This window comes from Mycolicibacterium sp. XJ2546 (assembly GCF_053483195.1).
Genome location: NZ_JBEFRW010000022.1, coordinates 1 through 56957, shown reverse-complemented (window position 1 = coordinate 56957; position 56957 = coordinate 1). Strand labels below are relative to the sequence as shown.

Sequence of the window (56957 nt, the reverse complement as noted above, 5' to 3'; positions counted from 1 at the left end):
CGTCTTGCGCGGCGTCCTCGTCCGTAAACGACGTATCCGCGTCGTCTTCGGCCTCTCCCTCAACGTCGCCGGTGGCGTCTTCCCCCGTGGCGTCTTCCCCCGTGGCGTCTTCCCCCGTGGCGTCTTCGTCCGCGGTGGCGTCCGATGGATCGGTGGTGTCGTCGTCTGCGGCCGGTGTCGAGTCCTCCGCCGCCGAAGATTCAGTTGAGGACGATGACGTCTCGCTCGACGGCGAGGACTCGCTCGATGATGAGGACTCGCCGGACGACGAACCGCCGGTGTCCGCAAACGCAACGGCGGGTGCGTTCGCGATGGCAACGCCAACGCCCAATGTCACCGCTAATGCTCCGACGCGACCGATGTAGTTGGCGTACCCCATGACGGTTTCCTTCCGTGCCCACGTCCCCGTAAGTGGTGGAGCAGAAATTTGACGTTTGCAGCAAATTACCGCTTCCGAGGCGCGGTGTACGCCGCTTCGACGAACATGGGACAGCGGCTCCTTACCTTGGTTCGCTGTAGCCCACCGGGGCGCTGTACACGAAGTCGGCCGCCAGACATTCCAGCGTGCCCCCGGCGCGAACCACGACCAGAACCTCGTCGAGCTGGTCGTCGTCCTGAATCCGTTCGAAGAACCTCGCCACGTGCGCCAACTCTGCGCCATCGAGAACGATTCGTTGGATCACGTGCCTGCGGAAGTGGTTACCGCAGACGTAGCCCCGCTCCGGAGCTGGCAGGTAAACCTGCAAGCCTGGGTTTTCGTCCTCGTCATCGGAATACCCGAGGCGTGGGTCCCGCCCATCCAGGGAAAATAAGCCACTTCCTGGCAGTTGCCGCAAACCGGCCAGGTGGTCATCGACGTAGCCAAAGCCCGCCCTTCCTCAACACGCGGTGTGACGATCCGTTTGCGCCATTTTACCTGGCTAGACCGACAAAACAGCGCTCAGCGACGGCGTCGTCGCGCTCCCGCGCGCCATCGAATGACGGGCATGTCAGCAAATGCTATTGGACCGGGCGGAGCACGACCACGCCTGCAACGGTCTGCAGGTAATCGGCCAGCTGCTGGTCGATGACCTTCTCGTGTGCGCGCAACGACGAGGCGTTGCGAAACACCGGCCCGTGGGGTGTCTCGACGAAGATGCCGACGTGCGTGACGTCGAGGCCGCCGTCTTCGGCGAACGCCCCGATGTAGTCACCCGTGCGCAGTTGGCTCAGCACACCGTCGTCGATCTGGGAACTCGGAATGTAGGACATCGTCCGCGGCACCACCGGCAACCCCGGCAGGTAGTGGCCACCCGAGTCCTTCGCGTTGAGGTTCTTGTTCACCGCAACCGCATTGGGGCTCAGCGACGCCGTGATGTCCGTCGCCACTGCCGGCGTGGCGGCGGCCCAGTCGGTGAAGAAGTGTTTCCTGTTCCGGAAGGCGACGACGCCGTCCTTGTAGCGCACCTCGATGAGCGCGTCGATGAACTCCTCGCGGTTGGTCGCCCGCTTCAGCGCTTCGACGTAGTCGGCATAGGTGAAGCAGTCCACCTTCTCCAACTCCACCACCAGCTTCTCCGGGGCGTTCGCGGATCCGACGAGAGTGTCTGCGCCATAAGGTGTTCCGAGGAACTGCTGTGAAATCGCGCCGGCATCTGCACCGGCCGCACCGTTCCTGGCGGTCAACATCCTCTCGAGGAGCTGTGCGCTCTGTTCGGAGACCTGGACTTCGAGCGTCGTGTTCGTCACCGCGCCACGGTAATTCGCGACTGGAATCGGAGCAGGCTCGGTGTATCCGACCGGCAGGAGCACGTCACCGGATGTCGTCAGGTAGTAGACCTCCCACCGGTGATAGCCGGTGAATGCGGCGGGGTCGGCGGACATGGCGGCGGCGTAGTCGTTGATGGCTCGCACGTAGTTGTTCGAGTTGTTGTACCGGTACAGCGCATAGTCGCGGTTTCCGGCGAACCCGTTGGCGGCCAGGTAGCGTCCTGCCGCCATGATGCTGTCGCGGGGCGAGTGGATGTCCCCGCCCGCGCCGAACGCGGCGAACGTGGAGGGCATGAACTGCATCGGACCCTGCGCGCCCGCGGTGCTCACCCCGGCGACGCGGCCGAACGCGGTTTCGACGAGGTTGATCGCCGCCAAATAGTTCCAGCCCACACCGAACTCCGCTTCGGCCTCACGGTAGTAACCCATGAGTTCGGCGGCCGGTGTCGGGGCGACGATCCGCCACGCCGGCAGGGTGTCTTTCGGCCGGCTCATCACGCCGAGCTCCCGGCGCGCGTCGACATTGAGGTCGTAGACCTTCAGCAACTCGGGCGGGATCCGCGGGCGCACGATCGGGTCCCACTCGGGGTGCCGTCCGATGGTCCGGTAGGCCGCTTGCTGCCGGTGCGCCGCCGACGTCAGCACCGCCTCCGAGGACGCCGGGTCGCGCAGTGCACGTTCATCGGCCACCAGGCCGTCGGCGATGTCGACGGGGTCGGACGCGAGTTCGCGGTGCGGGGGCTCGGCTGCGGGTGCGGGGTTCGTCGGCGCCGCTGTCGTCGTGGCGGATGTTTCCGGCCGGTCCGAGGTCGAGCATCCGACGAGGGCAAACAACATCATGGCGATGCCCGCGACAGCAACAATCCTGGCGATTTCAGATCGGGGCCCACCGGCATTCATTGCCGTCGAAGTTTAGCGGCTCAGGTTTGCAACGGCTCCGGGCAGAAGTACAGCCGAGCACCGGCCACGATGAAGTTCGACAGCGTTTCGTCTTTCGTCGTGATGTCCAACTTCTCGGCCACCGCCGACGCATCGGTGCCGCGCGCGAGCTGAGCGCACACGTCGCGGGCCAGGGTGCTCAGGGTCGCGCAGTCGCCGGTGAAACCGACCGAGGACATGCTGCGGCAGAAATCGTCGTCGGGTGATGCGGCGGCGTGCGGTGCGGCCAACAGCGAGCCGATTCCTAGCACTAACAGCGCGGTGAGTTGCGCAAGCGTTGTCATATCACGTCTTTCCTACCGCTTTACTACCCGCTTCGGATCGAGGGAGGTGGGATTGGATGCAGATCGAGATAGGAGCGTGACCGGGTGACAGACTGCACCCATGGCGTGGGATTTCAGCACCGAACCGGAATTTCAGGACAAGCTCGACTGGGTCAAACAGTTCTGCGAGGAAAAGGTCGAACCGCTCGATCACGTGTTTCCGTACGCGGTGCGTTCAACGGATCCCGCGGTCAAGGCCTATGTGCGTGAGCTGCAGCAGGAGGTCAAAGACCAGGGGCTGTGGGCGATCTTTCTCGACGAGGACCTCGGCGGTCCTGGCTTCGGTCAGCTCAAGCTCGGCCTGCTCAACGAGGTCATCGGACGCTACGCCGGCGCCCCGCACATGTTCGGCGCGTCGGCCCCCGACACCGGCAACATGGAGATGCTCGCCGCCTACGGCACCGAGGAGCAGAAGGAACGCTGGCTGGGGCCGCTGCTCAACCAGGACATGTTCTCGGCCTACTCGATGACCGAACCGCAGGGCGGCAGCGATCCGAGCCTCTTCAAGACCCATGCCGTCCGCGACGGCGACGAGTGGGTGATCAACGGCGAGAAGTGGTTCACCTCGGCGGGCCGCGTCGCCGACATCCTGTTCGTGATGTGCACCAACGGAATGTTCGTGGTACCGCGCGAGACCCCGGGTGTGGAGATCATGCCCGAGCCCCGCAACCACAACCACATCATCTACCGTGACGTGCGGGTGCCGCTCGATCATCTCCTCGGCCCGGAGGACGGGGCACGGGTGCTCGCGCAGCGCCGTCTTGGCGGCGGACGCATCCACCACGCCATGCGCACCATCGCGCAGTGCAACCTCGCGTTCGACATGATGTGCGAGCGCGCGCTCAGCCGCGAATCGCACGGCAAGGTCATCTCCGAGCACCAGATGGTGCAGGAGAAAATCGCCGAGTCCTACGCGATGATCAAGATGCTGCGGCTGTTCGTGCTCGAGACGGCGTGGAAAATCGACCAGACCTCCACCCAGGAGGCCCGCACCGACATCGCCGCGGTCAAGTTCACGATGGCGCGGGTGCTGCGGGAGGTGTCGTTCAACGCGCTGCACATTCTCGGGTCGCTCGGGACCACCGATCTCACCCCGATCCAGGCAATGTACGCCGGCGCGCCGACGATGGGCATCGCCGACGGCGTCGACGAGGTGCACAAGGCCACCGTCGCGCGCCGGGTGCTGCGTGACTACGAGCCCCACGAGGGCAACTTCCCGACAGAGTTCCTGCCGTACAAGCGAGAGGCCGCCCGCAGGAAACTGCAACCCGTGCTCGACGCGCGCCCGGAGTTGGCCGCTGCCGCCGAGGCTTACCAGAAGTACCTGTCGCGGCGCCGCTGAACCTTCTCGCCGAGCGCACGGTTGTTCGCGCGTGGTCTCGGCGTTTGCGTATAACAAGCGTGCGCTCGCGGATGCTGCGCCTAGGGTGAAGCCATGCGAATCGCCATCGCCATCGCCGGTGTGATCGTCGCGCTGTTCGGTCTGCTGTTCGCGCTGCAGGGTTTTGGCGTGGTGGGCGGCAGCCCGATGAGCAACACCACGACCTGGTCCGTCCTGGGCCCGCTCATCGCGCTAATCGGGGTCGCGTTGGTGGTCGGCGCGCTGCGCCGCAAGCCGTAGACCGGAAATTTTCTTCACATCGCTCGGTGCTGTAACTACTACGGCCGAACGAGCGATGAAACTGTCGAGCGCCGCGACTGCTGGAACAGGCACCAGTGTTGGGGGAGTCGACGCGCATGTTTTGAAGGAGCAGACGCACGATGGGTGCACCCCTTGAATTTTGCTCAAAGCGTGGCGTGGTCGCCGTTCTGGCGTCCGGAATTGTCATCTCACTGACGACCCTTACCGGAGGCGTGGCACCGGCATTGGCCCAGCCCGGTTCCGACGACTCGAGTGGGCCGACGACCACCATCGTGACGCCCACGCCGAAGCGCACCGCGCCCGAGGCCAAAGAGGAGGCTCCCAAGCGGGAGGCTCCGGAACAGAAGACGCAGGCCCCAGCGGTAGAGACGCCGACGCAGGCACCGAAGCCGCCGACGCAGGCCCCGCAGACGCAGGCCCCGAAGCCGCAGACGCAGGCCCCGCAGACGCAGCAGACGCAGGCGCCTACCGTCGTCGAGCCGAAGCCTGAGCCGGAAGAGCCGAAGACCCAGGCGCCGAAGACGACCGCCCGCACGACCGTGCAGCAGCAGACGACCGAACCGGCGCCCGCACCCGAGCCAGAGCCGTCGACCACCGCCGAGCAGACACCCGCCAGCAGCGAAAGCAAGGTCGCGCCGAGCAGCGAAAGCAAGGTCGCGCGCACGACGGAAGCCGACAGCGATGCGCCACAGACGTCGGGCACGTCGGTGCCGCCGTCGGAGGCCTTCGCGCCGGCGACCGAAACCAGCGAGGCGCCCACCAGCGAGACGCCAACCGGCGAATCGGCCACCTCGGAGACCGAGAGCCAGACCCGCGACGAGGAATCCGAGACGCCGACGGTGTCGGTCTCGCAGGCCGCCAAGCAGATCGAGATGCTGGAGCCCGAGAAACTGGAGGCCCCGGCCGAGGACGTGCAGTTGGCCAAGCGCGCCGAGCCGATCTTCGAAGAGCAGCCCGAACCGGCCGCCGAGGAGGACCTCGCCGCGTTCGCGAACTCGATCGAAACCAGCCTGAAGATCCCGGGCTTGGACATCGGGGCGAGCGCCAAGACCGAATTCGGCGTCGAGCGCCGCGTCGAGCGTCGCGAAATCGAGTACGTCAGCAACGTGCGCCAGTGGCGGCCGGAATGGATCGAGTACGACGAGTACTACCGGCCGATCGTCGCCAACCCGTTCCGGGCACCGGTGCGTATCGTCTACGTCTACGACATGCGGCCACGCATCATGTACATCCCGCCGCTGTCCCGGATCGTGCTGGAGGCCGCCCGGTTCGCCGCCTACAGCTTCACCGCGGCGATCCTCAACCCGGTCAACGCGGCCATCGACACCATGCAAGACATCACCAACATCGCGGTGGGCAGCTTCTTCGGCGGTGGCTACTACCCGGGCGCCGGGCTGCCGTTGCCGCCGCCCCCGCCGCCGGTGCTGCGCTACGACAACGTGCCCGTCCAGGTGCGCTACTCGGATGCGGTGTACGAACCCTTCCGGGTCCGCCGGATCGTTGACGTCGGCGAGGACGCCCGCTTCGGTGAGCGCAAGGTGCTGCTCGACGGAGCGACGCCGGCATGGGGTGTCTGGACCCAGACGCCAAGCGGCGAACGGCAATTCGAGGTGCACCGGACCCAGCAGTTCCCGGGTCTGGAGGAACCCCAGGAGGGTCCGCTGCCGGGTGACTACCAGCTGCGGCTGGCATCCGACGAGTCGTCGTCGGCCGGGCTGACCGGACGCGACATCTTCCTGATGGTCGCTGCCGGGGTGATCGGCACGCTGGGCTTCGGCGCCATCGGTATGGCGTTCTACCTGGGGCGCCGCCGACCCGAACACTGAGAGCGCGCCTCGGGCATCGGTCCTGTCGAAAGTCATGCATGATGGGGCGATGCCCGAGGTTCGCGTGGGGCCGCTGCTCCGCCATGTCGGTGAGACCGACGCGACCATCTGGGTCGAGACGGACACACCGTGCGCGGTCGAGGTCCTGGGCCACCGCGCGGACACCTTCGAGATCGAAGGTCACCACTTCGCGATCGTCTGCGTGACGGGTCTGGACCCGGACCGCGAACACCCCTACGAGGTCCACCTCGACGGCCGGAAAGCTTGGCCGCCAACGGATTACGAGTATCCGCGACCGCGGGTGCGGCTGATGCCGCGCGACGGCAGGCTGCGGCTGCTGTTCGGCTCGTGCCGCGCGTCGGCCCCACATCACCCGCCACACACCTACCAGCACTGGTGGCACCCAAAGGGCAAGGGCATCGACGTGCTGCGCACATACGGCATGCGGATGCTGCGCCAGCCGTCGGCGCTGTGGCCCGACGCGCTGCTGATGATGGGCGACCAGCTCTACGCCGACCAGGTCAACGACACGATCAAGGATCTGGTCGCCGACCGGGAGGTGCATGCCGACGGGCCCGTCGAGGTGCTCGAGGACTTCGAGGAGTTCTGCATCGGCTACTGGGACGCCTGGCGCGAGCCCGTGGTGCGCTGGATGCTCTCCACCGTCCCGACCTCGATGATGTTCGACGACCACGAGATCAACGACAAGTGGAACACCTCGCAGGCCTGGCTCGAGGAGAAACGCAAAACCGACTGGTATCAGACCCGCATCATCGGCGGGCTGATGGCGTACTGGGTCTATCAGCACCTCGGCAACATGTCGCCCACCGAGCTGGCCAAGGATCAAGTTTTTCAGCGGGTGCTCGAAACCCGGCAGGGCACCGAGGCGGTCCGGGAGCTCGCGCAGACGGCCGAAAAGGACGACGGCGTCTCACATTTCAGCATGTGCCGTGACCTGGGTTCGGCGCGCCTGATCGTCGTCGACGCCCGCTCCGGACGTCAACTACAGCCGGGGCACCGCCAGATCACCACCGACGAGGAATGGGACTGGATCACCTCCAACGTCGACGGCACCTATGAACATCTGCTGTTCGCAAGCTCGCTGCCGATCCTGCTGCCCTACGGCATGCACCACATCGAAGCATGGACGGAGGCGGTCAGCGACGGCGCATGGGGCAACCGGCTGTCCGGACTGGGGGAGAAGGTGCGCATCACCGCCAACCTCGACCACTGGGCCTGCTTCCAGGACAGCTATCGACGCTTCGAGGATCTGGTCATCGACGTGGTGAGCGGTAAGCGGGGTCGGGCACCCGACACGATGGTGCTGTTCGGCGGCGACGTGCACCACTGCTGGGTGACCGAGGTCGACACGCCCGACGCGGGCCCCGCGGTGAGCACCAAGGTGTGGCAGGTGGTGTGTTCCGGGTTGCGCAAGGAGCCGTCGGCGGTCGAACGCGTCGTGCTGCGGCTCGGCCACACCCGGTTCATCGAGTCCGTCGGCAAGGCGCTCGCGCGGACCGCGAGGGTGGGGATGCCGCGGCTCCGGTGGCGACCCGTCACGATGCCGCACTTCCGCAACCAGGTCGGGACTCTGGAGATCGCCGGCGGCGAGGTGGGTGTGCGGATCGAGAAGGTCACCGGGGGCTGGCGCAAACCACAGCTGACCACCGTGATCGAGCACAAACTGCTCTAGCGTTGGCGATTTCGGTGCGCTAACCATCGCTCACCGCACGTTACCGCACCGAAATCCCCTCAGCCCGCGCCCTTGCCGTTGTCGACTCGATACACCGCGCCGTGGATCGCGGCGGCGTCGTCGCTGGCCAGAAATGCGATCGCCTTGGCCACGTCGACGGTGTGCATGAAGCCGCGCGGTGACGCGATCCGCATGATCAGATCCCAGTCGGCGTTATCGGGGGCGGTGAACTCGGTGGTCTGCGCGGTGGGCATACCGCCGGGACAGACGGCGTTCACGCGGAGCTTCTCCTTGGTGTACTCGACGGCCAGCGCGCGGGTCAGGCCGACGAGTCCGTGTTTGGCTGCGCAGTAGCCGGCCGAGTACACCTCACCCTCCACGCCGGCGATCGAGGCGACGTTGACGATGTTGCCGCCGGCCTGCAGCAGGTGCGGCAGCGCCGCGCGGCATAGGTAGAACGGCCCGTTGAGGTTCACCGCGAGATCGCGGTCCCAGTCCTCGTCGCTCATCGTCGTGGTGTGGCGCATCTGGTGGAAGCCGGCGACGTTGACCAACACGTCGAGCCGGCCGAAGGCCGCCACGCACTGTGCCACCGCGGCACGGCACGCCTGCGACGAGGTGACGTCCACCGACGCGTAGCTGCCGCCCGGTATGGACTCGAAGACCTCCGCCATCCGTTCGGCGTCGCGCGCGATACCGAACACCGTCGCGCCGCGCTCGGCGAACAGTTGCGCGACGGCGGCGCCCAAACCCGCCGACGCGCCTGTGACCAATGTGACCTTGCCGCTCAGTGACGTCATGGTTGAAGACCTTCTCACGACCCGCTATTTCGGCGCGGAGGGGAGCGACGGTGGTATGGCGGCCAGCAACTCGCGGGTGTAGTCGTGCTCGGGCGCGGCGAACAGGTCGGCGGCCGGGCGGTACTCGATGCGGGCGCCGTTGCGCATGACCAGCACGTCATGGCTCATCTGCTGCACGACGGCGAGATCATGCGCGATGAACAGGTAGGTCAACCCCAGCTCACGCTGCAGCCGGGTCAACAGGTCGAGCACCCGAGATTGCACCGAAACGTCCAGTGACGCAGTGGCTTCGTCGAAGATCACCAGATCGGGTTCGACGGCCAGGGCCCGCGCGATCGACACGCGTTGCCGTTCACCGCCGGACAACTCGTGCGGATACCGGCCGGCGAACGACGTCGGCAGCCCTACCAGGTCGAGCAGTTCATCGACACGGGTCCGGCGGGCCTGCCTGCCCCGCGCGAGCCGGTGCACCATCAGCGGTTCACCGATAGAAGTGCCCACCCGCGCACGCGGATTCAGCGACGAGAACGGATCCTGCAACACCAGGCTGACCCGTCGGCGCACCGCCTTGACCGCGGAGCGCCGTACGCCGATCACGTCAGCACCACCGATGGTCGCGGTGCCCGCATCGGGTTCGACCAGACCGGTCAGCGCCGCGGCCACCGTCGACTTCCCCGAACCGGATTCCCCGACCAGTCCCAGCGTGGTGCCGCGCCGGATACGAAACGACAGGTCATCCACCGCATTTACGGTGCGTTTGCCGCCGGCACTCGTCACCCGGTACCGCACATCGAGGCCGGCGACGTCGAGCAGCACCTCGGCGCCGGAGACCGGCTCCGGCCCGGTATGGCCGATCACCGGCCGCGCGGCCAACAGCTCCCGGGTGTAGGCCTGTTGCGGACGGTCAAAGACGTCGGTGATCGTGGCCTGTTCGACGGCCTGGCCCTCCTGCAGCACCGTGACGTCGTCGGCCACTTGGCCGATCACGCCGAGATCGTGGCTGATCCACACCACCGCGGTGGCGAAGTCGCGCTGCAAATCCCTTACCAGCGTGACGATTTGCGCCTGCGTCGTGACGTCGAGCGCGGTGGTCGGTTCGTCGGCGATCAGCAGTTGCGGGTCGCAGGCCATCGCGACCGCGATCATCACCCGCTGCCGCTGCCCGCCCGAGAGCTGATGCGGATAGCTGTCCAGCCGGTCTTCGGGCTCGGGCAGACCCACCGCCTCCAACAGTTCCAGAGCCCGGGCGCGTGCCTGCCGTCGGGTGGAACGGCGATGGGTCTCAATCGATTCGGTGATCTGGCGTTCGATGGTCAGCAGGGGGTTCAGCGAGGTGGAGGGGTCCTGGAACACGAACCCGATGCGGTCGCCGTGCACGCTGCGTAGCAGCCGCGCCGACGCGCCGACGAGCTCAACGGCACCCTTGTCCGCGGTGGCGCCCAGCGCGCTTTTACCGGTGACGACGGCGCCAGGCGCGTCGAGCAGCCCGGTGGCCCCCAGCGCCGTCATCGTCTTGCCCGAACCGGATTCGCCGACGATGCCCAGCGTCTGTTCGGGGTGCACATCGAACGAGACACCGCGCACGATCTCGCGTCGCCCGATGGCCACCCGCAGGTCGCGCACGCTGAGTGTGGGGTCCGTCATTGCTTTCTTCGAGCCTCGATCATGGTGCGCTGCTTGGGATCCAGTACATCACGCAGACCGTCACCGAGCAGGTTGAACGCCAGCACCGTGACCACGATCGCGGCGCCGGGCACCACCGCCATCCACCACGCCAGCGTCACGAAGCCCTGCGAATCGAAGATCATCCGGCCCAGCGACGGCTGCGGCGGCTGGATGCCCAGCCCGAGAAACGACAACGCGGCCTCGGCGAGGATGGCGAACGCCAGCGACAGCGATGTCTGAACCACCAGCGGCCCAGCGATATTCGGCAGGATGTGGCGGCCGAGGATGTAGAGGTTGCCGGTGCCCATGCTCTGTGACGCCGCGACGAACGGCTCCGTGCGCACGCTCAACGTGCTGCCCCTGGCCACCCGCGCGAAGATCGGGGTGTACACGATGCCGATCGCCAACATGGTGGTCGTCACGCCCGGGCCCAGGATCGCCACCACGGCCAACGCCAGAATCAGCACCGGAAAGGCGAACATCACGTCGACGACGCGCATCAACACCGCGTCCAGCCAGCCGCCGCGGTAACCGGATACGACACCGACCGTCACACCGACGATCACCGCGAACGCCACGCTGACCACCGCCACCCGCAGGGACGCCTGCACCGCGACCAGCACCCGCGACAATACGTCGCGGCCCAACTCGTCGGTGCCGAACCAGTGCGCGGCACCGGGCGGCTGCAGCGCGTTGGGCACATCGACATCGTTGACGCCATAGGGGGCAAGCCAATCCGCGCCGATCGCGACGGACACGACGACGGCGAGCACCGTCGCGCTGACCGCCGTGACCGGGTTTCCCAGCAGCAGCCGCCAGAACGGCACGCGAGTTCCGGTGTCGGCGCTCATGACAGCCGGATCCTCGGGTCCACGACGGCGTACAACGCATCCACGATCAGGTTGACGAGCAGAAACAGGGCGGCGATCAGCAGCACCGCACCCTGGATCACCGGGTAATCCCGTGCCGCGACGGCGTTGTAAACCAACCGGCCCAGTCCCGGCCAGGCGAACACCACCTCGACCACGATGACCCCGCCCAGGATCGTCGCCAGCTGAATGCCGGTGATGGTCAAAATCGGGATGAGCGCGTTGCGCACCGTGTGCCGAAACGTCAACACCGCAGGCGGTAACCCCTTCGATCTGGCGGTGCGGACATAGCCGGTGGCGGCGACCTCGAGCACTGCCGAACGCACATACCGGGTCATGATCGCCGCGGCCACGAGCCCGACCGTCAACGCGGGCAACACGATGTGGCGCAGCCAGCCCGCCGGGTCCTCGAACAGCGGCCGGTAGCCCGAGGTCGGCAGCCAGCCCAGCGTCGTCGCGAACAGTGCGATCAACAGGATGCCCATCCAGAAGTCGGGGATCGACACGCCGAACTGGCTGCCCACCCGCACGATCGCGTCGCTGAGCCGGCCCTCGTGCAGTGCCGACCAGATCCCGGCGGGCAGCGCGATGAGCAACGCGAGCAGGACGCCGGCCACGGCCAGCGACACCGTCGCGGGCAGCCTTTCGAGCAGGATCAGCGTCACCGGATCACCGTTGCGAAAGCTCACCCCGAGATCGCCGGTCAGCGCCGAGCCGAGGTAGCCGAAGAACTGTTCGAGCATCGGCTTGTCCAGCTCGCTGGCCTGGCGCAGCGCGTCATAGGCCTCCGGGGTGTAGCGGGTGCCCAGCGCGATGCGGACCGGATCGCCGGGCACCAGGTGCACGAGGGTGAACACCACCACGACCACCCCGACCATCACCACCGCCGAATACAGCAGCCGGCGCGCCAAGAACCGCAGCACGGGATGTGTCATGATCCTTGCCCCAAATCCGCTGTGCGGAAACGGACTGCGGCGTCGCGGCGGGCTTCATAGCCGGTCAGCTCGGGGGTCCACGCCTGGATCACCGACGGGTTGTACAAGAAGATGTAGCTCACCTTGTCGGCGATCAGCGTGGCCGCCTCGTCGTACCGCGCGCCGCGTGCTTGGCGGTCGGTCTCGACGCGCCCGGCGTCGAGCAGCCGGTCCACCTCGGGGTCGGAGAACTGCTGCGCGTTGCTGGTGCCGTTCGAGTGGTGCTGGGCGTAGTAGAAGTCGTCGGGGTCGATGTTGCCCAGCCAACCCATCATCAGCATGTCGAAGTTGCCGGTGTTCTGTTCGTCGAGCCAGGTGGCGAAGTCGACGGTGCGGATGCTCACCGTGATACCAAGCGGCGCAAGGTTATCGGCGATGATCTGCGCGGCGGTCACGGTCTCCGGATACTCGCTGGTGACCAGCAGGTCGAGGTCGACGTCGCCGACACCCGCCTCGTCGAGCAGCCGCTGTGCGGTGTCGATGTCGTAGCTGTAACGGTCGTAGGGCGTGTACCACGGGTTGCCTTCGGGGATCGCAAGTTGGTTGGCGGTTGCGGTGCCGTAGCTGGTGGCCGCGACGATCGCGTCGCGGTCGATGCCGTAGGCGATCGCCTGGCGCGCTCGCACGTCGTTCCAGGGCGGGCGGGCTTCATTGAGCGCCAGGTACCAGTAGTCGTTACTGGGGGTGACGGCCAAGTTGATCGAGTCGTCCTCACGCAACTGCGCGACGCGTTGGGTGGGAACCGAATCGGTCCAGTCGACTTCACCGGCCTGCAGCGCCGACAGCGCCGTGGACGGCTCGGAGATGAACCTGAAGGTGACACCCGAGATCGGCGCTGGCCCATCCCAATACGACGGGTTGGCCTTCAGCGTGATCGAGTCGCCGCTGTTGTGGGCCAGGAACGAGAACGGTCCGGTGCCGATCGGGTGGGTGGCGATCTGACCGCTTTCGACGTTGCCGGGCGAGACGATCGCCATGCCTTTGAAGCCGCCCAGGTTGGTCAGCAGGTTGGGGGTCGGGCGGTCCAAATGGACGACCACGGTGTGTGGGTCGGGTGCTGTGACGTCGGCGACGGCGCTGAATTTGTCAACGTTGGCCAGCTTCTCGTCCATGATCCGGCGGTAGGAGTAGACGACGTCGTCGGCGCGCAGCGGGCTGCCGTCGTGGAAGGTGATCCCGCGGCGCAACTGGAAGGTCCAGGTGAGCTGGTCGGGGCTGACCTCCCAGGACTCGGCGAGCGCCGGGCGCATCTCGAGGTTTTCGTCGGGCTCGACCAGCGTGTCGAAGACGTTCTCCAGCACCTCGAACGAGAAGTAGGCGGTGGTCTTGTGCGGGTCGAGTTGGTCGGGTTCACCGGAGATGGCGGCGATGAGGTTGCCCGACACGTCGTCGCCGAGGTCGACTCGCTGCCCGGGTGAGCACGCCGTGACGGCGAGGAGCACGGCGGCGATGGCGGCGACTGCCGCCGCCACCGCCCGCCGTTTCATCTGCCGTCACCCCGGAGTCGTCTGCCCCCGTTTCTAGACGGGGTCGTGTCCACACTGACATACTCGACGCGGTTCGACGTCGAGACGCTCGAGGTGAAGGGGTGCACATCATGAGACTTCTCCGAGCGCTCGGAGTGGCCCTGGCCAGCGCCGCGCTGGCCCTCGGGGCGGCCGCGACCGCACACGCACAAGGTGACGTCAAGGCTCCAGGCGTTCCGGAGGGCGTCTACAACGTCAACATCGACGGGCAGGCCACCACCGAGTGGGAGATCTTCCCGTCATGCGTTCCCGTCGTGGGCGACCTGCGCGAACCGCTGCTGCTGCCGGTCGGTTGCAAGCTGAAGGTCACCCCGAAGGGCCAGCCGGGCGCCGAAGCCGTGATGATCGGTGGCCGGTGGACGTTCGATTACGACACGATCGACGGTAAGACCTGCCCGGACGGCAGTACGGCTGCGCAGCAGACGATCTATTCGTTCGACCCCTATACGTGGGTAGGCAGCATGAAGGTGATCCACGGCGCCGTGTGCGGTGAGCAGGCCGCGATGTTCGAAGTACCGCTGACCATGTCCTTCAACCGCCCGCTGGTCATCCCCGTCGACCAGTACCCGCTGATCTGTGAGCCGGGCGGCCTGCGCCGCTGCTTCTGACTTGCCCGACGACCCGTCGATCGGTCGAGCCGCCGGACATGGTCTGCGGCGCCGCGAGCGCCCGCGTGTGCCGCTGCTCAACGGCAAGGTCGTCGACTTGACGGGTCCCGGGCTGACCGATCGGTGGGGTGTCACCTGCACCGACCTCGGCGCCTCGGTGGTGGCCCCCAACGGCAAGCTGGTGTCGGTGTTCGGTGACACGTTTTCGGGCACCACGGTCGGCCAAGGCGATTGGCGGTCGCCGGTCGTGCTGATCGGCACGGGCGATGCCGACCATGAAATCGTCTACGAGCGCGCCGGCGGAGACGACGCCGATTACGCGCGTCAACTGTGGCACTACGAACACGACAACGTCGCCAGCGGGTGGCGCCGCGGCGGTATCAGCACGGTGATCCCGTCCGACCTGCTGCGGGTGGGTGACTCAATTTACTTGCACGCCATCGTCAATCGCGGCTTCGGCACCGTCGTCTGGACCGAGATCTGGCGCTCCGATGACAGCGGCGTCTGCTGGACGACATGGGCGAGGACGCCAAGTTCCCCGCGGACCTGCACGGTGGGCATGCCCAGTGTTGGTCATGGGATCAGGACCCCGACGACGGCTGGGTCTACGTGGTCGCCACCGGGTTTCAGCGCGACAAAGGCATCATCTTGATGCGGGTGCGGCCCGAGGACATCGGGCACCGATCGCGATACGTGAGTTGGGGTTTCGACGACGGCCGCTGGGGGTGGGGCGCCGTGGCGACGCCGATCACCCCGGCCGGTGAGAAATGGGGTGAGCTGACGTTTCGCCGCGTCGGACAAGGCAAATGGGTGCTGGGTGGCTTCCTGGCATCCAAGTACGCCCTCGGATACCGGGTCGTCGACTCACCGGTGGCCAACATGCACACGACGCCCGTGCAGACCCCGATCGTCGGCTCGGCATGGTCCGACGAAAACCACCTGAAGAACCAGGTCGCCCAACTCTACGGCGGGTACGTGCTGCCCGGTTCGCGGTTCGACATCGAAGGCGGTTTCGGGCTGGTGGTGTCGCAGTGGAACACCTCGACCGGATGGCCTTACCGCGCAATGCAGTTCAAGGCTGCTCTAAAAGACACCACCAAGACGACGCCGCCGGATCCGATCAACCTGTGAGCAACGCGCCAGAGCCGGGATTTGCCTCTGATCCCCGGCGCGGGGACGATCCGTTGAGAGACGTTAACCAACGGGTTGATACGAGACGGGAGACCATGTCGGACGGCGTAGGGCTGTCGGTTGGGGCCACCAACCTGGCGGCCGTGGTGGTGGGCCGGACCGCACTGGTGCGGACACCGGTGCTGACGCGCTACCCCCACCGGCCGCCCGAAGTAGGCGTACCCAGCGAAAACCCTCGGCTCAACGAGCGCGGCCTGATCCTGACCGACTTCGTCGACAGGGTCGGAGATCCCGTCGGCATCGTCGCCGGCGACGGCACCACCCATCGCGCCGACGTCGTCCTGGCCGACGCGTTGCGGGCCATGCTCTATGGGCTCGGCGGTGGCCGGGTGCCTGCGGGGCCGGTGACTGTGACGCACCCCGCGCACTGGGGTTCGGCCGCCGTCGACGCGCTGCGTACGGCGCTGTACGCGGTGCCGGAGTTTCAGCAGCCCAAGCCGGTGCCGGTGATCTCCGACGCCACGGCGGCGCTGACCGCGCTGCGCGACGATCCCGGGTTGCCCACCCGCGGGGTGATTGCGCTCTGCGACTTCGGCGGCAGCGGCACCAGCATCACCCTGGTCGACGCGGCGAACAACTACACGCCCGTCGGGCCGACGGTGCGGCACACCGACTTCTCCGGCGACCTCATCGACCAGGCGTTGCTCACCCACGTCATCGAGGACCTCGCCGCGGCAGGCACCATCGACCTGTCTTCGACGTCGGCGATCGGATCACTGGCCCGGCTGCGCGCGCAGTGCCGCGGCGCCAAGGAACGCCTGTCCACCGACAGCGTCACCACGCTGGTGGCTGAACTGCCCGGGGACCGCAGCGAGGTGCGGGTCACCCGCACCGAACTCGACGAAGCGATCCGCCAGCCGGTCGCCGACTTCACCTCGGTGTTACAGGACACGTTGGAGCGCAACGGAATTCACGGTGCCAACCTTGCCGCGGTGGCCTCGGTGGGCGGGGGAGCGCGCATCCCGGTCATCACCACCGCGCTGTCCGAACACTTCCGGGTCCCGGTCGTCACGACCGGCCGACCCGGGCTGACCGCCGCCATCGGCGGGGGTCTGGCGGCGGTGCGCGGGACCGTCGAGGAGGGCCCGACGGCGATGTCGGCCGCCCCGGGCGTCGCTGCTGCCGCCGCCGCGGCGACCGCGATGGCACCCGAGGCGGCGCCCGAACCCGACGACACAGCGCAGCCGGGCGCGGTCGGGGCGCTGGCGTGGTCGGACGCCGAGGACATCCCGGACGTGCCGGTATCCGACCCGTACGACTATCCGGTGGTCGCCGGCCGCGCGGCCGAACCCCGCCCGCAACTGCAGTTCGACCACGACTCGTGGGACGACCTTCCGCCGCCGCCGCTGCCCTGGTACCGCAAACCCGCGGTCGCGCTGGGCATCGGGGTGATCGCGGTGCTGGCCGCGCTGACCGCGGCGATGCTGTTCGTCGTCGGCGACGATTCCACTCAGTCGCCCGCGTCGACCACCGAACCGATCACCGCCACGCCGCGGCCCACCACACCGTCGCCGACCAGTGAACCGCCGCCTGTGACGCAACCCGCGCCGCCCCCGCCGCGCACCGTCACCCGGCAGGCACCGCCGCCGGTGACGCAGACGGTCACCGAGCCGCCGCCGCCACCCGAGCCGTCACCGGAACCACCGCCACCGTCCCCCGAACCGCCGCCGCCCACGTCGGAACCGCCGCCGCCGACGTCGGAGCCACCGCCGCCGACGTCGGAGCCACCGCCGTGGAGCCCGACGCCGCCGTATCCGACGATCCCAGGGCTGCCGTGGGTACCCGCGCCGCAGCTGCCGCAGCCGGGCCCGTAGCGGCTAGTGCAGCTTGGGCCGCTTGACCAGCACCAGGTGCGCCATCGGGATCTGCACCTGTTCGGGCGCCGCAGCCACCCGCTCGGCGACGCCGGTTTCCAGCCGGTCGAAAAAGTCCGCCGTCCGGTGATCGGCCAGGCCGCCGTCGAGTGCGCTGGCCAACGTCCGAAACACCGACGCGCGTAAGAAGGCGGCCCACTGTCTGCCGAAAAGCGCGGTGTCTTTGTTGGTTTGGTACTGGCTCCAGAAGCGGTCCTCGGCGTCGAACACCTCGAGATGCTCGATCTCGAGCTGTTCGAAACGGCCCTTGGGTGCGAACGGCGCCATGAAGTCCAACTTGCTGCGGCCCACTATCGGGATGCACATGCGGTGCACTTCGTCGGCCGAGAGCAGCTGCTGGCCCGCCAGCTCGTTGAGTGTTTCCATCAACGCCTTGAGCAGGGGGCGGTAGCCGAACTCGCCGGCGTCGTCAACACCCATCGTCATCACCACCAGGCGGCCGCCGCGGCGCAATTCCCTACCGCGGCACCCGATGAACGCGAGCCAGTCATCGGCGGCCTGCTTGGTGTAGGCGGCGCGCACGTCGGCGCTGGCGCTGCAGCCGATGTGCACGTGGTCGGGGATCGGCGCCGGAACGCGGCGCAGCCACTGCACTGCCCACGAACTCCAACCCAGATGCACGCTGCTGGTCGGCAGGATCTGCTCGTAGAACGAGCGGCCGACGGCGGTCGGAAAGGTGTTGGCGTCTTCGTGCAGGTAGCTATCGGGATCCTCGGTCAGCGTGCGAAACAGCGCCGAGAAGTCGTTGTCGGGGACATCGGTGTGGGTGACCAGAACCGAGTGATCGGGCCGGGTCCGCTTGCGGATGGCACGCACGGCCGAGCAGATGGGCAGCAGCGAGTTGTGGCCGGTGGCCGCGCCGTAGTCGGCCAGCACGATCGGTTGCGGCGCGGTCGGCACCGGTACTTCCGCGGCGGCCTTCTCGAACAGCGCGATCGCCGGACGCAAACCCGCGGCCTGCAGACGCGAACTCGCGGTGTAGGACTCGCTTTCCATCGGTTCGGGACGTACGACGATGCTGGACTCCGGCACCGCGACGTTCAAGACATGCGGACGCTTCACACCACGACCGTAGTCTTTGCCGCCGCAGCCGTGACAGACTTCGGCCATGAGTGGACGGTTCGGCCCGCGCCTCGCTGTCGTCATATCCACCCTGGCTCTGGTCGCGGGCGCCGTCGGCGTCATCGCGACCTTGGTGCTCAACGTGTACGTGCTCGACGACTACGACGCCTACGGCGAGGTGCCGATCCCGGGTTCGGACGAAATCCGGCTTCCCGCAGGTGACGTCACCGTCAGTTTCCACACGACGATCACCGGACCCCCGACGAGTGAATTTCCCATTCCGCGGATCAGCGTGAGCATCGAACCGCCGGACGGCAGCCCCGATCCGGTGGTCATCGAGAGCATCGGCAGCACGACCACGGTGAACAGCGACACCCACGTGCGGGTGTGGATGGCCGAAATCGCCGCGGGCGGCACCTATCGGGTCACCACCGACGGCGACGTCGACGGTTATCTCAGCCCGCGGCTGGCGTTCGGTCACGGCAGCAGCCACGGCTGGCTGCTGTGGGCGTTCGGCGGCCTCGCCGCCGCGGGCGTAGTGCTGCTGATCCCGTCGGTGATCTGGTCGGTCCGCGCGGCCCGACGGGCCCGGCCGTTGACGTCCGACGAGGAGCCACCCAACTCCGACGCACCCAGCGACCAGGGCTAGTGCCCGCGCGCGACCCAGTCGTCGTAGTTGACCAGTTCGTCGCCGATCGTGGTGGAGTCACCGTGGCCGGTGTAGACGACGGTCTCGCCGGGCAGCTTCCCGAGCCGACCCGAGATGGACTCCAGAATCGTCGGGAAGTCGGAGTACGACCGCCCGGTCGCGCCCGGCCCGCCCTGGAACAAGGTATCGCCACTGAACACCGCGTTGAGTTCGGGGGCGTGCCAGCACACCGAGCCCGGTGAGTGGCCGGGCGTGTGCAGGGCACGCAGGTCGATACCAGCGACGCTCAGCGTGTCACCGTCGTCGACTGTGCGAAAGTCGTAGTCCGGGTGAGTCATCCGCCACAGCACATCATCGGCCGGGTGCATCAACACCGGCGCATCCAGCGCCGCGGACAGCTCGGGAGCGACGGTGACGTGGTCGTTGTGCCCGTGCGTGCACACAATCGCCACCACATTGCGGTCGCCGACCGCGGCCTTGATCGGCTCGGCATCGTGTGCGGCGTCGAAGACGATCACGTCGTTCTCGTCGCCGACGAGCCAGATGTTGTTGTCGACTTCCCAACTGCCACCGTCGAGTTCGAACGTGCCCGAGGTAACCACCCGTTGAATCGGTCCGCCGTTCATTGCCTTCTCCTCATCGCGCAAGCGCTCATCGGCCCAACACCACCACGGACCGAAGTACCTCTCCACCATGCATTTTCGTGAACGCTCCTTCCACCTCGTCGAGTGCGATCCGCTCGGTGACGAACTTCTCCAGCGGCAACCGACCCTGCATATGCAGGTCGATCAGGTGCGGGAAGTCGCGTTCGGGCAGGCAGTCGCCGTACCAGGACGACTTCAACGATCCGCCGCGGGAGAAGAAGTCGACCAGCGGCATCTCCAACGTCATATCCGGCGTCGGCACCCCGACCAGCACCACGGTGCCCGCCAGGTCGCGCGCGTAGAAGGCCTGCTTCCAGGTCTCCGGGCGTCCGACCGCGTCGATCACCACGTCGGCGCCGAACCCGTCGGTGAGGTCTTGAATCGTCTCGACCGGGTCGAGTTCGCGCGCGTTGATCGTGTGGGTGGCGCCGAACTCGCGCGCCCAGTCCAACTTCTTGTCGTCGGTGTCCACGGCGATGATGCGCCGAGCGCCCACCAGTGCCGCGCCGGCGATCGCGGCGTCACCGACCCCGCCGCACCCGATGACGGCCACCGTATCGTCGCGGTTGACCGCGCCGGTGTTGATCGCGGCGCCGATTCCGGCCATCACGCCGCAGCCCAGCAGGCCGGCCACCGCCGGGTCGGCGGCGGAATCGACCTTGGTGCACTGACCTTCGTGCACCAGCGTCTTGTCGGCGAATGCGCCGATGCCCAGCGCCGGCGTCAATTCGGTGCCGTCGCTCAGCGTCATCTTCTGCGCGGCGTTGTGGGTGTCGAAGCACAGGTGCGGGCGGCCACGCTTACACGCCCGGCACTGCCCGCACACCGCGCGCCAGTTCAGGATCACGAAATCGCCTGGCGCCACGTTCGTGACGCCCGTACCGACCGACTCCACGGTGCCGGCGGCTTCATGGCCGAGCAGGAACGGGTAGTCGTCGTTGATACCGCCCTCCCGATAAGTCAGGTCGGTATGGCAGACGCCGCAGGCCTGGACGTCGACCACCACCTCGCCCGGGCCGGGGTCGGGGATGACGACATCCACCAACTCGACCGGCTCACCCTTCTTCCGCGAAATCACCCCACGAACCGTTTGACTCATACGTCCAACCTAGCGTGACGGGCACTTTCGGCGAGAAGTGCACCGCGCAGTGCGCGGCTGGTGGGCGCACTGGGAGTCGGCGCCGCTGACCATCGGGTCGACGTCGCCGCAGACGCCGCTGACCTACGATTTCGGGCGATTTCCGCAGCGCTACTACGAAGTCACCTACGACGCGCCCGGCGCGGCCGACGTGGCTGCACGCCGGGCATGCCGTACGCGCATCCGACGATCGAGCACTTCTCGCCGTTGTTCGTTGCGCTCGGCGCGTCCTTCGACGCCGGCCAGCCCCGCGCCAACCGATCGACGGCTACTGGATGGGCCTGGCAAAAAGGTCCATTGAACTCAGCTGATCGGCATACCGTTGAACCGACTGATATGGCCACCCCGATAGACACCCACACCGAGCTGCTGCTGGCGGCCAGGTCCGCGCACGAGCGGCGCGACTGGCACGCCGCCTACGAGGCGTTCATCCAGGTTGCCGAGAACACCTCGCTGGGTGTCGACGATCTCGACGCGATGGCCGCGGCGGCATGGCGCCTGGGCCACGGCAAGGAGTCGCTGCGGGTCGCCGAGCGGGTGTTCGCCCAGCTGGCGCGCACGGATCCGCCGGCGGCGGCGATGAAGGCGGTCGACGTCGCGCTGGCGTGGCTGACCCGCGGCGACGTCAACATCGGTCAGGGCTGGATGAACCGCGCGCGGCGTCTGCTCGACGGCGAGCCGGACGGCCCGGCCCACGGGTATCTCGCGTACCTGGACGCCGTCGTCGCGCTGATGAACCGCGACACCGCGCTGATCGGGCCGCGGGTGAGCAAGCTGCGGGAGCTGTGCGCTCGGCTCGACTCGCCTGCGGTGACCGCGCTGTGCCACGTCGCCGAGGGCCTCGAGGCGATGTTCGACGGCCGCATGGCCGAGGCCTACGGGCTCATCGACGAAGCGATGCTGCCGGTGCTGGCCGACGAGCTGCCGCTGGAGTGGGCCGGCGACATCTACTGCATCGTGCTGCACCACTGTCATCGGCTGGCCGACCTGCCGCGAATGCGCGCATGGACGCAGTCGATGGAGCGGTGGTGCAACGAGTTCGCCGGGTCGGCCGCCTACGGCGGGGTCTGCGACGTGCACCGGCTGCAGGTGCAGGCCGCCACCGAGGACCTTCGCCTGCTCGAGACACGGCTCGTCGACACCAGCCGCGGGTTGGAGGACGTCAACAGTTGGGCGGCCGGGGAGGGCTACTACCAACTGGGCGAGGTGCGTCGGCGCCGCGGCGACGCCGACGGCGCGTTCGCGGCGTTCACCAGGGCCCGGATGTTCGGCGTCGAACCGCAACCCGGCGAAGCGCTGCTGCGTTGCCGCGTCGGCGACGCCGACACCGCGTGGACCGATCTGCGTGTGGCACTGGCCGGACTGGACCGGCTGGACCGGATGCCGCTGCTGCGCGGCGCCGTCGAGGTGGCGCTGATCCGCGACAACCTCGACGAGGCCGAAAGGCTGTGTGACGAACTGGAATCCGGGGCGGTGGCGTTCGACACACCCGGTTTCCGGGCGTGGGCGGCGCATGCGCGCGGCGCCGTGCTGGTGCGGCGCGGTCAACACGCGCAGGCGCTCGGTCTGCTGGAGGAGGCGCTGCGGCAGTACCGCACCCTGCAGTGCCGTTACGAGACCGCCCAGGTCTATGAGTGGATGGCGTTGGCGCGGCAGGTCTCCGGCGATCATGAGATGGCCCTGGCGGATTCGGCCACCGCCGCGAACATCTACAGCCAGCTCGGTGTCGAACCGGTCGAACCGTGCGGGCCCAGCGCGCCCGGCGGGCTGACCAAGCGCGAGGTCGAAATCCTGCGGGGCATCGCCGGCGGCGCCACCAACAGGCAAGTGGCCGAACAGATTTGCATCAGCGAGAAGACCGTCGGCCGTCATCTGGCCAACATCTACGCCAAACTCGGGGTTTCGTCGCGCACGGCGGCGTTGGCGTGGGCGCACGAACACCACCTGCTGCAGTAGCCGTCTGCATCATTTGCCGCACGACGCGGGCGAGCGTTTGCATGGTTTACCCGATGCGCTTGACACTTGGTGCGGGCTACTGTTCGGACATGACGACATTGCCCGACACCGCGGTGGCCGAGACCACTGAACAGTTCGCAGAGCGCATCGTGGGCGCGATCGACAGCGCCAGCCTGGCCATCCTGCTGTCGATCGGCCATCAGACCAAGCTGTTCGACACCCTGGCCGAGATGCCGCCGGCCACCAGCGTGCAGATCGCCGACGCCGCGGGGCTCAACGAACGCTACGTGCGCGAATGGCTCGGGGGGCTGGCGGCCGCACAGGTGATCGACTACGACCCGGTTACCGCAACATTCACGCTGCCGCGGCACCGGGCGGGGGTACTGACCCGCGCGGCGGGACCCGACAACTTCGCCCGCGTCGCGCAGTTCATCCCGCTGCTGGGGGAGGTGGAACAAAAGATCATCAGGTGCTTCCACACCGGCGGTGGCCTGTCCTACAGCGAATATCCGCGCTTCCACACGCTGATGGCCGAGGAGAGCGGCGAGGTGTTCGACGCCGCGCTCGTCGACGTCATTCTGCCGCTGGTCGAGGGGCTGCCCGAGCGGCTGCGCGCGGGCGCCGACGTCGCCGACATCGGTTGCGGCAGCGGACATGCCATCAACGTGATGGCACGCGCGTTCCCGGCCAGCCGGTTCACCGGAATCGACTTCTCCGACGAGGGACTCGGCGTCGGCCGCGCCGAAGCCCAGCAACTCGGCCTACCGAACGCGAACTTTTTGGCCGCCGACGTCGCCGAACTGGACCACACCGAAAGCTACGACGTCATCACCGCGTTCGACGCAATCCACGACCAGGCCGCGCCGGCTCGGGTGCTCGAGAACATCTACCGCGCGTTGCGGCCCGGCGGCGTCTTCTTGATGGTCGACATCAAATCGTCGAGCAGGCTCGAGGACAACGTCGGCGTCCCGTTCAGCACCTACATGTACACGGTGTCGACGATGCACTGCATGAGCGTCTCGCTGGGGCTCGACGGCGACGGGTTGGGCACCTGCTGGGGCCGTCAGCTCGCCGAGTCGATGCTCGCCGACGCCGGTTTCACCCAGGTGCAGGTGCGTGAGATCGAGTCCGACCCGATCAACTTCTACTACATCGCCCGCAAATGAAGGTCCTGCCGCAGACGAGCGGCCACGGCATGTTCGTCACGGACGGCGGCCTCGAAACCGAGCTGGTCTTCCACGACGGTCGCGATCTGCCGGGCTTCGCAGCGTTTCCGTTGGTGGAGAAGCCGGAAGCACGCGCACGGCTGCGCCGTTACTACGACGGCTATCTGGCCATCGCCCGCCAGCACCACGCGGGTTTCGTCGTCGAGACCGCGACCTGGCGCGCCAACCCGGACTGGGCGAAACAGCTTGGCTACTCCATGGAACGGCTCGACGCGGTCAACCGGTCCGCGGTGGCGCTCGCCGAGGAAGTGCGCGCGGCCGCGACCGCAGACGGCATCACCGCGGTGGTGAGCGGATGTGTAGGACCGCGCGGCGACGGCTACGACCCGGGCGAGGCGATGAGCGTTGACGACGCCCAGAAATACCATGCGGCACAGATCCAAACCTTCGCCGACACCTCGGCCGATCAGGTCACCGCGATCACGATGACCAACACCGAAGAGGCCATCGGCATCGTGCGAGCCGCCTCGGCGGCGGGTATCGCAGCGGCGGTGTCGTTCACCGTGGAGACCGACGGGCGGCTGCCGACCGGTCAGCCGCTCGCTGAGGCGATCGAGTATGTGGACTCGGTAACCGATGGTGCTGCCGCCTATTTCATGCTGAACTGCGCGCACCCGACACATTTCGCCGAGGTGTTCGAGGACGATGGCGCGTGGCGGCATCGGGTGATGGGCCTACGGTCGAACGCGTCGGCCAAGAGTCATGCCGAGCTCGACGAGGCCACCGAACTCGACGAAGGAGACCCGGTGGACCTCGGTGCCCGTCACGCGGCGCTGCAAGACCGGCTGCCCGCCCTCACCGTGCTCGGCGGCTGCTGCGGCACGGACACTCGGCACGTGGCGGCGATCGCCGAGGCGTGGCGGGCCAGTTAAGCTCGGCGCGATGGGCGCGCTGGATGCTATTGCCGACTGGCCGGTGACGACGGCGGCCGCGGCGGTGGTCGGTCCCTCGGGTGTGCTCGCCGAGCACGGCGACGTCGCACACGGGTTCCGGCTGGCGTCGGTCACCAAACCGTTGGTGGCCCGCGCCGCGCACGTCGCGGTCGAAGAAGGTGCCTTCGGGCTGGACACCGAGGCCGGCCCGGAGGGCTCGACCGTGCGGCACCTGCTGGCCCACGCGACCGGCTACTCGATGAACTCGGCGGAGCTGATGGCCAAGCCGGGCACCCGGCGCGTGTACTCCAACTACGGCTTCACGGTGCTGGCCGAGACGCTCGAGCAGGCGTCGGGCATCGAGTTCGGCCGCTACCTCACCGAGGCGGTGTTCCAGCCGCTGGGCATGGCCGCGACGTCGCTGACCGGCGGCGCATCGGCCGCCGGGTTCGGGGCGACGTCGTCGGTGGCCGACCTCGCGGCCTTCGCCGGCGACCTGCTGCGCCCGTCAATCGTGTCGGGGCAGATGCACGCCGAGGCCACCAGTGTGCAGTTTCCTGATCTGACCGGCGTGTTGCCCGGGTTCGGAGTTCAGCGGCCCAACGACTGGGGGCTGGGTTTCGAGATCCGCGGAAACAAGTCGCCGCACTGGACCGGATCGGCCAACTCGGACCAAACGTACGGCCATTTCGGCCAGTCAGGGACGTTTTTGTGGGTCGACCCGGCGGTTGATCTGGCGCTGGTGGTGCTCGCCGACCGCGACTTCGGCGACTGGGCGTACGAGCTGTGGCCGGCGCTCTCTGATGAAGTGCTGAGAGAATTTCGCGCAGACTAGCGCAACAGGGGCCACACAAGGCACAATAGACACGCACGACACATACATATCTGCAAGTCATTCGGTTCTCGCCAGGTCGTTGGGGAAGACGTCCCTCGTGGAGCCGAAGGAGCAGCAGATGCGTGCAGCGAATCAGTTCGCCGACGCGACGACCGGCGTGGTGTACATCCACGCCTCACCCGCGGCGGTGTGCCCGCATGTCGAGTGGGCGTTGTCGTCGAGCCTTCAAGCCAGGGCGAATCTCAAGTGGACCCCGCAACCGGCCATGCCCGGCCAGTTGCGTGCGGTGACGAACTGGGTCGGCCCGGTCGGCACCGGCGCCCAGCTGGCCAGTGCGCTGCGCTCGTGGTCGGTGCTGCGCTTCGAGGTGACCGAGGACCCCAGCGCCGGCGTCGACGGGCACCGCTGGTGCCACACCCCGCAGCTGGGCATGTGGAGCGGACCGATGAGCGCCAACGGTGACGTGATGGTCGGGGAGATGCGGTTGCGTGCGCTGATGGCCGAGGGCGCCGACATGCTCGCCGCCGAACTCGACTCGGTGCTCGGCACCGCGTGGGACGAGGCGCTCGAGCCCTACCGCGACGGCGGTGAGGGCGCCGAGGTCAGCTGGCTGTCCCGCGGAGTGGGGTGACCAGCCTTCGACGCTAGGCAGCAGGCGTCAGGATCTTCAGCGCGCCAGGCACCGCCGACACCTCGACCGGCAGCGGGCACATGTACTCGCCGTCGGCGTAGGCGTTGATCCCCGGCGAGTCGACGGTGATGGTCTGCGCCCTTGCGGTGCTCACCTCGTCGAGGTGCACGTGGGTGCCCTTGAACACGGTGGGAAACAACCGGATGAGTTTGGTGCGCGAGTCCGACGCCACCATCGTCACGTCGAGCTTGCCGTCGGTGGGGTCGGCGTCCGGACAGATCAGCATCCCGCCGCCGTAGCTCTTGGTGTTGCCGAACGCGGCCAGCGTCAACTCGGTGTCCATCTCGCGCCCGTCCAGGCACAGCCGAAACGGCAACAGCCGCAGCTTCGACAGTTCGGCGACGATCGCCAGGTTGTAGCGCATCCGGCCGTGCGGCCAGGTCATCCGGTTGGTCCGGTCGGTGACCAGCGAGTCGAACCCGGCGGCCATCACGGTGCCGAACCATTTGTCGGTGCCGTCGGCGCATTTGATGCGACCCAAGTCGATGGTCTTGGTGACACCATCGACGACGACATCGGCCGCGGACTCGGGATCCTTTCGCGGGATGCCGAATTCACGCGCGTGGTCGTTACCCGTGCCGGCGGGGATGATGCCCAACGGTATGTCGGTCTTGGCCAGCACTTGCAGCGCAAGGGAAATGATGCCGTCGCCGCCGACCACCACGAGCGCGTCCATATCGCGTTCGAGGGCGCCTTCGACGAGGCGGCGGGCGTGCTCGGCGTCGCGGCCCGCGATGGCGACGACGTCGACGCCGCGGTTGGCGAACCTGGCGGCCGCCCGCTCGGCGGCGTGTGACGCGCTGCCGTGCCCCGACATCGGGTTGGTCAACATCGTGATGCGCGCGACGCTCATGGAATCAGCTTGCCCGGGTTGAGGATTCCCGCCGGATCCAGCGTGGCCTTGACCGCGCGCAGCACCGCGACGCCCAGTTCGCCGACCTCGTCACGCATCCACGGCCGGTGGTCGGCGCCGACGGCGTGGTGATGGGTGATCGTGCCGCCGGTGCGCATCATCGCGTCCGAGGCGGCGGCTTTGGCCTTGCGCCATTGTTCGATCGGGTTGCCGCGTTGTGCGGCAACGACGGTGAAGTACAGCGACGCTCCGGTGGGGTACACATGCGAAATGTGGCACAGCACCAGCGCGGGTGTGCCGGATTCCGCGAGCGAGGCCGTCAGTGCATCGGTGACCGCGGCTTTGAGCGCCAATACATTCGACCAGTTCGTGGCCGTCTCCAGCGTCTCGCACAAGGCACCCGCGGCCAGTAGCGAGTCGCGCAAGTACGGTGCGCCGAACCGGCCGTGCTCCCAGGCCCGGGCCGGTTCCTCGCCCAACGAGGTGCCGCCTGCGGCTTCCAGCACGGCGCGCGTCTCGGCGTGGCGGCTCGTGACGTGGGCCTCGGTTCCCTCGAACAACGTGATGGCCAGGCAGCCGCCGGTGATCTGTTGTTCGCCGATCTGCTCGGTGGTCGCGAGGTTGACGCCGGTTTCGGCCTCATCGGACAACCGGATCACGGTGGGCCCGGTGCCGGTCTGCACAACCGCGCGCAGTGCGTCGGCGCCGGCCGCGAAGTCGGGAAACGACCACGCCTCGTAGCGGGTGGCCGTCGGAACGGGATGCACCCGCACGCGCACGCGGGTGATGATGCCGAATGCGCCCTCGGAGCCGATCAGCAGCTGGCGCAGGTCGGGACCGGCCGCTGATTCCGGCGCGCGGCCCGGCTCGAACGTGCCGACCGGCGTGATGAGGCGCAACCCCCGGACCATGTCGTTGAACCGGCCGTAGCCCGCCGAGCCCTGCCCGGACGAGCGGGTCGCCGCGAACCCGCCGATGGTGGCGTACTCGAAGCTCTGCGGGAAGTGCCCGAGCGAGAACCCGCGCTCGCCGAGCAGGCGTTCGGCATCCGGGCCGGTCAGCCCCGCGCCCAGCTCGGCCTCGCCGGAGATCTCGTCGAGGGAATGCAGCTGGTTCAGCCGCCGCAGGTCCAGCGAGACGACGGCGGCGAAGTCGCCGCGGAGGGGATCGAGGCCGCCGACCACGCTGGTGCCGCCGCCGAACGGCACGATCGCGATGCCGCGCTCGGTACAGAATTGCAGTATCGCGGCGATCTCGTCCTCGGAACCCGGGATCAGCACCGCATCCGGAGCGTCCTGATCGCCGGAGTCTTTGCGGCGCAACAGATCCAGCGTCGACTTACCGCCGGCGCGCAGCAGGCGTCCGCGGTCGTCGACGCTGCAGTACTCGGCGCCGACGATGGCGGCCAGGCCGTCGCGGTCGGAATCGGAGAGCGCCGACGGCCGCAACCGCACCTCGTCTGCCGACAGCTCCGTCGCCGTCGATGTCGTGACCTCGAGGGCCTGCTCCAACAGCGACCGGATGCCATCCGAGAGCGGTTTGGCCGCATCCGGATCACCCCAGGCGTTCCACTTCATCGGAGGGAGCAGGTGGTCATCACGACGAGTCATGCGTTACAGTATTACACATGGTGTCAAGAAGTAACGAAACGATCGGGGACCGGATCCTCGAGGCCGCGGCGTACTGCGTGACGGCCTATGGGATCGACCGGGTGACCCTGGCCGAGATCGCGCGCCGGGCGCGGGTGAGCAGGCCGACGGTGTATCGGCGCTGGCCCGACACCCGCTCGATCATGGCAGCGCTGCTGACGTCGCGCATCGTCGCGGTGCTCGACGATGCGCCCGCCCAAGAGGCGGGGCGTGCGGCGCTGGTCAACCGCATCGTCGCCGTCGCGCAGCGCCTGCGCGAGGACGACGTGGTGATGTCGCTTCTCAGCTCTCCGGAACTGGCGATGGTCTACATCGCCGAACGGCTCGGCACCAGCCAGCAGATCCTGCTGGACGCGGTGGCGGGCGAGATCAAGCTGGCGCAGGACGAGGGCAGCGTCCGTGACGGCGATTCGCGTCAGCTCGCGGCGATGTGCCTGTTGATCACCCAGTCTGCGATCCAGTCCGCCCAGATAGTCGAACCCATCCTCGACGCCGACGCGTTGGCTGTCGAACTGGCCCACTCGCTGAACGGATACCTCAAATCGTGACTGGCTCAACGGCTCTGAACGCCAACCGACGCACCGCCGAGCTGACCGCACTGGCCGAGGGAAAGCCCGTCGACGTCCTGGTGATCGGCGGCGGCATCACCGGTGCGGGTATCGCGCTGGACGCGGCGACGCGGGGCCTGAGCGTCGCGCTGGTTGAAAAGCACGACCTGGCTTTCGGAACCAGCCGGTGGAGTTCCAAGCTGGTGCACGGCGGCCTGCGGTACCTGGCGACTGGCAATGTGGGCATCGCGCGGCGCAGCGCGGCCGAACGCGGAATCCTGATGACCCGCAACGCCCCTCATCTCGTCAACGCCATGCCCCAACTCGTTCCGCTGCTGCCGTCGATGAACACCGCGTCGCGGGCGTTGGTTCGGGTAGGCTTTCTCGCCGGTGACGGGCTGCGCAAGCTGGCGGGCACCCCGGGTTCCACGCTGCCGCGGTCGCGGCGCATCGATGCGCGGCGCGCCGTCGAGTTGTCCCCGACGGTGCGCCGCGACGGGTTGGACGGCGCCCTGCTCGCTTACGACGGGCAGTTGATCGACGACGCCCGCCTGGTCACCGCGGTGGTGCGTACGGCGGCCCAGCACGGCGCGCGCATCCTGACCCGGGTGGCGGCTTCGGCGGCCACGGGTACGACGGCGACGCTGACGGATCAGCTGTCGGGGGAGTCCTTCGACGTCGGCGCCCGGGCGGTGATCAACGCGGCAGGGGTCTGGGCCGGCGACGTGGACCCGTCGATCAGGTTGCGGCCAAGCCGCGGAACGCATCTGGTGTTCGACGCTTCCGCGTTCGGCAATCCCACTGCGGCGCTGACGGTTCCGATTCCCGGCGAGATCAACCGCTTCGTGTTCGCAATGCCCGAACAGCTGGGTCGGATCTATCTCGGGCTCACCGACGAGGATGCGCCCGGCCCGATTCCCGATGTGCCGGAACCGACTCCGCAGGAGATCTCCTTCCTGCTCGACACGGTGAACACGGCGTTGGACGTCGCGGTGGGGCCCTCGGATGTGATCGGTGCGTACGCGGGTCTGCGGCCACTGATCGACACGGGCGCGGGCCGCACGGCCGACGTGTCGCGCGAGCATGCGGTGGTGGAGTCGCCGTCGGGCGTCATCAGCATCATCGGCGGCAAGCTGACCGAATACCGGTTCATGGCCGAGGATGTCCTCGACCGGGCGATCGCGTTGCGGGGGTTGACCGCGTCGCGGTGCCGCACCCGCAACCTGCCGCTGGTCGGCGCGCCGTCGAATCCCAGCCACACCATCACTGCGACGCTGCGTGCGCCGGCCGAGATCCCGAGTTCGCTGGTCGCCCGTTACGGCGCCGAGGCCCCGAACGTGATCGCGGCCGCCAGTTGCGACCGGCCGACCGATCCGGTGGCCGACGGGATCGACGTCATCCGCGCGGAGTTCGAATATGCGGTGACACACGAAGGTGCATTGACCGCCGGCGACATCCTCGACCGTCGCACCCGCATCGGGTTGGTGCAGGCTGACCGCGACCGCGCCGAAGCCGTCGCCGACGAGTTCGTGATTTCGGCGCGCTAACGCACCCTCAGCGGACGTAGGCGCGCCGAAATCGCTGCTCTACAGCGGGATGTTCTTGTGCCGGCCGCGGCGTGTGGGGGCTTCGGCCAACGCCTGCGTCAACTTGCTGCGGGTCCGGGCCGGGTCGATCTTCTCGTCGACGACGCCGATCTCGATCGCCGAATCCACACCACCGGCGATCCGCTCGTGCTCGGCGGCCAACTCCTCGTGCAGCGCCTCGCGCTCATCCTCAGGTGCGGCGGCCAACTTCTTCTTGTGCAGGATGCCGACCGCGGCCTTCGCGCCCATCACCGCGACCTCCGCGTCGGGCCAGGCGAACACCTTCGTCGCGCCCAGCGACCGTGAGTTCATCGCGATGTAGGCGCCGCCGTAGATCTTTCGCGTCACCAGCGTGACCCGCGGAACCGAGCACTCGCCGAACGCGTGCAGCAGCTTCGCGCCGCGCCGCACGACACCGCCCCACTCCTGATCCACACCGGGCAGGTAGCCGGGCACGTCGACCACGTTGACGATCGGGATGCCGAACGCGTCGCACAGCCGCACGAAACGGGCCGCCTTCTCCGCGCTCTCGGAGTTCAGGCAGCCGCCGAGGCGCAGCGGGTTGTTGGCGATCACGCCGACCGTGCGGCCCGATAGCCGGCCCAGACCGATGACGATCGACGGCGCCCACTTGCCCTGGAACTCGTCGAACGGCGCATCGTCATCCAACAGCGCCTCGACGATCGGGTGCACGTCGTAGGCGCGCCGCGGGGAGTCGGGCAGCAGCGCGTGCAGGTCGATGTCGCCGGCTTCGGCCTTGGCGCGGTCGAAATGACCCTGCTGGCAGAACAATCCGACGAGCCGGCGGCCGCGCTCGTAGGCATCGAGCTCATCGTCGGCGACGATATGGCACACACCGGACTTCTTGTGGTGGGTGTCGGGGCCGCCCAGCGACGCCATGTCGACGTCCTCGCCCGTGACGCTGCGGACCACGTCGGGGCCGGTGACGAACACGCGGCCCTCCTGCGCCATGATGACGACGTCGGTCAGCGCGGGCCCGTAGGCCGCGCCGCCGGCCGCGAAGCCGACGACGATCGAGATCTGCGGGATGTAGCCCGAGGCCCGGATCATCGCCTCGAAGACCAGGCCGACCGCGTGCAGTGCCTTGACGCCCTCGGCGAGCCGGGCGCCACCGGAGTGCCAGATGCCGACGATCGGGCTCTGCTCCGCGATGGCGGTGTCATAGGCGTTGACGATGTGGGTGCAGCCCTCCATGCCCATGGCGCCACCCATCACGGTGCCGTCGGTGCAGAAGGCCACGGTGCGCACACCGTTGACCTCGCCCGCGGCGGCCAGCACACCGGAGCGGTCGCGTTCGTGCAGCAGCTCAACGGTGCCGTCGTCGAAGAACGTGCTCAGCCGCAACAGCGGATCACGTGGGTCCAACGATTCGCCGACCGCCTCTGGCGCCATAATCGTCATCGAAACCTCCTGTAGCGCAGCGGATGTCGGCATGCGCCCTCGAGTTGTAGTTGTCAGTACTTCCCGAAGGCGAGCGCGACGTTGTGCCCACCGAATCCGAACGAGTTGTTGATCGCGTACTTGTAATTTCCGGGCCGAGCGCCACCTGCAACGACATCCAGGTCGATCTCGGGGTCTTGGTTCTTCAGGTTCAGCGTCGGCGGGATGATGCCGTCGCGCAACGCCAACACGGTGAGGATGGACTCCACCGCGCCGACCGCGCCGACCGAGTGGCCAAGCGCCGACTTGGGTGCGTACACCGCGGGCCGGTGCGAGCCCAGCGCGTTGTTGATCGCCACCCCCTCGGCGACGTCACCGACCGAGGTGCCGGTGGCGTGCGCGTTGACGTGGTCGACGTCGGTCGGGGACAGACCGGCCAGCTGGATCGCGCGGGTCATCGCGTGGCCGGCCTGCTCACCGTTGGGGTCCGGCGCGACCATGTGGTAGCCGTCGGATGTGACGCTGGCGCCCATGATGCGGGCCAGGATCCGCGCCCCGCGGGCCTTGGCGTGCTCCTCGGTCTCGATGACCAACAGCGCGCCGCCCTCACCGAACACGAAACCGTTGCGGTCCTTGTCGAACGGACGGCAGGCGCCCGGCGGGTCGTCGTTGGTGTTGGACAGCACGATGCGCATCTGAGCGAAACCGGCGATCGGCACCGCCTCGATCTTGGATTCGACGCCACCGCAAATCGCGATGTCGGCTTCCCCGAGAACGATGTTGCGCCACGCGTGCGCAATACCTTCGGATCCGGACGCGCACGCCGAAACCGGCGTGACGACACCGGCTTTGGCGCCGCGTTCCAAGCCCACCGCGGCGGCAGGGGAGTTGGGCATGTACTTCTGCACCGCCAGCGGCGACACCGCCCGCATCCCCTTGGCGCGCATGTCGTCGTAGGCGAAGACGAGCTCTTCGGCCGAACCCATGCCCGTGCCGATCGACACCATCAACCGCCTGGTGTCGACCTCGGGTGAGCCGGCGTGTTCCCACGCCCGTCGGCTCAGCACCGTGGACATCTTCTGCAGATACGACAGCCGACGCAGTTCGACCTTGGTCAACTCGGAGTCGAAATCCTCGAGCAGGTGGCCGCCGATACGCACCGGAAGGTCGTACTGTTCGACGAAGGGATCCTCGAGCTTACGGATCCCGCTTCGCCCTTCCAGCAACGCCTTCCAGGTGCCCTCGGCGTCGGTCGCCACGGACGTCGTCATCGCGATGCCGGTGACGACGACGTCGGGGAATCCTGCCCCCGTGGAAAGCCGAGCTAACCGTTCCTGCCCTGCCATTGCAGCTCCGAATGTTCCTTTCGTAGCTCAGTAGCGCCCGAATGCCAGGGCGACATTGTGCCCACCGAACCCGAACGAGTTGTTGATGGCGTACTGGTAGTCGCCATATCGAGGCTCGCCCGCAACGACATCGAGATCGACCTCGGGATCAGGGGTTTCGTAGTTGAGCGTCGGCGGGATGACGCCGTCGCGCAGCGTGAGCACGGTCAACAACGACTCCAGCGCGCCGACCGCCCCGATGGAGTGGCCGAGCGCCGACTTAGGCGCGTACACCGCAGCGTGTTCGACGCCCGCGACGCGGATCGCGTTGGCCTCGGCGATGTCGCCGATCGACGTGGCCGTGGCGTGGGCGTTGACATGCTGAATGTCCTTGGGCTCCAGGCCCGCGGTCTCCATCGCACGCTTCATCGCGTGCCCGGCCCGCAGCCCGTCAGAAGCCGGCGCCACCATGTGGAACGCATCCGAGGTGATGCCCGCGCCCAATAGCCTGGCCAGCGGCTTGGCACCGCGCGCCTTGGCGTGCTCTTCGGTCTCGATGACCATCATCGCGCCGGCTTCGCCGAACACGAACCCGTCGCGGTTCTTGTCGAAGGGCCGCGACGCACCCGCGGGGTCGTCGTTGTTGGTCGACATCGCGCGCATCATCGAGAACGCCGCGATCGGCAGCGCCTCGATGCCACCCTCGACACCGCCGACGACGGCGATGTCGGCGTCACCCATGACGATCTGGCGCCAGCCGTGGGCGATGGCCTCCGAGCCGGATGAGCAGGCCGACACCGGGGTGATCACCCCGGCGCGGGCGCCCAGTTGCAGCCCGACGACCGCAGCCGCACCGTTGGGCATGATCATCTGAACGGCCAGCGGCGACACCTTGCGGGGGCCGCCCTCGTTCATCGCGTCGTAGGTTTCGACGATCTTCTCGCCGCCGCCCAGACCCGTGCCGATGACCACGGTGAAGCGGTCCGGGTCGACCTCGGGGCTACCCGCGGTCTCCCACAGTTGGCCGCTGAGCAGCTTGGCCATCCGCTGGACGTAGGACATCCGGCGCATATCGAGCCGGCTCATCTGCGGGTCGATCGGCTCCTTGAGGTGTCCACCGATTCTGACCTGGAGGTCCCACTTCGTGACGAACTCGTCTTCGAGTATGCGGATTCCGCTCTCGCCTGCCAGCAGACCCTTCCACGTGCTCTCGATGTCCGCCGCGATCGACGTCGTCGCCGTTACGGCGGTTACCACAACATTGGGGAAACCGCCGTTAGCAGTGGAAGGTCTGGTCACTTGTTATCCGCGATCTGCGCCCGAATGGCCGCAGCGGCCTCGGGGTTCTCTTCCTCGAGCTTCTGGATGTAGGCGACCACGTCACCGACGGTGCGCAGGCCGGCCAGATCCTCGTCGGGGATCTTCACGCCGTACTTGTCCTCGGTCTGAACGGCGATCTCGACCATCGACAGCGAGTCGATGTCCAGGTCGTCGACGAACGACTTCTCCGGGGTGACCTCGGACGGCTCGATGCCGGTGACCTCTTCGATGATCTCGGCGAGACCGGCAATGATTTCTTCTTGCGTAGCGGGCACGGTGGCTCCTTCTAATTGGTTGGTACTGCTTCTTTTTGTTGAACGTGCGGTATGCGGTTGTACTTTCCGGCGAGCCGGAAACGGCGCCCGTCAGAGCTCTGCAAGCCCGTCCAGGTCAGCGGGGGATTTGACGGCGCGCGTCGGCACTCCCCGAAGTTCGCGTTTGGCGATGCCGGCCAGCGTCCCGGCGGGTGGGAACTCGACGATGGCCGTGACGTGCTTGTCCCGCATGGTCGCGGTGCACAGATCCCACCGCACCGGGCGGGTCATCTGCGCCACCAACTTGGTCATCGCATCGGCGGCCGAGGTCACCGGCTGACCGTCGGCGTTCGACAATAGCGTCGTGTTCGGCTCGCCGGTCGTTACACCTTCGGCCGCGGCGGCGTAACCGTCGAGCGCCGAGGCCATGTACTGGGTGTGGAAGGCGCCCGCGGTGGCCAGCTTGCGCACGCGCGCCTTTTCCGGCGGATCCTCGACCAGCTTGTCGAGTGCGGCCACCGCGCCGGCGGCCACGATTTGCCCCGCAGCGTTGCGGTTGGCCGGGACCAGGTCGAGGGCCTCGAGACGCGCGAGCACCTCGGTCTCGTCACCGCCGAGCACCGCGGCCATACCGGTCGGCTCGAGCGCGCAGGCCTTGGCCATTTCGGCGCCGCGGGTGGCGGCCAGCTTGACCGCGTCGTCGGCGGAGATGACGCCGGCGATGGCGTAGGCGGCGATCTCGCCGACCGAATGGCCGGCCACCAGGCTGTCCCGGCCCGCGAGCAGCCCGCGTTTGGCCAGTTCCTCATGGGCCAACAGCGTCGCGGCCACGACCAGCGGCTGGGTCACCGCGGTGTCGGTAATCTCCTCAGCGGTCGCGGTGGTGCCCAGGCGGGCCAGGTCGAGACCGCTGATCTCTGACCACGCCGCAATGCGCTCGACAGCACCCGGCAGCTCGAGCCATTCGGCGAGCATGCCGGGAGTTTGGGAGCCCTGTCCGGGCGCAAGCAAGGCAAGCGCAGTTCTATGAGGCACGAATTAAGAAAACACTGTGAAGACGGGTTTGCGCGGTGTAAGAGATTATGAACCTCGTCTTAGGTTTTTGTGGAACCTCCACAAAAACGCATGTGATGCGACTCCATCGATATCGGTTCGCGACCCACCGCTTCGCTTAATGGCCCGTCGACGATGCCGGACGCAACACGGGGCGCACCACGACAGGGGTGTTTGGCGTGCTCGATTGGTATGTCTGGCGGCCGAGCCTGCCCAAGCTCGAGGCCACGCGGAGCACATACGCATCACGCGGGACGGTGGGGTCGCGCCCGGTGAAGTCGCCGATCCGTTTGAGCCGGTAGCGGACGGTATTTGGATGAACGAACAATTTGCGAGCGCACGCTTCGATAGCACCCCCGGAGTCCAGATACGCCTCCAGGGTCTCGGTCAGCGCAGGCCCCGCGTCGGACAGCGGCCGCAGAACCTCGGTCTCCAACGCCGCGATCGCCGTCGCGTCGCCGAGCAACGCGCGCTCGGGCAGCAGTTCGCGGGCGGCGACGGGCCGCGGCGCACCGGTCCAGCCCGCGACGGCGTTCATTCCGGCGATCGCCTCGGTGGCGCTGCGATGGGCCGCGCTCAAGGTGGGCGCGGTCGGCCCGACCACCACGGGTCCCTCGGCGAACACCGACACCACCTCGGTGAGGAACCGGTCGGTCGGCGACAGCGCGCCGGAGACGATGGCGACCAGCCAGGCGCCGTGGACGTCGGAGAGCGCCGCGCGGCCGTTGCGGCTGACGATGTCGTGGATGTCGTCGCTGGCCAGGTCGATGCGGTCGGGTTGGGGCAGTCCCACGATGACGGTCGCCGGCGCGGTGGCGTCCCAGTTGAGCGCGGCGGCCTGCGACTGCAGCTCGGGTCCGGTGTCCCCGCGGACGACGGCGTCGACGACGTTGGCCTCCATCCGGGTGTCCCATGCGCCGCGGGCCTCGGCCTGATCGGCGTAGGCGCTGGCCGCGGCGAATGCGAGATCACGGCTGTAGCGCAGGATTCCGGCGGTAAGCGCGGTCAGCTGCTCCTCGGAACGCGCCAGTAGCGGCACCGCCTCTTCGAAGAACTCCATGGTGGTGCGCACCATCTCAACCGACTGACGCAGCGCGATTCGCCGCCGCAGATCCTGGGGGACCACCTCGAACGCCTCGGCGGTGTAGCTGACGTTGCTCTGCGGATTGCGCATCCACTCGACGAAGTTGACGATCGCGGTCTGCACCACCAACTGGACGCTGGCCCGCTGCGACGCCTCGAGCTCGGCGAAGAACGGCAGCCGTTCTTCCAACGCGCGTACCGCTTGTGTGGACAGCCGGCCCGAATACTGCTGCAACCGGCGCAGCACCGAGTCGGGCACCGTCTCGAGCACCTCGACGGTGGACTTCGGCGGAACGTACCGATTGTCGGGCACCTATAAAGGCTACGCCAAACCTATAGAGGTTTCCTCCAAGGCGCCTTTCAGGCCACCCCGGGGTCCGAGGTCTGCTCGGGCGCGGCCAGCACGTCGTCGATCTGGTACCGGTTCGCGGCGTCGACGGCGACCGACATGTCGATGTTTCCGTCGCGGGCCAGACCCTCGAGCACCGCGACGGCGATCGACTCCGCGTCGGTGTTGAAGTAGCGGCGCGCGGCGGGACGGGTGTCGGAGAACCCATAGCCGTCGGTGCCCAGGGTGATGTAGGTGCCCGGCACCCACGGCCGGATCTGTTCGGGCACGCCGCGCATCCAGTCGCTGACCGCGACCACGGGCCCGGCTACGTCGGCGAGCGCCTCGGTGACATAAGGCGTTTCGGCCGGACGGTCGGGGTGGCGCAGCCGCTGCTTCTCGACCCGGATGCCGTCGCGGTTGAGCTCACCCCAGCTGGTGACCGACCAGACGTCGGCGGCGACGTCCCAGTCGTTGGCCAGCAGTTCGGCCGCGCGCAGGGCGTCGGGCATGGCGACACCCGAGGCGAGGATCTGCCCGACGTGCGACCGCTTCTCCGGCGCCGGGCGGTACCGGTAGATACCGCGCAGCAGGCCGTCGACGTCGAGATTCTCCGGTTCGGGTGGCTGCTTGTAGGGCTCGTTGTAGATGGTGATGTAGAAGAACACGTTCTCCTGGCTCTCGCCGTACATCCGCTCCAGGCCGCTTTCGATGATGTAGGCGATCTCGTAGGCGAACGCCGGGTCGTAGGCCACCACCGCGGGGTTCGTCGACGCCAGCAGCACCGAGTGCCCGTCCGCGTGCTGCAGACCCTCGCCGACCAGCGTGGTGCGCCCCGCCGTCGCGCCCAGCAGGAACCCGCGGGTCATCTGGTCACCGGCGGCCCACAGGTTGTCGCCGGTGCGCTGGAAGCCGAACATCGAATAGAAGATGTAGACCGGGATCATCGGCTCGTTGTGCGTCGAGTACGACGTGCCGGCCGCGATGAAGCTGCCCGACGATCCGGCCTCGTTGATGCCCTCGTGCAGGATCTGGCCGACGTCGCTTTCCTTGTAGGCCAGCATCAACTCGGCGTCCACCGACGTGTACAGCTGCCCGTTGGGGTTGTAGATCTTGAGGTTGGGAAACCACGAGTCCATCCCGAACGTGCGGGCCTCGTCGGGGATGATCGGCACGATGCGCCAGCCGATCTCCTTGTCGCGCAACACTTCCTTGAACGTACGCACGGTGGCCATGGTGGTGGCCACCTCCTGGTTGCCCGACCCCTTCTTCAGGGATTTGTAGGTGTCGCGGCCAGGCAGGGTCAGCACCTTGCCCTTGGTGCGTCGCTCCGGGATGAACCCGCCCAGCGCGCGTCGGCGCTCGAGCAGATAGCGGATCTCTGGCGCTTCCGGCCCCGGGTGGTAGTACGGCGGCAGGTACGGGTCCGCTTCGAGTTGGTCGTCGCTGATGGGTACCCGCATCGCATCGCGGAAGTACTTGAGGTCTTCCAGCGCAAGCTTTTTCATCTGGTGAGTGGCGTTGCGGCCCTGGAAGTGGGCGCCCAGCGAGTAACCCTTGATGGTCTTGGCCAGGATGACCGTCGGTTGGCCCTTGTGATCCAACGCGGCGCGGTAGGCGGCGTAGACCTTGCGGTAGTCGTGGCCGCCGCGCTTGAGGTTCCAGATCTCCTGATCGGACAGGTGCTGCACCAATTGCTTGGTGCGAGGGTCGCGGTTGAAGAAGTGCTCACGCACATAGCCGCCGTCGTTGGCCTTGTAGGTCTGGTAGTCGCCGTCGGGGGTGACGTTCATCAGGTTCACCAGTGCGCCGTCCTTGTCGGCGTGCAGCAGCGCATCCCACTCGCGGCCCCACACCACCTTGATGACGTTCCAGCCCGCGCCGCGGAAGAACGACTCCAGTTCCTGGATGATCTTGCCGTTGCCGCGCACCGGGCCGTCCAGGCGCTGCAGGTTGCAGTTGACGACGAACGTCAGGTTGTCCAGGCCCTCCAGCGCCGCCACGTGGGCCAGCCCGCGGCTTTCCGGCTCGTCCATCTCACCGTCGCCCAGAAACGCCCACACGTGTTGGTCGGAGGTGTCCTTGATGCCGCGATTGTGCAGGTAGCGGTTGAAGCGGGCCTGGTAGATGGCGTTCATCGGGCCCAGCCCCATCGACACGGTGGGGAACTCCCAGAAGTCCGGCATCAGCCGCGGGTGCGGGTATGACGGCAGGCCACCGCCGGGATGGCTGTGTTCCTGCCGGAAACCGTCGAGGTCGTCTGCGGTCAGCCGGCCTTCCAGGAACGCACGGGCGTAGATGCCCGGCGAGGCGTGGCCCTGCACGAAGATGTGGTCCCCGCCGCCGGGATGCGATTTGCCCCGGAAAAGGTGGTTGAAGCCCACTTCGTACAGTGCCGCCGAGGACGCATATGTCGAAATATGGCCTCCCACACCGACTCCCGGCCGCTGCGCGCGATGCACCATGACGGCGGCGTTCCAGCGGATCCAGGTCCGGAAGCGGCGTTCGACCTCTTCGTCACCGGGGAACCACGGCTCGGATTCGGTGGGGATCGTGTTGACGTAGTCGGTGGACGTCAACGCCGGAATGGCAACGCGCTTCTCGCGGGAGCGCTCCAACAGGCGCAACATCAGGTAGCGGGCCCGTGCCGGTCCCGCGCGTTCCACCATCTGGTCGAACGACTCGAGCCATTCGCCGGTCTCTTCCGGATCGATGTCGGGCAGATACGACGCCACCCCTTCGCGGATCACCCGAACTCGGTCGGGTTCGGCTGGGGTGGTGGAGTTTTGGGCCAGGTCCTGGCGCGCGAACTCGGTGGTCAACTTCCGCTCCTTGTTAGGCGGTATAGGTGTTTACCGATGTGCGCAGATGTTTTCTGCGCGTCATCTATCTTCGTCCCATCCTGCCCCAGGCGCACCGCCGGGGGTGTGAACCGAATGAAGCGGCGGTCGCGGATTCGAACCGGTAACGTCTGCAGACCGTGCAGATCGGTGGGCTGTTGCAGCAGCGGCTGCGGATTGCCGCTCTGGCGTTGGGCAGCCTGGCTGCCGTCGCGATGGGCATCGTGGGCTGCAGCAGCGTCACCGAAGGCACCGCACGCGTCGACGCGGGCGAAGCGCCGGTCTACCGGGCGTCGGTGTCGGCCTCGATCGAAGAGTCGGTCTCGAGTTCACGCGCGCAGGAATCGGCGCGTCAGACGTCGCTGACCAGGGCGGCCGTCCGCTCCTCCTGCGAAGCGCTGAGCTCGAGCAGCGTCGATGCGGTCACCGCGGTCAACGACTACGTCGACGCGTTCAACCAGAACTCCGCCGACGTCATCGTCAAGACCGCACCGGCGATCGACGCACTCAACCACAGCGCCGACCTGGTCGCGCGCAGCGTGTCCGACCCGTTGACCCCGGAGTTGAAGGACGCGCTGCACGCGTGGGTGGACGCGGCAAGGGGTGTGGCCACCGCGATTGAGGGCAATTACGGGCCCGTCGAGTTCAACGCGGCGATCACCCGGCTCAACGATACGAAGACCTCGGCGCTGAACCTGTGCGATGCCGCATACTGACGCAATACGGTGCGGATTCGACGAAAGTGACGCCACGCGCCTGCAAACGCAGCCCGCCGTGCGACGATAGGTCGAATGCGCATGGCGCGCCCGAGTTGGCTGAAGGAGGACCACGGTGGTCGCGGCGGACAACGCCTCGAGCTACGCCCGCAGACTGGGCATCCAAAAAGATCAGGTTGTGCAGGAGTTGGGCTGGGACGAAGACACCGACGACGACATCCGGGCCGACATCGAAGAGGCGTGCGGTAGCGAGCTGCTCGATGAGGACGCCGATGAGGTCATCGATGTCGTGCTGCTGTGGTGGCGCAACGATGACGGCGACCTCGTGGACCGGTTGATGGACGCCATCACCCCGCTGGCCGACGACGGCGTCATCTGGGTGGTCACGCCCAAGACGGGTAAGCCTGGCCATGTGCAGCCTGCCGACATCGCCGAGTCCGCGCCCACGGCGGGGCTGATGCAGACGTCGTCGGCCAACCTCGGCAACTGGATCGCCACCCGGTTGGTGCAGCCGAAGTCCAAAGCCGCCGGTCGGAGGTGACGATGCTGGAGGTTGGCACCGAGGCGCCGGACTTCACGCTGAAAGACCAGAACGGTCAGTCCGTCACGCTGAGCAGCTTCCGGGGCGAAAAAGACGTGGTGCTGGTGTTCTTCCCGTTGGCGTTCACCGGCATCTGTCAGGGCGAACTGGACGAGATCCGGGATAACCTGCCCAAATACGAGAACGACGACACCGCGGTGTTGGCGATCTCCGTCGGCCCGCCGCCCACCCACAAGATCTGGGCGACGCAAAGCGGTTTCCTGTTCCCGGTGCTCTCGGACTTCTGGCCGCACGGCGCGGTGGCGCAGGCCTACGGCGTCTTCAACGACGACGCGGGTTTCCCCAACCGCGGCACGTTCGTGGTGGACCGTTCCGGCGTCATCCGGTTCGCCGAGATGAAGGAGCCGGGAGAGCCGCGTGACCAGTCGGTGTGGACCGAGGCGCTGACCTCGTTGCGGGCCGGCTGAATTTCCTGTCGCGCGAGGTCGGCGTGTAGCTTGCCTTCGCAGGGGCGCGTAGCTCAGTGGTAGAGCTCTGGTTTTACACACCAGCGGTCGGCGGTTCGATACCGTCCGCGCCCACCAGGTCTCGACGGGATCAGACCGCGATCGCCCCGACGGCATCGGGCACGGTGAGACCGACGTCGCTGTAGGCCCGCCGAACCGCGGCCAGTTCGTCGGCGTCGAACCCGAGCGCTTCGGCCTCGGCGACCACGGCCGTCGCCGCCTGGGTGAACGACGCACCCGGGGTGAGCCGGTACAGCGAGCCGTAGAACACCCGAGCCCAGACCTCGTCCGACACGTCGGCGGTGTCGACGTCGGTCATCATCCGATACGCCGCGTGGCTGAAGATCGTGCTGTTGCGGTGCGCGCTGCCGCCTGGCACGAACTCGCTGAAATGCGCGGTGCCGCCCAACGATTGCGGATCGGCGAGGTTGCGGATCGCGCATCCGTGTGTCCGCGGTGACGCGCACCCGTAATCCTCGGCGATCAGCCATCGCTCCGGGCCGGCTTTGCCCTCGATCAGAGTGCCCAGGATGTCGGAGTAGGCCTCCTCCAGCGCCAATGACTGTGCGTCCTGGCCGAGAATCTCGCCGTGCCGGCCCTTGACGACGCTGTCGATGACGGCGTGGGTGTACTCGTGCCCGACGATGTCCAGCGCGCCTTCGAAGTCGTGTCCGAACACGAACACCTCGTGCGTCCGATACCAGTACGCATTGTTGAAGACATGGGAGATGACCGTGACGGCGACCGGCGCGCCGGTGTCGTCGAACGAGTGGTGTTCCAGCGTGCCGACATAGAAGTCGTACACCACGGCCATGTTGGCGTGCGCGGACACCGCCGACGGATCCCATCCCGACGCCAGCACCACGATGTCGCCGGGCGGGTCGACCGGATAGTGCACGTTGCCGGACAAATAGGTGACCGCGGTGTAGGTGGTGATCTCGCGGGTCGTATCGGTCAGGAAATGCTCGTCGAGCTCGGCGCTGTATCCGCCGGCGAACACGCGGGGCACGCCGTGCAGGTCGGCCGCGGTGTAGACGGTCGGGATGATCAGCGTGGTCACGTAGGTGGTGGTGGTCTGGAAGGCCGGAAGGCCGACGCGATCAAGGACATTGGCGACGCCGGTCTCGATGCGCCGGTACAGACCCCAGATCGCATCCAGTGCCGGGACCAACGGGTTGGGCGAGGAACCGGCGGCGTCCGGGTTGAACCCGAACAGGCCCAACACGCCCAGCGTCACGGTCCGGAACACGTTGGGGCGCACCGTGCGCTCGGTGATGACATCGACGACCAGCGTGACCGGCTCGGGGTCGGCCAGTGCGACGGGCTCGGCGTCGGTGACCTCGGCCCCGGTGACGACGGCCGAGTCGGTTTCGGTCGACGGCGGAGTCTCGTCGCTGTCCTCGGACGGGGCGGGCGGCACCGCCAGTGCGCGCGTCGTCGATGCGGCGGCCAGCGGCAGCGACGAGTCGCGACGCGCGGTTGCCGCCGGTTCGACGGCCTCGGCCGCCGGAGCCTCGGCCTCGGTTTCGAACTCCGTGTCGTCGTCGATGGGCTCAGTAGTGTCGTCGATGGGCTCGGTAGTGTCGTCGGACACGGCGGCCGACGCGGGCAGCGTGAGGGTCTCGGTGAGCGACTCGGCGTCGGGTACCTCTGCGACGTCCGGTGTCGCGGCCGCCTCATCGAAACCGGAGTCAGTGTCGGCGCCGGTGTCGGTGTCGGTGTTGGTGTCGCTGCTCGAGGTTCCGGTATCGGTCGAGTTGTCCGGTGCGGCCACTGCCACGCCCGGCCCGAACATCAGCGCTACGCTCAGCCCTGCCGTCGCCGCGCCGACGCGGACCCACCCACGGTGCTGCTCGTCGGCCATCTTGCTTCCCCGCCCCTTCGACTGTCGCCAGCAAAGACGGTAACACCGGGCGCAGGCCCGCGGGGCGATTGGGCTGACGCGTTCGATAATTTGCTGAGGCGCGTTCCGTGCGGTGCTACACCACCCGGCGTCCGCTGCGCGCCCGCATCCGCATGTCCCACAGGTACAGCTGGTAGCCCAGCAGCCACACCTCGCGCGGCACCACCCGATCCGTGATCCGAAGCAGGGTAAGCAGCTTTTCGAACCGGCGTTGCTGACCGGCCGTCCAGTGCAGCTGCATGTGCTCGTGGAACTCCGCGGGCAAAAACCCCGTCGTCGCGAATAGGTTGAACTTCCCGGCGAGCAACCGCAGCGGCGCGGGCAGCATCGCCATCGCCGCGACGCCGTGCAGGTGCTCGCGCACCGGCTCGTCGATGCGCAGTTCGTCCAACGACCGCTTCCAGTACTCCTCGAAGGCGGCCCGGTCCGGCGGCCACATGTCCGCGCCGACCTGCAGCGTCGTGCCGAGCTTTCTGGCGTCGCGGTACACGGCGTCCGCGGCGTCGTCGTCGAGCGGCCCGTACAGAAACTCGTGCTGGTCGACGTAATAGCGGTACAGACAGGCCGCCACCCACAGCTGCAGCCGCGGGTCGAACGCCCGGTACGACACCGGACTTGATTTCGTCGACCGCACCATCGCGTGCACACGGTCGACCTCGCGGCGGATCAACTCGCGGTCGGCCTTCGTGCCCATCGTCGCCACCGCCAGGTACGTCCCGGTCGTGCGTGCCCGTTTGAACGGACGCTTGTATACGTTGCCGCTGTCCACCGGGCTTTCCAACACCCCGTACCCCACCGCCGGCAGCGCCAATTGCATGATCACGTTCGCCGCAGGCAGCAATGCCGCCGCCGGATTGATCAGATCGATGACACGCGTCGGTCGCCGCGGTGGTCCCAGCCTCACGCCTTCGAGTGAACCACTTTGTGAGACGCTCCCGAAGTGTTTGCGTCGACGATTTGGGGGCTCGCGGCGGGCTGTATCGCCGATCGGCTGCTGGCTGACCCGCGCCGTGGCCATCCGGTGGCGTTGTTCGGCCGCGGCGCAGCGGCTTTGGAGCGCACAACATATGCCGACTCCCGAACCGCCGGCACCCTTCACACCGGCGCGCTGCTGGGCATGCTCGGCGTGCTGGGTTTGGCCGTCGACCGCGCAGGCGCGCGTCGGGGCCCGCTCGGCCGCGCCGCGGTGACGGCGGCTGCGGTGTTCGTCGCGCTCGGCGGCACGTCGCTGACCCGCACCGGTCGCACCATGGCGGATCACCTGCAGGGCGGCGATCTGGATGCGGCCCGGCGGCTGCTGCCGTCGCTGTGCGGCCGTGACCCGGCCGTCCTCGACGCCTCCGGGCTGACCCGGGCGGCGTTGGAGTCGGTCGCCGAGAACACCTCCGACGCCCATGTCGCGCCGCTGTGGTGGGCCGCGATCGGCGGGGTGCCGGCGGTGCTGGTCTACCGTGGGGCCAACACGCTCGACGCCATGATCGGCAACCGGTCTGCTCGATATGCCCGGTTCGGTTGGGCGGCAGCGCGATTCGACGATCTGATCAACTACCAGGCCGCACGTGCCACGGCAGCGCTGGTCGCGGTGTGCGCGCCGGTGGTGGGCGGCTCACCCGTCGGCGCGGTGCGCAGTTGGCGGCGTGACGCAGCGCGACATCCCAGCCCGAACGCGGGTGTGGTGGAGGCGGCCTTCGCCGGCGCGCTCGGCGTGCAGTTGGGCGGTCCCACGCAGTACGCCTACGAGTTGGAGATCCGCCCGACGCTCGGGGAGGGCCGTGCGCCTGAGGTCAGCGACCTCGCGCGGGCGGTGCGGTTGTCGCGGGCCGTGCAGGTCGCCGCCGCCGGGATCGCGCTCGCGTTCAGCGCCGTCGGCCCGCGCGTTCAGCGCCGTCGGCCATAGCGGTCGGCGAGCTTGTCCTCTGTGCTGACGGGCGCATCCGGCGCCGCGGCCACAGCGTCGCGCGCCTCCTTCTCCCGCCTGCGTTGCCGCACTTCGGCATACACGAAATAACCCAGCCCGATCGGGGCGATGATGCCGAACGTGATCCACTGGATGCCGTAGGACAGAAACGGTCCGGCATCCAGGTGCGGCAGAGCCAGTTCCCCGAGCCCGCCCGGTTGGTCCCCGGTGAGCTGCAGGTACGAACCGGTCAGCGGAATCCCGGTCAGCTGTGAGATCTGGTCGACGTTGATGGAATACACCTGCTGCGTGCCGTCCTGACGCATGGGTTCCTTACCGCGGGCCAACCCCTCGGAGTCACGTAACCGCGCGACGATCGTCACCTCGTCCGCGGGAACCGGCGGGATCTCCGGCACCCCAGACGCCTCGACCGGCCGCACGTAGCCCCGGTTGACCAGCACGGTCGGGCCGTCGGCGACGGCGAAGGGCACCAACACCTCGAACGCCGGTTCGCCCTCGACCACCCGCAACCGCGCCAACACCTGCGCCTCGGGCAGATATCGTCCGGTGGCCGTGACCAGACGCCATTGCTCGTCTGGAGCCGCCGAATCCTGTTCCGGCAGAAGCGATATCACCGGCACCGGATCGGCCCTCAACGACTGGGCGATCTGGGCGTTCTCGCGTGACGTCTTGGTGTTCTTACCCAGTTGCCACGGCGCGAGCACTGTGAAGCACAGGTATGCGAACGCGATCACCACGACGAACAACGCCAGCCATTGCGGCCGCAACAGAAATGCCCAGCGTCGCATCAGCTTGCGATCCCTCGAGCGGTCAGTTGTTCGTCCACCCACGCGTGCAGGCCCGGCAGCGACGACTCGATCACGCGGAACACCTCTTCGAAGTCGTCATGGTCGCCGTAGTAGGGGTCTTCCACGTCGAGGGCATGGGCACCCGAACGCGGATCGAACGAGCGCAACATCCGGATCCGTTCCTCGGGTACGCCGAGTTCTCTGAGGATGCGCACGTGGTTACGGCCCAGCGCGATGACCAGATCGGCCGACATGTGGTCGTCGTCGACCTGGGCGGCGCGATGCGCCGTCGGATAGCCGTGGTTGCGCAGCACATGGCTGGCCCGGCGGTCGGCCGGCGCACCCGCGTGCCAGCCGCCGGTCCCCGCGCTGGTCACCCGAACCGCCTCGGACAGGCGGCGTTCGCTGATCTGGTGGGCGAACATCTTCTCCGCCATCGGCGACCGGCAGATGTTGCCGGAACAGATGAACGTCACGTGCAGCAGGTCAGACACCCAGCACCTCGCGCAACTCGTCGACGTTGGACACGTGGGCCCGCGCGGCCGGGCTGTCGGGGTCGTCGAAATCCCCGCGGCCGTAACCCCATCCGACCACCACGGTGTCGATGCCGTGTTCAGCGGCGCCTTCGACGTCATGGGAGCGGTCGCCGACCATCAGGACACGTTCGGGCAGTGGGGTCAGTTGGGCCACCGCGTGCGCGACCACGTCGGCCTTGGTCGCCCGGGAGCCGTCGACGCTGGCGCCGGCGATCACCTCGAAGTGGTCGTCGAGGCCGAAGTGGGCGAGGATGCGCTGCGCCGTCGGTTCGGCCTTGGAGGTGGCCACGGCCATGCGCACGCCGGCGGCCCGCAGATCGGCCAGCAGCGCGGGGATGCCGTCGAACACCCGGTTGATCGCCCACCCCCGGGTCCGGTAATCGGAGCGGTAGGCCGCGATCGCGGCGTCGGTCTGATCGCCGAGACCCATCTCCCGCAGCGTGTGGTGCATCGGCGGGCCCACCACCATGCTGGCAAGGTCCCCGTCGGGTACGACGGCGCCGATCGAGCCCAGCGCATGGCGGAAGCTCGAGACGATGCCCTTCGCCGAATCGGTCAGGGTCCCGTCGAGATCGAAGATCACCAGATGCGGGCGGGTCGCCGCAGCGGTGTGGTCCAACATGTCGGTCACGGCACCATTCTCCCCGATCACAGAAGTACGCTGCCCGGCGCACTAGGGTCGTGTTGTGGCGAGTCCATATCCGGGTGCGACGCGTGCGGGCGCCCGCTACCACGGCGATCAGGCCGCGGCCCCCGGCATGCTCGACTTCGCCGTCAACGTCCGCACCGACGAGCCTCCGACCTGGCTCGTTGACCGCCTGGCGGCTCGGTTGCCCGAACTCGGCCGCTATCCGAGCGCCGCCGACGAGCAGCGCGCAGTCACCGCCGTCGCCGCTAGGCACGGGCGCAGTGCCGACGAGGTCGCGCTGCTTTCCGGGGCGGCCGAGGGGTTTGCGCTATTAGCGAACCTGCGGCCGCGGCTGACCGCGCTGATCCAGCCGTCGTTCACCGGACCTGAAGCCGCGCTGGCCGCAGCCGGGCTGCCGTTCGAGCACGTCGTGCTCGCCCCGCCGTTTCACCTGTCCGACGGCCCGGTGCCCGACGAGGCCGACCTCGTCATCGTGGGCAATCCGACCAATCCCACGTCGGTGCTGCATACCCGCGAGCGCGTCCTGGCGCTGCGTCGCCCGGGCCGACTTCTGGTGGTTGACGAGGCGTTCGCCGACGCGGCCCCCGGCGAGCCGGCGTCGCTGGCGGGCCAGTCGCTGCCCGATGTGGTGGTGCTGCGCAGCCTCACCAAGACGTGGGCCTTGGCCGGGCTGCGGGTCGGCTATGCGCTGGGCGCGCCCGACGTGCTCGACCGGATGACCGCACGACGGCCGCACTGGCCGCTGGGCACGCTGCAACTGGAGGCCATCACCGCGTGCAGCGCGCCGGAGGCGGTGGCTGAGGCGCAACATGCGGCCCGCCGGCTGGTCGGGCTGCGCGCCGAGATGGTGTTCGGCTTGGCTAGCATCGGCGTCGATGTCGTCGATGGATGCGCCCCGTTCGTCCTGGTCTCGGTCGGTGATGCAGCGTTGACGCGAAAGCACCTGTACAGCAAAGGAATTGCCGTGCGCCGCTGTGACACTTTCGTCGGTCTGGATGGTCAGTACCTGCGCGTGGCGGTGCGTCCCGAATGGCCGGTGCTGGTCGACGCGATGGTTGAGGTGCTGCGGTGAGCGTGCGCCTAACCGACATCATCGACGTGCTCGACGCGGCCTATCCGCCTTCATTGGCGCAGGACTGGGATTCGGTGGGTCTGGTGTGTGGTGATCCGGCCGAGTCGGTCGAGGCGGTCACCGTCGCGGTCGACGCGACCGCCGCCGTCGTCGCTGAGGTGCCCGAGGACGGCCTGCTGCTCGCGCACCACCCGCTGTTGCTGCGCGGGGTCGACACCGTGGCCGCCAGCACCGCCAAAGGTGCCCTGATTCACCAGATGATCCGGACCCGCCGGGCGCTGTTCACCGCGCACACCAACGCCGACACGGCGTCACCGGGGGTCTCCGACGCGCTCGCGGAGGTACTGGGCCTGACCGTCGAGCAGGTCCTCGCGCCCACCTACACCGGGCCCGACCTGGACAAGTGGGTGGTGTTCGTCCCCGTCGACGACGCCGACGCGGTGCGCCTGGCGATGTTCGACGCCGGCGCCGGACGGATCGGCGACTACTCGCACTGCAGTTGGAGTGTGGCGGGAACCGGCCAGTTCCTGCCGCACGACGGCGCGTCGCCGGCGATCGGCAGCGTGGGCACCGTCGAACGCGTTTCCGAGGACCGCATCGAGGTGATCGCGTCGGCCGCGCGTCGCGCCGACATCCTCGCCGCGCTGCGCTCAGCCCACCCCTATGAGGAGCCGGCGTTCGACATCTTCACCCTCGCGCCCATTCCCGGCGACGTCGGCTTGGGTCGGATCGGGGTGTTGCCGAAGCCGGAGCCGTTGTCGGCGTTCTTTTCTCGGGTGCGCGAGGCGCTGCCTGCCACGTCGTGGGGCATCCGGGCCTGTGGCGACTCAGACACGCAGGTGTCACGGGTGGCGGTGTGCGGGGGAGCGGGCGACTCGCTGCTCGACGTCGTCGCGGGCGCCGATGTGCAGGCCTACGTCACCTCCGATCTGCGCCACCACCCCGCCGACGAACACCAGCGCGCATCCGATGTGGCGCTCGTCGACGTGGCGCACTGGGCCAGTGAGTACCCCTGGTGCGGTCAGGCCGCAGCGCTGTTGCGTGACCAATTCGGCGACGCGCTCGCAGTGCGCGTGTCGGCGATCCGAACCGATCCGTGGAATGTCGAGAGAACGAGTCATGAAAGCTGAAGTAGCGCAACAACGTTCGTTGCTTGAATTGGCCGAGCTCGACGCCGGGCTGAACCGGATCGAGCACCGGGCCAAGAATCTGGCCGAGCAGCAGCGCCTCGAAGAGGTCCAGACGACGCTGCAGGAGGCCAACGACAACCTCGCCGCGCTGCAGCTGGCGATCGACGACCTCGACGAGCAGATCGCAAAGTTCGAAACAGAGATCGACGGCGTGCGTCAGCGCGAGGACCGCGACCGCCGCCTGCTCGCCGACGGCAGCGTGGACGCCAAACAGCTCACCGAGTTGCAGCATGAGTTGCAGACGTTGGAGCGTCGGCAGACCGCGCTGGAGGACTCCCTGCTGGAAGTGATGGAACGGCGCGAAGAACTGCAGCGCGACCAGGCGGCCGCGCTGGCAAGGATCGACGAGCTGCAAAGCGAGCGAAGCGATGTGCAGAAAGCCTGCGACGACGCCCGCACCGAGATCGACCAGCAGCGCCACCAGAGCCTTTCGCGCCGAGACGAACTGCTCGCGCAGTTGGATCCCGATCTGGCCGCGTTGTACGAGCGCCAACGGGAGCGCAGCGGCGCGGGCGCCGGTCCTCTGCAGGGACGTCGTTGCGGCGCCTGCCGGATCGAGATCGACAAGGGTGAACTGGCACGTATTTCCGCCGCAGCAGAAGACGACGTGCTGCGCTGCCCGGAGTGCGGAGCGATCCTGTTGCGGCTCAACGGAGCGAGCGCGTGAAGGTCATCGTCGAGGCCGACGGCGGGTCCCGCGGCAATCCCGGACCCGCGGGCTATGGGACGGTCGTGTGGTCGCAGGACCGCGCCACGATGCTCGCCGAAAGCAAGCAGGCGATCGGCCACGCCACCAACAACGTCGCCGAGTATCGCGGGCTGATCGCCGGTCTGGAGAAGGCTGCGGAACTCGGCGCTTCCGAGGTCGAGGTCCACATGGACTCCAAGCTGGTGGTCGAGCAGATGGCGGGCCGGTGGCGCGTCAAGCATCCTGATCTGGCACCGCTACACCAGCAGGCCACGGCGCTGTCGACACAGTTCGACCGCGTCAGCTACGAGTGGATCCCTAGGGCGAAGAATTCACACGCCGACCGGTTGGCCAACCAAGCGATGGATGCCGCCTCAGGAATCGAAAACCCTACGGCGCCAGCCAACGTCGCGACGCAGACGTCCCCGGCAGGTTGGACCGGTGCGCGCGGTGAGCCGACCCGGCTTCTGCTGCTTCGGCACGGCCAGACCGATTTCTCTGCGCAGCGACGCTATTCCGGGCGCGGCAACCCGGCGCTGACCCAGGCCGGGCGCCGGCAGGCCGAACTCGCCGCGCAGTACCTGGCGAACAAAGGCGGTGTCGACGCCGTCGTCACCTCGCCGCTGCAACGTGCGTACGACACCGCAGCGGCGGCGGCCAAAGCCCTCGGCCTCGATGTCGTCGTCGACGACGACCTGATCGAAACCGACTTCGGCGCGTGGGAAGGGCTGACGTTCGTCGAAGCGTCGCAGCGCGATCCGGAGCTTCACCGGCGATGGTTGCGGGACACCTCGGCGACACCGCCCGACGGGGAGAGCTTCGACAACGTGGCCCAACGCGTGCACCGCGCCCAGAACCGCCTCGTCGCCGAGAACGGCGGACAGACCCTGCTGGTGGTGTCGCATGTGACACCGATCAAGACGCTGCTGCGGATGGCGCTGGATGCCGGACCCAGCATCCTTTACCGGCTGCACCTGGATTTGGCGTCGTTGTCGATGGCCGAGTTCTATCCCGACGGTGCGGCATCCGTACGACTGGTCAACCAGACGGACTATCTGACCTCACTCGTGTAGGTGCAGACGTTCGCCGTGCAGGCCGAAGATGGTGATGGCTTCCACGGGTCCGTCGACCACGCCGAACCAGTGCGGTGTCCACGTCGAGAATTCCACTGCCTCACCGGGTTTGACTATGAAATCACGAGCACCCAGGATCAAGCGCAGCTCCCCGGATAGCACGTACATCCAATCCTGGCCTTCGTGCACGGGCAGTTCGTCGGGCGGTGTGCGGCGCCGCCCGCTGATCCGAATCTTGTAGGCGTGCAGGCCGCCCGCGGCCTGGCGGGTCAGCGGCCAGTATGTGATGTTGTGGTGGGTGTGAGAACTGGTCCGTACGCGCGGATCGGGCGCCTCGGGCTCGCGCAGTAGTTCGTCGGTACTCACCGAGAGCGCCGCGGCCAGGCGGGGGAGATGGTCGAGCGCCAACCGCCGCTTACCCGACTCCAGCCGGCTCAGCGTCGACACGTCGATATTGGACCGGGTAGCGACGTCTTCGAGTGTCAGCCCGTGCTGTGTCCGCAGTTCGCGCAGCCGGCGTCGTACCCGGACGTCGACGCTTTCCTCCACTTTTGCCTCCATAGCAAACGAGCTTGGCATTATGGCCGCAGGTCTGCAAGGTGGTTTTCATGGATACGACATGGGACTGCGTGATCGTGGGCGGCGGATCGGCCGGCCTGAGCGCCGGTTTGGTGCTTGGCCGGGCGCGTCGGCGCACGCTGTTGGTGGACGCCGGGTCTCAGAGCAATCTGCCCGCGCACGGAATTGGAGGCCTGCTGGGCCACGACGGACGCCCACCTGCTGAGCTGTACGCCATGGGCCGCGGTGAACTCTCGGCCTATCCGAGCGTCGAGCTTCGCGACGGTGAGGTCACCGCGGCACAGCGGGTCGACGACCAGTTCGTTGTGCAACTCGCTGACGGTCGACGCGAACGGGCGCGTCGGATACTGCTGGCCGGCGGCATGGACTATCGCCCACCCGATCTGCCCGGCCTGGCCCAACTGTGGGGACGATCGGTGTTCCACTGCCCGTTCTGCCACGGCTGGGAAGTGCGGGACCAGCCGTTGGCGGTGTTGGGGCGCGGGGAACGCGCGGTCCATTCGGCGCTGCTGCTGCACGGCTGGAGCGACGATATCGTGGTGCTGACCGACGGGCCCAGCGACCTCGACGACGCCGACCAGACTCGGCTGTCCGCGGCCGACGTCGGTGTCGACGAACGGCGGGTCGCCGAACTCGCCTCGGAGAACGGCGAATTGACAGCCGTCGTATTCACCGACGGATCCCGGCTGGCGCGCAGGGGCATGCTGGTGGCCACGACGCTTCATCAGCGCTCAGCGCTGGCTGAACAATTGAGCGTCGAATTCGGCGGCCCCACACCGATTTCTGTCGATCCCGTTGCGGTGGACGCGTTGTACCGCACCACCGCACCCGGTGTGTTCGCGGCGGGTGACCTGAGCGCACAGATGCCGCAAGTGGCCGCCGCGGTGGCAAGCGGTTCATTGGCGGCGGCTGCAGTGGTGCAGAGTCTTGTCGCCGACCAGCACGGTCTGGCTGTTCCAGGAGGGAGTCAACATGTCAACGCCTGACGCAAAAACCCATTGGGAAGAGCACTACGGCGAACGTAACCGGGTCTGGAGTGGACGGGCCAACGCCCGCCTCGTCGAGGTCGCTGAATCGCTAAAGCCCGGCCGAGCCCTGGATCTGGGCTGCGGTGAGGGTGGCGACGCGCTGTGGCTGGCTGAACGCGGTTGGCGCGTCGTAGGCGTCGATATCTCCGAAACCGCGCTGCAACGCGCGGTAGCCGACGCCGAGGAGCGGGGAGTCAGCGATCGCGTCGAGTTCCGTCAAGCGGACCTGCCGGAACAGTTTCCGGACGGCACATTCGATTTGGTGTCGGCGCAGTTCCTGCACTCCACGCTCCCGCTCGATCGTCCTCGGATCTTTCGACGGGCGGCTGATGCGATCCGCCCCGAGGGACTGCTGCTGATCGTCGACCACGGCGGCCCGCCGCCCTGGGCGTCGAAACTGCACCATCACCACGACTTCCCCAGCGCCAAAGAGGTGTTCGCATCGCTGAATCTGCCTGAGGCGCAGTGGGAGTCGCTACGGGTTGAATCGGCCGAGCGGGAGGCGTCGGGTCCCAGCGGCGAAACGGGCACGTTGGTCGACAACATCATCCTGCTGCGGCGACGCGCTTCCGACGCGTGAGGACGAGCGGTTGACCGTCGGTGATCGCGACGGTGTGTTCGCTGTGGGCGGTGCGCGATCCATCGGCTGATCGCAGGGTCCAACCGTCGGCGTCGTAGATGATCTTGTCGGTGCCGGCGGCGAACCACGGCTCGAGGGCGAGCGTGAGGCCGGGACGCAGTTTGAGCCCACGGCCCGCGCGACCGACGTTGGGCACATGCGGATCTTCGTGCATGGTGCGGCCGAGCCCGTGGCCGCCGAAGTCGGTGTTCACGCGGTAGCCGTAATCTGCTGCCACGGAACCGATCGCCGCGGAGATGTCGCCCAACCGGTTTCCGGGCAGTGCCGCCGCGATACCCGCCGAGAGGGCCTGTTCGGTGGCCTCGATGAGTCGTTGGTCCTCGGGTCGGGAAGTGCCGACGATGATGCTGCGCGCGCAGTCGGCGACCCAGCCGTCGATGGATACCGCGATGTCCATGCTGAGCAGGTCACCGTCGGCCAGCACGTAATCGTGTGGCAGCCCGTGCAGCACAGCGTGGCGCCGCGCTTGGCGATCAGTGCTCGTGCGCGGTCTTCCAGCTCGAGCAGGTTGACGCCGGGGCGAGCGCGATCGGAGAGTTCGTCGAGCAGCTCGGCGAGGAAGGCGCCGGTGACGGCCATCGCTTCCACTTCGCGCGGTGTCTTCAACTCGACCATCGGCTGGCCCTCCTCTGCAAGGTAAGCGGTATGAAAATACCAGCCTAGCGGGAGTGGCCGGTATTTTCATACCGGGGAGGCGGTAAGCTGGCCCCATGGTCCGTGTCCCGTTGACCGCAGAGCAGCTGGCCGCCGGCAAGCGCATCGGCGAGCGGCTCCGGCAGGCCCGCGGCGATCGCACCTTAGCGGAAGTGGCTGAGGCGGCGGCGATTTCACCGGAAACACTGCGCAAGATCGAGACGGGCCGGCTGCCGACGCCGGCGTTCACCACCATCGCGGCCCTGGCCCGCGTACTTCCGTTGTCGCTGGACGAGCTCGCCGATGTAGCCGCCGAACGGCGCCCCAGCCCTTAGGCTCACCTCGAGACTCTGGTTTCCCTTGTTTTGCCAAAGCGACCGTAGGAGATTGCGAGCCGATGAAGAAACCACCGATAGGGACGACGGCGGGACTTTTTGCCGTCACTCTGAGCCTTGGGCTCGTGGGCTGTGGTTCCAGCACCGACACCGCAGCCACGACGACGCCGACGTCGGCCGAAACCACTGCTGCTACAACCACAACGACTCCAGCAGCCGACGAGCCGGACACGATCAACGACTACATCGTCGAGAACGATATTGCCGAAACGCCGATCAAGCCTGGGGAGCCGGGAACCCCGAACGTCGATTTCCCGCTTCCGCCGCAATGGCGCGACGCCGGCGACGCGACGCCGGACTGGGCCTACGGTGCCATCCTCTACGACCATCCGACGGATCCCAACAATCCGCCCGATTTGTATGCGATTGCCTCCAAGCTCACCGGAGACGTCGACGCGGCGAAGATCCTCGAGCTCGCCCCTCAACAGCTGCGGGAGATGGCCGAATTCAAGCCATTGGGAGAACCGGAGAAAACTGCTTTGGGTGGCTTTGAAGCCATTTCATTCGCCGGCACCTATATGAACGAAGGTCAGGAGCGATTCGTCGCCCAAAAGACGGTCGTCATGCCGGCAGCCGATGGTCTTTTCGTCCTGCAGCTGAATGGCGACAGCCTCGCGAGCGAACAGAACGTGGTGCTCGACGCCGCGGATGTGATCAATGAACAGACGACCATCACCTTGCCGCAATGACCGCCGACCACCGAACCGACGCGGCGCGCTTTACCGATGGAGAAGCATCAATATGAAAATCCGAGCCACGGCTGCAGGGTTCCTGCTGGCCTCGGTGTGCAGTGCCGTGCTGATGGCATCGTCTCTGCTCACTGCGCCAGCCGCGCAAGCGCAGTGTACGGCTGGTGAGCAGTGGGATCCGCGCACCCGGATCTGCTGGCCGCATTCACAGGACACACTTGGCGTTACTGGGACGGGTGGCTGGTGTAAGCCGGGCAGGATCGGACTATGCATCGCGGCCTGGGAGAACTCGGTTCGTCCGGGGGCAGCGCTCGAGCCCACTCCTCCGCCGGGGCCTGCGCCGCGCTCGACTTGGCCTCGCGGCTGACCCCGGCTGCACTCGCCGACGCATCGATCTTGGCCGCAAATTCGTCGTAGGCCG

General features: G+C 67.6%; 53 protein-coding genes, 1 tRNA gene and 5 pseudogenes (1 of these 59 running past the window's edge). 29 read left to right on the top strand and 30 right to left on the bottom strand.

The genetic code is table 11. From position 1 onward, the window contains the following. The 5 genes and pseudogenes from ABQE44_RS24035 to ABQE44_RS24015 form a co-directional block, all read right to left on the bottom strand. Positions 1-379 carry the beginning of an alkaline phosphatase family protein gene (locus ABQE44_RS24035; RefSeq protein ID WP_448432316.1) on the bottom strand. Its footprint begins 1814 nt before the window's first position, so only the first 379 of its 2193 coding nucleotides appear in the window; its start codon is at positions 377-379; its stop codon lies beyond the left edge, outside the window. A 121-nt stretch (positions 380-500) separates the two neighbouring features. Then, complete coding sequence (locus tag ABQE44_RS24030; protein WP_448432314.1) at positions 501-641, bottom strand: hypothetical protein; 141 nt, start codon at positions 639-641, stop codon at positions 501-503. A gap of 358 nt (positions 642-999) precedes the next feature. After that, positions 1000-1611: pseudogene (locus tag ABQE44_RS24025) on the bottom strand (DUF1460 domain-containing protein); the annotation flags it as partial. Positions 1612-1728: 117 nt separating this feature from the next. Next, a pseudogene (locus ABQE44_RS24020) lies at positions 1729-2589 on the bottom strand (transglycosylase SLT domain-containing protein); the annotation flags it as partial. A gap of 80 nt (positions 2590-2669) precedes the next feature. Further along, complete coding sequence (locus ABQE44_RS24015) at positions 2670-2972, bottom strand: DUF732 domain-containing protein (RefSeq protein ID WP_448432312.1); 303 nt, start codon at positions 2970-2972, stop codon at positions 2670-2672. A gap of 100 nt (positions 2973-3072) precedes the next feature. On the opposite strand from ABQE44_RS24015, the gene ABQE44_RS24010 reads away from it, so the two are divergent. The 4 genes from ABQE44_RS24010 to ABQE44_RS23995 all read left to right on the top strand — a co-directional run bounded on the left by ABQE44_RS24010 (position 3073) and on the right by ABQE44_RS23995 (position 8172). Continuing rightward, on the top strand, positions 3073-4353 hold the full coding sequence (locus tag ABQE44_RS24010; protein WP_448432310.1) for an acyl-CoA dehydrogenase family protein: 1281 nt from the start codon (positions 3073-3075) through the stop codon (positions 4351-4353). A gap of 93 nt (positions 4354-4446) precedes the next feature. Next, a complete protein-coding gene (locus ABQE44_RS24005) occupies positions 4447-4632 on the top strand; it encodes a hypothetical protein (RefSeq protein ID WP_448432308.1) in 186 nt (61 codons plus the stop codon). Positions 4633-4865: 233 nt separating this feature from the next. Next, positions 4866-6479 (top strand): hypothetical protein, encoded by a 1614-nt coding sequence (locus ABQE44_RS24000; RefSeq protein WP_448432306.1) that lies wholly within the window; start codon positions 4866-4868, stop codon positions 6477-6479. A 49-nt stretch (positions 6480-6528) separates the two neighbouring features. Continuing rightward, a complete protein-coding gene (locus tag ABQE44_RS23995; RefSeq protein WP_448432304.1) occupies positions 6529-8172 on the top strand; it encodes a DUF7800 domain-containing protein in 1644 nt (547 codons plus the stop codon). Between the two features lie 59 nt (positions 8173-8231). Here ABQE44_RS23995 and ABQE44_RS23990 read toward each other — a convergent pair whose 3' ends face one another. Genes ABQE44_RS23990 through ABQE44_RS23970 form a run of 5 tightly spaced genes read right to left on the bottom strand, consistent with a single transcriptional unit; the run spans position 8232 to position 13967 of the window. Next, positions 8232-8972: an SDR family NAD(P)-dependent oxidoreductase gene (locus ABQE44_RS23990; protein ID WP_448395208.1), complete on the bottom strand. Its 741-nt coding sequence runs from the start codon at positions 8970-8972 to the stop codon at positions 8232-8234. A gap of 24 nt (positions 8973-8996) precedes the next feature. Continuing rightward, positions 8997-10616 (bottom strand): dipeptide ABC transporter ATP-binding protein, encoded by a 1620-nt coding sequence (locus tag ABQE44_RS23985; protein ID WP_448432302.1) that lies wholly within the window; start codon positions 10614-10616, stop codon positions 8997-8999. After that, positions 10613-11488 (bottom strand): ABC transporter permease, encoded by an 876-nt coding sequence (locus ABQE44_RS23980; RefSeq protein WP_448395206.1) that lies wholly within the window; start codon positions 11486-11488, stop codon positions 10613-10615. Before ABQE44_RS23980 ends, ABQE44_RS23985 begins: the two co-directional genes overlap by 4 nt. Then, entirely contained in the window at positions 11485-12441 is a 957-nt protein-coding gene (locus ABQE44_RS23975) for an ABC transporter permease (RefSeq protein WP_448432300.1), read from the bottom strand. Before ABQE44_RS23975 ends, ABQE44_RS23980 begins: the two co-directional genes overlap by 4 nt. Continuing rightward, positions 12438-13967: an ABC transporter substrate-binding protein gene (locus ABQE44_RS23970; RefSeq protein ID WP_448432298.1), complete on the bottom strand. Its 1530-nt coding sequence runs from the start codon at positions 13965-13967 to the stop codon at positions 12438-12440. Before ABQE44_RS23970 ends, ABQE44_RS23975 begins: the two co-directional genes overlap by 4 nt. A gap of 110 nt (positions 13968-14077) precedes the next feature. On the opposite strand from ABQE44_RS23970, the gene ABQE44_RS23965 reads away from it, so the two are divergent. The 3 genes and pseudogenes from ABQE44_RS23965 (at position 14078) to ABQE44_RS23955 (ending at position 17619) form a co-directional block, all read left to right on the top strand. Continuing rightward, complete coding sequence (locus tag ABQE44_RS23965; RefSeq protein ID WP_448395203.1) at positions 14078-14614, top strand: hypothetical protein; 537 nt, start codon at positions 14078-14080, stop codon at positions 14612-14614. Positions 14615-14657: 43 nt separating this feature from the next. Continuing rightward, positions 14658-15745: pseudogene (locus tag ABQE44_RS23960) on the top strand (DUF4185 domain-containing protein). 95 nt (positions 15746-15840) lie between these two features. After that, positions 15841-17619: an Hsp70 family protein gene (locus tag ABQE44_RS23955; RefSeq protein ID WP_448432296.1), complete on the top strand. Its 1779-nt coding sequence runs from the start codon at positions 15841-15843 to the stop codon at positions 17617-17619. Between the two features lie 3 nt (positions 17620-17622). On the opposite strand, the gene ABQE44_RS23950 is transcribed toward ABQE44_RS23955, so the two are convergent. Beyond that, on the bottom strand, positions 17623-18711 hold the full coding sequence (locus ABQE44_RS23950; RefSeq protein ID WP_448395239.1) for a class I SAM-dependent methyltransferase: 1089 nt from the start codon (positions 18709-18711) through the stop codon (positions 17623-17625). Between the two features lie 76 nt (positions 18712-18787). Here ABQE44_RS23950 and ABQE44_RS23945 point away from each other — a divergent pair, with 76 nt between their 5' ends. Further along, the gene (locus tag ABQE44_RS23945) at positions 18788-19390 is read left to right on the top strand and encodes an SHOCT domain-containing protein (RefSeq protein ID WP_448395201.1); all 603 of its coding nucleotides are present in this window, start codon (positions 18788-18790) and stop codon (positions 19388-19390) included. Here the strand turns inward: ABQE44_RS23945 and ABQE44_RS23940 are convergent. Both ABQE44_RS23940 and ABQE44_RS23935 read right to left on the bottom strand, forming a co-directional pair. Continuing rightward, a complete protein-coding gene (locus ABQE44_RS23940; protein ID WP_448395200.1) occupies positions 19387-20016 on the bottom strand; it encodes an MBL fold metallo-hydrolase in 630 nt (209 codons plus the stop codon). The two genes, ABQE44_RS23945 and ABQE44_RS23940, sit on opposite strands and share 4 nt — an antisense overlap. A gap of 25 nt (positions 20017-20041) precedes the next feature. Continuing rightward, entirely contained in the window at positions 20042-21133 is a 1092-nt protein-coding gene (locus ABQE44_RS23935; protein WP_448432294.1) for an S-(hydroxymethyl)mycothiol dehydrogenase, read from the bottom strand. Between the two features lie 64 nt (positions 21134-21197). On the opposite strand from ABQE44_RS23935, the pseudogene ABQE44_RS23930 reads away from it, so the two are divergent. The 6 genes and pseudogenes from ABQE44_RS23930 to ABQE44_RS23905 all read left to right on the top strand — a co-directional run. Then, positions 21198-21483 (top strand): annotated as a pseudogene (locus ABQE44_RS23930) (hypothetical protein); the annotation flags it as partial. Between the two features lie 25 nt (positions 21484-21508). Then, a complete protein-coding gene (locus ABQE44_RS23925) occupies positions 21509-23128 on the top strand; it encodes a LuxR C-terminal-related transcriptional regulator (protein ID WP_448432292.1) in 1620 nt (539 codons plus the stop codon). An 89-nt stretch (positions 23129-23217) separates the two neighbouring features. Further along, positions 23218-24294: a methyltransferase domain-containing protein gene (locus ABQE44_RS23920; RefSeq protein ID WP_448432290.1), complete on the top strand. Its 1077-nt coding sequence runs from the start codon at positions 23218-23220 to the stop codon at positions 24292-24294. Next, complete coding sequence (locus ABQE44_RS23915) at positions 24291-25226, top strand: homocysteine S-methyltransferase family protein (RefSeq protein WP_448395196.1); 936 nt, start codon at positions 24291-24293, stop codon at positions 25224-25226. Before ABQE44_RS23920 ends, ABQE44_RS23915 begins: the two co-directional genes overlap by 4 nt. 10 nt (positions 25227-25236) lie before the next feature. After that, the gene (locus ABQE44_RS23910) at positions 25237-26061 is read left to right on the top strand and encodes a serine hydrolase domain-containing protein (protein ID WP_448432288.1); all 825 of its coding nucleotides are present in this window, start codon (positions 25237-25239) and stop codon (positions 26059-26061) included. 118 nt (positions 26062-26179) lie between these two features. Continuing rightward, entirely contained in the window at positions 26180-26692 is a 513-nt protein-coding gene (locus ABQE44_RS23905; protein WP_448395194.1) for a DUF3145 domain-containing protein, read from the top strand. Between the two features lie 13 nt (positions 26693-26705). Here the strand turns inward: ABQE44_RS23905 and ABQE44_RS23900 are convergent, their stop codons facing one another. Next, positions 26706-27605, bottom strand: coding sequence for a diacylglycerol kinase (locus tag ABQE44_RS23900; RefSeq protein WP_448432286.1), 900 nt, complete (start codon positions 27603-27605; stop codon positions 26706-26708). After that, positions 27602-29182 carry an FAD-binding oxidoreductase gene (locus ABQE44_RS23895; protein ID WP_448395237.1) on the bottom strand — a complete coding sequence of 527 codons (1581 nt, stop codon included), beginning with the start codon at positions 29180-29182 and terminating at the stop codon, positions 27602-27604. Before ABQE44_RS23895 ends, ABQE44_RS23900 begins: the two co-directional genes overlap by 4 nt. 50 nt (positions 29183-29232) lie before the next feature. On the opposite strand from ABQE44_RS23895, the gene ABQE44_RS23890 reads away from it, so the two are divergent. Together ABQE44_RS23890 and ABQE44_RS23885 are read left to right on the top strand one after the other, a co-directional pair. Beyond that, positions 29233-29802 (top strand): TetR/AcrR family transcriptional regulator, encoded by a 570-nt coding sequence (locus ABQE44_RS23890; protein WP_448432284.1) that lies wholly within the window; start codon positions 29233-29235, stop codon positions 29800-29802. Then, positions 29799-31349 carry a glycerol-3-phosphate dehydrogenase/oxidase gene (locus tag ABQE44_RS23885; protein ID WP_448395191.1) on the top strand — a complete coding sequence of 517 codons (1551 nt, stop codon included), beginning with the start codon at positions 29799-29801 and terminating at the stop codon, positions 31347-31349. The genes ABQE44_RS23890 and ABQE44_RS23885 overlap by 4 nt, the downstream gene beginning before the upstream one ends. A gap of 39 nt (positions 31350-31388) precedes the next feature. On the opposite strand, the gene ABQE44_RS23880 is transcribed toward ABQE44_RS23885, so the two are convergent. From ABQE44_RS23880 to aceE, 7 genes are all read right to left on the bottom strand, one after another. After that, positions 31389-32810 (bottom strand): acyl-CoA carboxylase subunit beta, encoded by a 1422-nt coding sequence (locus ABQE44_RS23880; RefSeq protein ID WP_448395190.1) that lies wholly within the window; start codon positions 32808-32810, stop codon positions 31389-31391. Between the two features lie 53 nt (positions 32811-32863). After that, positions 32864-34135 carry a 3-oxoacyl-ACP synthase KasB gene (gene kasB, locus ABQE44_RS23875; protein WP_448395189.1) on the bottom strand — a complete coding sequence of 424 codons (1272 nt, stop codon included), beginning with the start codon at positions 34133-34135 and terminating at the stop codon, positions 32864-32866. Between the two features lie 27 nt (positions 34136-34162). Then, the gene (kasA, locus tag ABQE44_RS23870) at positions 34163-35413 is read right to left on the bottom strand and encodes a 3-oxoacyl-ACP synthase KasA (protein ID WP_448395188.1); all 1251 of its coding nucleotides are present in this window, start codon (positions 35411-35413) and stop codon (positions 34163-34165) included. Next, a complete protein-coding gene (gene acpM / locus ABQE44_RS23865) occupies positions 35410-35709 on the bottom strand; it encodes a meromycolate extension acyl carrier protein AcpM (RefSeq protein WP_069404904.1) in 300 nt (99 codons plus the stop codon). The genes kasA and acpM overlap by 4 nt, the downstream gene beginning before the upstream one ends. A gap of 90 nt (positions 35710-35799) precedes the next feature. Next, on the bottom strand, positions 35800-36723 hold the full coding sequence (locus tag ABQE44_RS23860; RefSeq protein ID WP_448395187.1) for an ACP S-malonyltransferase: 924 nt from the start codon (positions 36721-36723) through the stop codon (positions 35800-35802). Between the two features lie 136 nt (positions 36724-36859). Next, the gene (locus ABQE44_RS23855; RefSeq protein ID WP_448395186.1) at positions 36860-38137 is read right to left on the bottom strand and encodes a PucR family transcriptional regulator; all 1278 of its coding nucleotides are present in this window, start codon (positions 38135-38137) and stop codon (positions 36860-36862) included. Positions 38138-38184: 47 nt separating this feature from the next. Beyond that, a complete protein-coding gene (gene aceE, locus ABQE44_RS23850) occupies positions 38185-40974 on the bottom strand; it encodes a pyruvate dehydrogenase (acetyl-transferring), homodimeric type (RefSeq protein ID WP_448432282.1) in 2790 nt (929 codons plus the stop codon). 158 nt (positions 40975-41132) lie between these two features. Here aceE and ABQE44_RS23845 point away from each other — a divergent pair, with 158 nt between their 5' ends. The 4 genes from ABQE44_RS23845 to ABQE44_RS23830 all read left to right on the top strand — a co-directional run bounded on the left by ABQE44_RS23845 (position 41133) and on the right by ABQE44_RS23830 (position 42833). Continuing rightward, entirely contained in the window at positions 41133-41708 is a 576-nt protein-coding gene (locus ABQE44_RS23845; RefSeq protein ID WP_448395184.1) for an Rv2240c family protein, read from the top strand. Positions 41709-41823: 115 nt separating this feature from the next. Next, positions 41824-42249, top strand: a complete 426-nt coding sequence (locus ABQE44_RS23840; RefSeq protein ID WP_448395183.1) for a DUF3052 domain-containing protein — start codon at positions 41824-41826, stop codon at positions 42247-42249. Positions 42250-42251: 2 nt separating this feature from the next. Next, on the top strand, positions 42252-42716 hold the full coding sequence (locus ABQE44_RS23835; RefSeq protein ID WP_448395182.1) for a peroxiredoxin: 465 nt from the start codon (positions 42252-42254) through the stop codon (positions 42714-42716). A gap of 42 nt (positions 42717-42758) precedes the next feature. Further along, positions 42759-42833 (top strand) — tRNA-Val (locus ABQE44_RS23830). 13 nt (positions 42834-42846) lie between these two features. Here ABQE44_RS23830 and ABQE44_RS23825 read toward each other — a convergent pair. Next, positions 42847-44619, bottom strand: a complete 1773-nt coding sequence (locus tag ABQE44_RS23825) for a M4 family metallopeptidase (RefSeq protein WP_448432280.1) — start codon at positions 44617-44619, stop codon at positions 42847-42849. Between the two features lie 115 nt (positions 44620-44734). Further along, the gene (locus tag ABQE44_RS23820; RefSeq protein WP_448432278.1) at positions 44735-45562 is read right to left on the bottom strand and encodes an oxygenase MpaB family protein; all 828 of its coding nucleotides are present in this window, start codon (positions 45560-45562) and stop codon (positions 44735-44737) included. 36 nt (positions 45563-45598) lie between these two features. Between ABQE44_RS23820 and ABQE44_RS23815 the strand changes: the two genes are divergently transcribed. After that, the gene (locus ABQE44_RS23815) at positions 45599-46555 is read left to right on the top strand and encodes a cobalamin biosynthesis protein (RefSeq protein ID WP_448432276.1); all 957 of its coding nucleotides are present in this window, start codon (positions 45599-45601) and stop codon (positions 46553-46555) included. On the opposite strand, the gene ABQE44_RS23810 is transcribed toward ABQE44_RS23815, so the two are convergent. Genes ABQE44_RS23810 through ABQE44_RS23800 form a run of 3 tightly spaced genes read right to left on the bottom strand, consistent with a single transcriptional unit; the run spans position 46537 to position 48522 of the window. Beyond that, positions 46537-47364, bottom strand: a complete 828-nt coding sequence (locus ABQE44_RS23810) for an SURF1 family cytochrome oxidase biogenesis protein (protein ID WP_448432274.1) — start codon at positions 47362-47364, stop codon at positions 46537-46539. The genes ABQE44_RS23815 and ABQE44_RS23810 overlap by 19 nt on opposite strands. After that, positions 47364-47858: a low molecular weight protein-tyrosine-phosphatase gene (locus tag ABQE44_RS23805; RefSeq protein ID WP_448432272.1), complete on the bottom strand. Its 495-nt coding sequence runs from the start codon at positions 47856-47858 to the stop codon at positions 47364-47366. The genes ABQE44_RS23810 and ABQE44_RS23805 overlap by 1 nt, the downstream gene beginning before the upstream one ends. After that, entirely contained in the window at positions 47851-48522 is a 672-nt protein-coding gene (locus tag ABQE44_RS23800) for an HAD-IA family hydrolase (protein ID WP_448432347.1), read from the bottom strand. Before ABQE44_RS23800 ends, ABQE44_RS23805 begins: the two co-directional genes overlap by 8 nt. Before the next feature lie 136 nt (positions 48523-48658). Here ABQE44_RS23800 and cobC point away from each other — a divergent pair, with 136 nt between their 5' ends. Genes cobC through ABQE44_RS23780 form a run of 4 tightly spaced genes read left to right on the top strand, consistent with a single transcriptional unit; the run spans position 48659 to position 52572 of the window. Next, positions 48659-49621 (top strand): Rv2231c family histidinol phosphate aminotransferase CobC, encoded by a 963-nt coding sequence (gene cobC / locus ABQE44_RS23795; RefSeq protein ID WP_448432345.1) that lies wholly within the window; start codon positions 48659-48661, stop codon positions 49619-49621. Then, complete coding sequence (locus ABQE44_RS23790) at positions 49618-50751, top strand: Nif3-like dinuclear metal center hexameric protein (protein WP_448432270.1); 1134 nt, start codon at positions 49618-49620, stop codon at positions 50749-50751. The genes cobC and ABQE44_RS23790 overlap by 4 nt, the downstream gene beginning before the upstream one ends. After that, positions 50741-51478, top strand: coding sequence for a zinc ribbon domain-containing protein (locus tag ABQE44_RS23785; RefSeq protein WP_448432268.1), 738 nt, complete (start codon positions 50741-50743; stop codon positions 51476-51478). Before ABQE44_RS23790 ends, ABQE44_RS23785 begins: the two co-directional genes overlap by 11 nt. Continuing rightward, a complete protein-coding gene (locus ABQE44_RS23780) occupies positions 51475-52572 on the top strand; it encodes a bifunctional RNase H/acid phosphatase (protein ID WP_448395174.1) in 1098 nt (365 codons plus the stop codon). The genes ABQE44_RS23785 and ABQE44_RS23780 overlap by 4 nt, the downstream gene beginning before the upstream one ends. Here ABQE44_RS23780 and ABQE44_RS23775 read toward each other — a convergent pair. Further along, the gene (locus ABQE44_RS23775; RefSeq protein WP_448395173.1) at positions 52561-53133 is read right to left on the bottom strand and encodes a type II toxin-antitoxin system RelB family anti-toxin; all 573 of its coding nucleotides are present in this window, start codon (positions 53131-53133) and stop codon (positions 52561-52563) included. The two genes, ABQE44_RS23780 and ABQE44_RS23775, sit on opposite strands and share 12 nt — an antisense overlap. 47 nt (positions 53134-53180) lie before the next feature. On the opposite strand from ABQE44_RS23775, the gene ABQE44_RS23770 reads away from it, so the two are divergent. Together ABQE44_RS23770 and ABQE44_RS23765 are read left to right on the top strand one after the other, a co-directional pair. Beyond that, positions 53181-54137, top strand: coding sequence for an NAD(P)/FAD-dependent oxidoreductase (locus ABQE44_RS23770; protein WP_448432266.1), 957 nt, complete (start codon positions 53181-53183; stop codon positions 54135-54137). Further along, positions 54124-54759: an SAM-dependent methyltransferase gene (locus ABQE44_RS23765; protein WP_448395171.1), complete on the top strand. Its 636-nt coding sequence runs from the start codon at positions 54124-54126 to the stop codon at positions 54757-54759. The genes ABQE44_RS23770 and ABQE44_RS23765 overlap by 14 nt, the downstream gene beginning before the upstream one ends. On the opposite strand, the pseudogene map reads toward ABQE44_RS23765, so the two are convergent. After that, positions 54725-55434, bottom strand: a pseudogene (map, locus tag ABQE44_RS23760) (type I methionyl aminopeptidase). The gene ABQE44_RS23765 and the pseudogene map sit on opposite strands and share 35 nt — an antisense overlap. A 95-nt stretch (positions 55435-55529) precedes the next feature. Here map and ABQE44_RS23755 point away from each other — a divergent pair. Both ABQE44_RS23755 and ABQE44_RS23750 read left to right on the top strand, forming a co-directional pair. After that, positions 55530-55787: a helix-turn-helix domain-containing protein gene (locus ABQE44_RS23755; protein WP_448395170.1), complete on the top strand. Its 258-nt coding sequence runs from the start codon at positions 55530-55532 to the stop codon at positions 55785-55787. A gap of 62 nt (positions 55788-55849) precedes the next feature. Beyond that, entirely contained in the window at positions 55850-56536 is a 687-nt protein-coding gene (locus tag ABQE44_RS23750) for an envelope biogenesis lipoprotein LpqN (RefSeq protein WP_448432264.1), read from the top strand. Positions 56537-56760: 224 nt separating this feature from the next. Here the strand turns inward: ABQE44_RS23750 and ABQE44_RS23745 are convergent. Next, a partial coding sequence (locus ABQE44_RS23745) for a hypothetical protein (RefSeq protein WP_448432262.1) occupies positions 56761-56957 on the bottom strand: 197 nt, incomplete at its 5' end.

Coding starts and splice junctions, on each gene's coding strand:
- ABQE44_RS24015 (WP_448432312.1), bottom strand. CDS start 2,972: ATGACAACGCTTGCGCAACTCACCGCGCTGTTAGTGCTAGGAATCGGC.
- ABQE44_RS24010 (WP_448432310.1), top strand. CDS start 3,073: ATGGCGTGGGATTTCAGCACCGAACCGGAATTTCAGGACAAGCTCGAC.
- ABQE44_RS24005 (WP_448432308.1), top strand. CDS start 4,447: ATGCGAATCGCCATCGCCATCGCCGGTGTGATCGTCGCGCTGTTCGGT.
- ABQE44_RS23995 (WP_448432304.1), top strand. CDS start 6,529: ATGCCCGAGGTTCGCGTGGGGCCGCTGCTCCGCCATGTCGGTGAGACC.
- ABQE44_RS23990 (WP_448395208.1), bottom strand. CDS start 8,972: ATGACGTCACTGAGCGGCAAGGTCACATTGGTCACAGGCGCGTCGGCG.
- ABQE44_RS23985 (WP_448432302.1), bottom strand. CDS start 10,616: ATGACGGACCCCACACTCAGCGTGCGCGACCTGCGGGTGGCCATCGGG.
- ABQE44_RS23980 (WP_448395206.1), bottom strand. CDS start 11,488: ATGAGCGCCGACACCGGAACTCGCGTGCCGTTCTGGCGGCTGCTGCTG.
- ABQE44_RS23975 (WP_448432300.1), bottom strand. CDS start 12,441: ATGACACATCCCGTGCTGCGGTTCTTGGCGCGCCGGCTGCTGTATTCG.
- ABQE44_RS23970 (WP_448432298.1), bottom strand. CDS start 13,967: ATGAAACGGCGGGCGGTGGCGGCGGCAGTCGCCGCCATCGCCGCCGTG.
- ABQE44_RS23965 (WP_448395203.1), top strand. CDS start 14,078: ATGAGACTTCTCCGAGCGCTCGGAGTGGCCCTGGCCAGCGCCGCGCTG.
- ABQE44_RS23955 (WP_448432296.1), top strand. CDS start 15,841: ATGTCGGACGGCGTAGGGCTGTCGGTTGGGGCCACCAACCTGGCGGCC.
- ABQE44_RS23945 (WP_448395201.1), top strand. CDS start 18,788: ATGAGTGGACGGTTCGGCCCGCGCCTCGCTGTCGTCATATCCACCCTG.
- ABQE44_RS23940 (WP_448395200.1), bottom strand. CDS start 20,016: ATGAACGGCGGACCGATTCAACGGGTGGTTACCTCGGGCACGTTCGAA.
- ABQE44_RS23935 (WP_448432294.1), bottom strand. CDS start 21,133: ATGAGTCAAACGGTTCGTGGGGTGATTTCGCGGAAGAAGGGTGAGCCG.
- ABQE44_RS23925 (WP_448432292.1), top strand. CDS start 21,509: ATGGCCACCCCGATAGACACCCACACCGAGCTGCTGCTGGCGGCCAGG.
- ABQE44_RS23920 (WP_448432290.1), top strand. CDS start 23,218: ATGACGACATTGCCCGACACCGCGGTGGCCGAGACCACTGAACAGTTC.
- ABQE44_RS23915 (WP_448395196.1), top strand. CDS start 24,291: ATGAAGGTCCTGCCGCAGACGAGCGGCCACGGCATGTTCGTCACGGAC.
- ABQE44_RS23910 (WP_448432288.1), top strand. CDS start 25,237: ATGGGCGCGCTGGATGCTATTGCCGACTGGCCGGTGACGACGGCGGCC.
- ABQE44_RS23905 (WP_448395194.1), top strand. CDS start 26,180: ATGCGTGCAGCGAATCAGTTCGCCGACGCGACGACCGGCGTGGTGTAC.
- ABQE44_RS23900 (WP_448432286.1), bottom strand. CDS start 27,605: ATGAGCGTCGCGCGCATCACGATGTTGACCAACCCGATGTCGGGGCAC.
- ABQE44_RS23895 (WP_448395237.1), bottom strand. CDS start 29,182: ATGAAGTGGAACGCCTGGGGTGATCCGGATGCGGCCAAACCGCTCTCG.
- ABQE44_RS23890 (WP_448432284.1), top strand. CDS start 29,233: ATGGTGTCAAGAAGTAACGAAACGATCGGGGACCGGATCCTCGAGGCC.
- ABQE44_RS23880 (WP_448395190.1), bottom strand. CDS start 32,810: ATGACGATTATGGCGCCAGAGGCGGTCGGCGAATCGTTGGACCCACGT.
- kasB (WP_448395189.1), bottom strand. CDS start 34,135: ATGGCAGGGCAGGAACGGTTAGCTCGGCTTTCCACGGGGGCAGGATTC.
- ABQE44_RS23835 (WP_448395182.1), top strand. CDS start 42,252: ATGCTGGAGGTTGGCACCGAGGCGCCGGACTTCACGCTGAAAGACCAG.
- ABQE44_RS23825 (WP_448432280.1), bottom strand. CDS start 44,619: ATGGCCGACGAGCAGCACCGTGGGTGGGTCCGCGTCGGCGCGGCGACG.
- ABQE44_RS23810 (WP_448432274.1), bottom strand. CDS start 47,364: ATGCGACGCTGGGCATTTCTGTTGCGGCCGCAATGGCTGGCGTTGTTC.
- ABQE44_RS23800 (WP_448432347.1), bottom strand. CDS start 48,522: ATGTTGGACCACACCGCTGCGGCGACCCGCCCGCATCTGGTGATCTTC.
- cobC (WP_448432345.1), top strand. CDS start 48,659: ATGCTCGACTTCGCCGTCAACGTCCGCACCGACGAGCCTCCGACCTGG.
- ABQE44_RS23785 (WP_448432268.1), top strand. CDS start 50,741: ATGAAAGCTGAAGTAGCGCAACAACGTTCGTTGCTTGAATTGGCCGAG.
- ABQE44_RS23775 (WP_448395173.1), bottom strand. CDS start 53,133: ATGGAGGCAAAAGTGGAGGAAAGCGTCGACGTCCGGGTACGACGCCGG.
- ABQE44_RS23770 (WP_448432266.1), top strand. CDS start 53,181: ATGGATACGACATGGGACTGCGTGATCGTGGGCGGCGGATCGGCCGGC.
- ABQE44_RS23765 (WP_448395171.1), top strand. CDS start 54,124: ATGTCAACGCCTGACGCAAAAACCCATTGGGAAGAGCACTACGGCGAA.
- ABQE44_RS23755 (WP_448395170.1), top strand. CDS start 55,530: ATGGTCCGTGTCCCGTTGACCGCAGAGCAGCTGGCCGCCGGCAAGCGC.
- ABQE44_RS23750 (WP_448432264.1), top strand. CDS start 55,850: ATGAAGAAACCACCGATAGGGACGACGGCGGGACTTTTTGCCGTCACT.